Source organism: Bacteroidales bacterium (assembly GCA_023228145.1).
In the GTDB taxonomy this organism is placed as follows: domain Bacteria; phylum Bacteroidota; class Bacteroidia; order Bacteroidales; family CAIWKO01; genus CAIWKO01.
Genome location: JALOBU010000006.1, coordinates 1 through 57,671 on the forward strand (window position 1 = coordinate 1; position 57,671 = coordinate 57,671).

A 57,671-nucleotide genomic window follows, 5' to 3' on the forward strand; every position below is an offset into this window, starting at 1 on the left:
ATGGATTTACAGTAATTACTTTTGTTGATAAATCTCCATCACCGCAGGAATTATGTCCTTTTACAGTAATATTCCCCGAAACTGCCGATGTGCTGTAATTCACAGTAATACTGTTTGTTGTGCTTGTTCCGTTTGCACCGGTTGGCAATGTCCAAACGTATGAGGTTGCATTTGTGATTGTTGGTACAGTGTAAGTTACAGAACTTTGTCCTTGGCAAACAGTCGCTGCCCCTGAAATAGTACCAGCAGCTGCCGGAAATACCATGCATCCGGTACAGACAATAGGATTAACAACAATGGATGTAAAAATATCAGGATTGCTAAGACCCGGGAATGAATACCATGTATCATTATATTTCAGAAATCCTGAATTTATTGAGCTTGCTCTAGATTTTACTTGTATTAAGTTAAAAGTATCAGTAGGAGTGTTATAATAAATTTGATAGCCGACATATACATCTGATCCTGTAAAAGTAACAGGATTGTCAAATTCGATATAATTAATATCATAGGGAGTTAATAAACTAATAGCAATATCTTTTGATCCTAACACGGTTCCCGGTGTAGCCCCGCCCCCCTGATAAACATTAAATGTAACCTTGTGATTGCCTCCTGTTCCACCGCTATATGCATCACCAACATATACTTCAAGACCCGTAATGTTCGGGTTTGTCAATCCTGTATAATACTCGGCAAATTCCGTCATCGAATAAGAATTATGCCCGGTCCATGTACCCCACTGTCCTGAACCGAATCCATAAAGAGTAAGGGTATCTGTGGATAGTATGTTGGTAAGGGTGTCGCAACCGGCAACAGGGGTGCCTGTGGTAGTTGCATTACCTGTTAATCCGGGGGTTTTAAAACAAATGTTAGTTGTATTGTATTCGAAAATAGCGAAATGATAGGCTGTTGCTGTTGATAAGCCGGTTACATTCACAGAAGTCCCCGTGCCTTTATAAACAACATAATTACCGTTGCCTATCTGGGTGCCGCTTCCAAAAGCCGCGTTTGCGGTATAAGTTGTACCGTTTTCAGGAGTTGCATTTACAGCGCTTCCGGCTCTTGCAACGACCAGTACGCCGCCGGTTCCGTTGCCGCGCGTCCAGCCAACAGTCATCGAATTATCTGTTATTGCAGAAGAGGTAAATGAGCTCGCTTGGGTTGACGGCGGTGTACATGTGCATCCGGTTCTGTAATTAGCGATAACAGATTTCAGTTCTCTTATGGTCCTTGCATTATCTCCGTCTAGTGCATCACCGGCAGGATATCCATTATCCTGAAGGCTTGGATTGGAAAATAAGGTCACTTCGGCGGCATCAATACCATCGTCAAAATAGGAACCGTCGTTATAAGTCATAATTGAGCAGTACTTCTCTGTTGAACTTCCCCAGCGCCAACCGGCAGAATAGGTAAATATTCCCGGACCTTCCTGGAAATTTTGTTCTTTGTGGTGACCACATCCCATATTGTGCCCTATTTCATGGATTGTTGTAGTTGACCAGCTTGCCTGCTGCACTCTGGTTAATGAAAAGGCATAATCAGGTTGGCCTGTGGATTGACTTAAAACCCAGCCCAAACCGCCTGTAAAATCAATATTTTCTAATAATACAACCACATCGGCACAATAGGTGTCCCTTAAGGTATGTGCATCGTCCATAATACCATCACTGGGATCTGTAAGATAATACAAATCGTCATTAGAATTAAGCTCCGTATAATCTATCTGTTCAGAATGAACAAGCTGTACGGTTAACTCTATATTGCTATTATCAAGGGCTGTCTGAGCATATTGCATTATACCACTAATCGTATTATTAATACTGCCTTCATATGTGCTGGCCCATGAAGCTGCTGAGGGAGTATAAAGAATCATTAAGGTTATGATATCCTGCGCTTTTGTGCTTTTTAACGGATCAGAATTATGTAAAACAGGATTACCGTTTTTGATTCCAATATCATAGGGCTTAATATTTAAGGAATTTTGTTGAGTCTTTTTTTTTAGATTATCCATTGGTTGATTATCAACCGGAGGAATGAGAGATGGGCTCCCCGGTAATGCTTTTTGTTTTGATTTATCAATTTGCAATAAATAATATTTATTAGTCTGATGGTCATATCTCGACAAAAACAGTTCGTTATTTTCAGGCACATCAATTTTTATAAAACTTTTACTGTCAAAAGTTGAAATGATACAATATCCATAATTATAATCTATTAACCGGGCCCGGATTGCAAGTGTGCCGTTCACATCAACTTCAATTTTGTCAATATATGCTTTGTATTGCTTATTGCTAAACAGATATAACAAGATCGTGTCATCCACACCGATGAATTCTTTACTCTGAAAGACCGGGTTTATTTCAAGTTCCCTGATTCTTGTTGCATTATCAAAGCTGACATTATTTTTTGTTTCAAAATTTGAAATTTTATTAAAAACATCATCCCCTTTATTTAAATTGAAGGTTTTGTTTTGGGCGATACTAATATTAACTACAAAAGTCAATACTATCAAGGAAAGCATGAGATTTTTCATACAAATTAAATTTTTTACTTATTTATTTTAGTTAATTTTTGCTATTCTTGCATTGCAAAAATAAAAAATATTTATCTGGATTCAAAAAATTCATTGTTGATCACTTTATACATTTAGAAGTTTTGGTTGGAGTTTCCCACCTATAATCAATGATCATCTCAATTATTTCTTCAAAAATGTATTCCTTCCACTCGCTCATTTTTTATTGTTTTGGTTTTTGCGGTTTATGAGGCTCTCGAAGCCACCGTATCCAAATACCTATATGCAATAGCTAACTCCGGCAAAAGCTGGTATTCCCTATTTATCAATGCATCCTTCTTTTCTCTTCGCCATCCCTGCACTTGTTTTTTTCTGTAAAAAGCCTAATCAATTCCTGGATATTCTTCGTAATAAACGAGCTTAACGGGCAACCTCCTTTTTGTTTGATTGGAGCCTTCGCCAGTCAGATGTTCCGCAAGACGTAACTCATGATTGTTGGTGTTGCCTGTATAATAGCTGTCAACGACACATTCCAGTATGTACATGTATCCTTTCATTTAAAAAAAACAATATTCTAATCTTGTTGTGAATTTTCTCTGTGGCTTCTTACTTGTTTTCTTTTTAGTTATTGCCATATCGTATTTTCAGAATCGAAACATAAAAATACAATTAAAGCAATATAGTTTACTGCTTTTCTAATAAATACAATTTGAAATCAGTGTTTTGTTCCTATGATTGAAAAACCGAACCTTGTTTCGGTGGTTATTTTCACATCAGCGTATCCTTTTTTTAACAGCCAGGAAGCGGCTTCGTCGTGGGTGTGTTCAAAGCGGTATGCGGGCGAAAGGGAGTCCATCAGGTCAATCATCTCTTCACGCCAGTTGAGCTTACGTCCTTTGAGTTTTTTAATGGAATAAGTGAAAGGAAAAATGTGAAACAAATAAAATAAAAACTGCATCCTGACGGGCATTTTGGAGGTTATTTTTCTTAAGTGAACAAAAAAGTTATGAAAAAAATCTTTAACGGGATGGTAAAGCCATAAGCATATTTTTCCTTGCGGTTTGAGAACAGTTTCAATATTACAAAAGGAAAGTTCGGTATTGGTAGTGTGATGGATAACGCCTCCACTCAAAAGAAGGTCGAAGGTATTGTTTTCAAAAGGCAGGTACTGCAGGTCGGCCTGCAACAGCCATACATTTTCGCGGAAATTGAATTTGTAAGCGTTTTCTATGCTTTTGCCCAGATCAATACCTACAACGGTATCAGGATATTTGGCTATGGCGTTGGCATTCAGCCCGTGACCGCAGCCCACGTCAATGATAAGTTTATTTTTCAGGGTATCGGCATTTTCAAGTGATTCACTGAAAAAAAGATTTTCAAGGCTGGCAGCGTCATCATGCCATACTTTATCCTGCTTTTCATAATTGAGCAGGCTCCATTCAAAGGCAAAACTTTTCTTTGTTTTTCGGTTTTTCATGATGCAGTGATTTACTAGTCCTGCATGTTTTTTCATTATTTCAGCCTTAACGGCCCAAAAATCTTCCATGTGTTCTTTAAACCATGTTTCGTAATCATCAAATGCTTCTATCAGCATGCGGGGAATTCCGTCAATAACGGGAAAAACCAAGCCGGTTTCTGAATATAGTATGCCGTCTTTAATTTCTTTAACTGCCTTATTCTGATATGTTTTTTCAAACCCGGAAATCAGCTGAAACTTCATACGGGTTTTTGATAATGGGCATCGTAGTATTTCAAGCAAGGAGTAGTTCATCTGATGATTTTAATAAGAAGTTTGCAAATATTAACCAAAAGAAATAGGCTTACTGAGTAAAACTTCCACTAAAGGTTTCTATAAACTTTTGATACGTCAATTTTTCATGGGCATCTTCTCCAAAAAAATGCAATATGGGTTCAAGGTCTTTTGCAGATTTATAACCCATGATGGTGTTTAAAATTTCGAGTTTTTCGTCTAATATCACAAAAGAAGGATACGACATACGTCCTTGTAAAAGAGCCGCAGCCAGCTGATGACTCGAACGGGAAGCATTGGGATTTGGATTTACATAAGTGTTGCCATTGAAAACAACAGTGTCTTTGCGTTCAGCATTTAATTTTACAGGGTAAAAATGTTCTTTCATATAATTTTTTATAATCTCATCAGAAAAAGTGCTGGCATCCATCTTTTTACACCAGCCGCACCAGTCGGTATAAATATCAATAAATAATTTCTTAGGATGTTTTTTATTAAGTTTTATGGCTTCTTCAAAGGTGTACCATTTAAATACCTGTGTTTTATTTTTTTGTGCAAAACCAAAGCTTATAACAAATAAAATAGCTAAGGATGTCAGGAGTATCTTTTTCATATTTTTTATTTAAGTGATAAAAGACGCATCAAATTTTAAACCAAGATTAGATTTTATTTATAATTAGGAAATAGTCGTTGGTCATTTGGAATTTGGTACTTGGGTTTTGAGATTTGACATATTCTATTCCGTGCAAAGATAACGTGAAATTTTTTCAAAATTGTTTTCGTTGATAAGGGCAGAGCTTTTTATGTCATCCAATTTCTTGTACTTACCATGCTGTGTTCGGTAATTTACAAGCGAAAGGGCAATATTGTAGCCTATGTAGGGATGGTCTTTTAAATCATTGAAACTTGCTGTATTTACATTTACTTTTCGTATGGGTTTTTTCCCTAATTCAAGATATGGCTCAATAGTATTGAATTTTGTGCTGTCCATTTTGGGTATTTCAAGCAGTTGTAACAAAGAGTAATATCCTCCCAGCTTATCTCTGTATTTGATAATTTTTTCTGCAAAATAATTTCCAATGCCTTTAATTTTAATCAGGTCTTCAGCTTTGGTCGTATTGATATCCACTGTAGACTCAGGTTTACACTCAGGAACATAGTATTTTTTGTTTTCAGACTCGCTTTTTATTTCAATAAAAGGCTCAAGAACAATGTATTCTTTTTCAGAAATGGTGTACATCTTTTTGAGGTCTTCTTTTTTTCGGAATTTTCCTCCTTTTTCTCTGAATTTTATTATGGATTTTGCTTGTCCGGGATTCAGCCCCATTTTAATCCACCCCTCATAGTTGAGGGTATTTGGGTCAAAAATGAAAGGGGAGAGTTTTTGCTCGACAGCCGAGCGGTCGGAGTCATAAATATTGAAGCTTTCCTTTTGACGATATGTTTTGGGTTTATTTGATATTAGTTCCTGTGTTTCAAGGTATTTGTTTATTTCTTTTTCAAACTGTGAATAGTCGTAATTTTTTTGTTTGATAAAATGAGGAAGCAGGATATTGGCAACAATTATTATCACAATAAGCACACTCAGCACCAGTATTCCCCTGCGCTCGCTTTTGTTAAAAGTCAGAAAGTCTTTTATTTGTTTTTTGATTTTCAAGAGATTAAAATATGGCGTGAATTTAATTCAATAATTTGTATTCAAAAAAAAATATCAAATTTTATTTTTAAATTTAAAAAATATGTATTTTAGTGTTGATTATTCATAAAATGTTCTTTGAGTTTTAAGATAAAGCGTTAGCTTTTATTCTTGATTCTGAAACTTAGGAAATTTCAAATCATACCAGGAATAATAAGTGACCGCGCCGATAGGCGTGGACTAACTTATTTGGTATGAAGGTTTCCTAAGACCTCAGAATCGGATAGGTATAGTTTCCACGCTTTTTTTATGTCCATTTTTACTGACTATTGAACTGCCACAATAAAAGCACTTTTTTGATTCATAACCTTTGAATTGATTTAAATACTACAATAATAAGACTTATAGAAGTTTTTATCCTGAAAAATGTCCATTAAGCCAAAAAAAATAATACCTTCCATTTAATAAACAGCAAAAATAGTTGATATTAAACAACTTACATGTTTTTACCGTATTTTTTTAAGGAAACTCCAGTAATTTATCAGTCGGGTAAAAATGTTTTAAGGTCTGTGGGTCTGGTGTCTTATTTCATAGTTAAATATCCTGGCTGCATTTACAGAATGATTTCTCGACCCGAGATACAAGGGGATGGTGCAGCCTATCATCACCACGCCGCCTGCAGCATAATACCACTGGAATTCGCCATCGGCAAGCCATTTTATGCCCGAATATCCTATCAATACCGTGCCGACAAGAGTGAGGATCAGGGCGGGGTTGTTATTTTTCTGGGCCTGTTTTATTTCATCAAAGGCATCGGCATAGGGCTTGCAAAGTTCTTCGAGTTTCATCAGCGAGAGATTTTTTCCCTGATAGTTGAAATCTGCACTCAGCATCCGCCTGTCGATGGTTATAGTATCAATAGTAAAGTTTTGCGCTGCCAGCAAATTTGCAGCAAGGAAAAACAGTAAGAAAAGAATATTTTTTTTCATACAGAAGAAATATGTCATAAAGGTAATTTTTAATTATGAAATGAAAGTTTGTTTTTTTGCAAAAAAAAGTTTCATCATGCACCTACGAAACGAAAAAATAAAGTTAATTATTTTTGTTGAAATAATTTTATGATGAACGGAGATATTTCAGTTTATGAAACGCTTCAAAGGTTAAATATTTCTTGTCCCAATATTTCAAGCAATGAAAGGATTGAAAGCAGGGGATACCATTTTATTTAACAATAATAATATTCTCATAGAGGATGTCTTTTAGCTGCAATTTGCTTGCAAATAAGATCATTCCAAATACTTATTATAAGAAACCCATTTGGATTGCTTTGTTTTATTGAGCAAATAATAATAAGTGTTTAAAAAAATGTAATTTTGCAACTCTATTTGGAGAGATGGCAGAGCGGTCGAATGCGGCGGTCTCGAAAACCGTTGTTCGCCTTCCGGCGAACCGGGGGTTCGAATCCCCCTCTCTCCGCCAATAATATCCGTAAAATACTGTTTGTAAGTAATTTACGGATATTTGTTTTTAATATTTATCCACAGTTAGTCCATCTTGAGCAAGTATGTTCGATTTAGAATCGCCTGCCTGTTTTTATAACTCCTATTATGTTAATATTGCAACGATACTTAATTTACCAAAATAGCAAACCTGCAGCCAGGCAAAATACGTGGGTGCAAAGAGCATTTTGTCCCGGCTGCCTTAAAAAAATAAATACATTATTTAATCTGAAATGACACGGAATGCAATTTCACGCCAGCGGGGACAAACAAACTTATTCATAAAAAATGATATTGTAAATCATGCCTGAAAAAAGAAATTTATGAAAGTATACAACCCCAAATACAGGGCAGGAAATTATTTCCAGTATTCGATTTTTGTTTTGACAGGATTAATGCACATTACAGGGATCTCATAGGCGTTGAACATCATTTTTTCATCGTAAGTCCCGAATTTGAAATTCAGGGCATCAGTAGTAATCATGATCGTGATAAGGTCTGCTTTAACTTCGTGCGCATAATCCTGTACTTGTTTTGCATAACTAATCTTTTTGTCAGCCAGAACGTGGACGTATTTTATATCTTCTTTGTCAAATTCCTTTGTGATCTGTTTGATATAGTTCTGCATTATCTTTTTGTCTTCTTCGCCACTCTGGTTTAGTTGAAAAAGATGTATTTTGGATTTAAAGGTTTTTGCTATCAGTATTGTCCATCTGACTTTCTGGCGAACTTCTGCAGTGGTGCTTACGGGGAAAACGATATCTTTAAAACCCTTGTCAAGGTTGGTTTTATTATGAACAACAATTGCAGGAACAGGAACTGTGGCGATTACTTTTTTTGCAAAACTCACGCCGAATTTTTGTCTCAGCCCTACCTTGCCGTGCGTGCCGAGTATCATCAGACTGGCTTTGATTCTGACTACCGTTTTGCCTATATCGGTAAAAATATCTCCTTCTTCGGATATGGCACTAACTTCAATGCCATATTTTTTTGCCATCGTTTTTGCGATTTTGTCAAGTTTTTCCGAGACTTCTATAATGCCCTGTTTTTCTTTTTTCAGTTCTGCTTTTGTTTTCTTATCAATGATGTGCAACAGGGCAAGGTTAAATCCTAAAAGTTTGGCAAGCTTGGCGCCATATGTAATTGCATTATCGCATACTTCAGAGAAATCTGTAGGAACAAGAATCAATTGTTTGTTTTCCATATTAATGATTTTTCGGTTAATGATTTGAAAGCAAATTTAGATTTTTTTTAATAATTCTTCCGTTTTTTTGATATTTAATGATTTTCCGGCATTTCGGAGCTTTTGTGCAGCCTGTGAATAATACTTGTGGGTGGTAAGGTAATTAAGCTGGAAGCCCAGCCAGTCTTCTTCGGAGTATATAATTTGTCTGATTACTTCCCACTCACGCCTGAGTCGTCCAGAGATTTCCAGGTAATCGTTCCGACCAAGGTAATCAAGGTCTGCATCGCATATCATTTTTTCGAGCTCGTTTTGCGGGTGGGTAGGCATTTTAGTTGCCATTATAAGCAGGCTGATAATTTCTATTTCCTGGCTGTTGTACCCAAAACCGGGTAATGCTTCATGGACTATCCGCACCGATTCTTCTTCGTGAAAATTGTAAGAGTTGATAATTCCTATGTCATGAAAAATTGCTGCTGTTTTCAGCAGGACGAGTTCTGTGCCATTAATTTTTTCGGAGTGCCCATATTCAGAGACGGATTTAAAAACATCCAGGGCATGGTATATATTATGATAATAGTATCTCGTTCTTTCTATAGGCTCAAGTTGCTTAATGGCATATGATGTCGCTGCGTCAAGATTCATCAGTTATCGAATTTTATGCAATATTAGAGATTTTTAATATATATTAAATAATTCCTGATAAACTTTTAAAAAAAGTTATAACGTTTCATAGCAAGCAATCAGTATCAATTATCGAAACAATTTTATTGTAATTTTCATCAAGATAGAGCAAATGTTTGGATTTTAATTCATTCATCATTGTTTTGAGCCCTGAAATAGTAATATTTTTATATCTGTTTTTCAATTTATGCCACATATCTTCAAAAGTACACAAACGATCGTTGGCATGCAGGAGAAATCGTAATTGTATTTTCCGGTAAAGAATAAATATCTATATTAGCACAAAAAATTGCCAGTGTCGGAGAAGGTTATTAAATGCCTGATATTATTTTTATTCCTGCCTGTGTTTTGCCTGAATGCACAGCAGAATGAAGAGGATTCCCTTGAACACCTGCTTAAACAATCCAAATCGTCCATAGATGAATTTCGTATTACAAGGGAACTTATCAATGTTTGTGCGGATCACGACGTGAAGAAAACCATAGCGCTATGCGAGCACCTGCACTTATTAGGCCTGACAAGCGGTGAAAAACCCGGAGGTGAGTTTTACGAATGGGCAGGGCTGTATTGCCTGAAGAGTTCCAAATATGAAAAATCCAAAATTTTCTTTGGAAGGGCGATTTTTCAATATATATATGAAAGAAATCCCACAAAAATCATGGAGTGCCTGGCACACATGGGATATATCATGTACATCATTGGTGATTATGGGCAGGGGATGAAGCTTAGTTATTTGAATTTAAAGATGATAGAAATAAGCGGATACAGGAAACTCCTTCCCAAGACATATAATAATCTCGGATTACTTGAGCGTTCCGTAGATAATTATGAAAGATCCATAGAATTTTTCATGCATTCAGTTGAAATTGCACCAGAATTCGGTGATACCCTATCATTAGCATCGGCGCTGAATGAGATCGGTAATAATTACATGCTGCTTAATGAGTATGATATCGCCCTGAGCTTTATGAAAAAATCCCTCTTCCTGAAACTGGAAAACCCGATCAAAAATGGGCCTGGCATTGTGTTCTCATATAATGACCTTGCGGGCTTTTTTTACAGACTTGAAGAGTATGATTCCACGATATACTACCTGAATAAGGCGTTGATCGCTGACAGCGCGAATATAGAGCCGCGTTCGCAGGCAATTATTTATTCAAATATTGGTGAATGCTATACACTCCAAGGAAAGACCAAAGAAGCCATGGAATCGTTCATGCAGGCGCTGAAGTTTTCAAAACAGGCGAACCTTAGGTCAAGTTACCAGAGCATTTATGGAGGCCTAAGCAGCGCAAATGCATCCATGGGAAATCATAAACAGGCCTACGACTATCTGAAGCTTTCATTGATATACAAAGACTCCATCTTTAACCTTGAAAATCAGAAGCAGATTAACGAGCTACGGACGATCTACGAAACTGAAAAGAAAGACAAGGAGATCCTGCTTCTGAACATGGAAACGGAAAAACAGGCAGAAAAGCAAAGGAAACAGATCATCATCATCATTTCCGTTATAGCCGGCTTACTATTGGTTAGTGCATTTGCCGTTTTTGCCTTCCGGCAAAAGGTGAGGATCAAAAAGGAAAAGAAACGCTCAGATGAACTTCTGCTGAACATTCTGCCTTCCGAGACGTCAGAAGAGCTTAAGGCAAAAGGATTTGCCGAACCCCGGCATTTTGATATGGTGACGGTGATGTTCACCGACTTCAAGGGTTTTACGGGCATTGCGGAAAAGATGAGCGCAGGGGAACTGGTAGCGGAACTGCATTACTGTTTCAAGAACTACGACGAGATCATCACAAAATATCAGATAGAAAAGATCAAGACCATCGGCGACAGTTATATGTGTGCGGGCGGCCTCCCGGTGCCGAATGTTACGAATGCAGAAGATGTCATTCGTGCTGCCCTTGACATTCAGCATTTCATGAATGAATACCGGAAACGAAGGCAGAATGAAGGTAAGCCGTTTTTTGATATAAGGATCGGGATCCATACAGGCCCCATTGTCGCGGGCATTGTCGGGATCAAGAAATTTTCATATGACATCTGGGGCGATACTGTGAACATTGCCAGCCGTATGGAAAGTAGCGGCGAAGCGGGGAAGATCAATATCAGCGTTGCGACTTATGAGTTGGTGAAAGAGAAATTCATCTGTGAATACAGGGGCGAGATTGACGCAAAAGGCAAGGGGAAGATCAAAATGTATTTCATTCTTGGCTTAATGGTTACATAATTAAGGCCGGTTTGCCGAAAAAATCCTATTTTTAGACCGGTTGCCAGTAGTTTAAAAATTAGAAAAGCGTTTATAACTTAATATTACGCTATTGTTCTGTCGTAAACATGAGATTTTTCTCTTACTTTTTTGCTTGTCCAAAAAAGTAAGCAAAAAAGGGCCTCCTTGAGAATGCTTCCTCCCGCTCTCAGAAAACATTGAAAATCTAAGCAAAGTAGTCCTGACGCAGCATAGCTGGTCAGGAAACCCCGCCTGTGGCGGGTCCTTTGCAGATTTTCAAATGTTTTCTGATTCACTCCACCGCCGGCTCGCCCGCCTGACCGTCGGGCAGGCACGTCAGGATCTGCCTGCGCACCAAATATCGGCTAACCTATCCCGAAGAAAATTGAATTGTTTTGTAGAAACAAAGTGCGCTGGCAAGAAAATATTTCGGTGTCAGGGAGTGGCCAGTGCGAAGCCTGCCGGCAAGGCAGGGCTCGATATATACTTTCTTGAATTTTTTGGTACTTTTTGTTTCAAGACAAAAAGAACAATAAAAAAACAAATTGTTAATTATTTGATTATACGGGTTTTAAATCGAGTTATATAGATCATTCTAATGCAGACAATATGCCCGGTGAACGATCGCGTCATGTACTCATCATCCCGACCATTGCGCTGGCCATTTTCATGACCAACCTGGATACCAGCATCGTCAATATTGCGCTTCCCACTCTTGCAAAGACGTTCAATGCCGATACTGATTCCCTGTCGCACGTGATCCTCTTCTCTCCGCCAATCAAAAAGCGGTTTGTTTTGCAAACCGCTTTTTGATTGAAACTACCCCTCTGCGGATAATGAGTTCGCCAGTGGGCGAACGAAAAATCACTATTACTATCACTTTTAGTTACATCACGGATGTAATTTTTGGGATATTTAAGTGAAAAATATTTCTAAATTTGCTTATTTAAAATATTTTAAATAAAAGTTGTTAAAAACAAGAAAATAATTGATTTTCAGATATTTAAAAATATAAAATTATATAGCTTTAAGGACTTTGAAATATTTTAAATAGTCCTTATTCTGAATTTTTACTAAATAAAAACCATTTGGGAAGTTCGAAATATTGATTAATATATTATCATCGGATAATTTATATTCTTTTGAGTGCATAATACTTCCTTCAATAGTAATCAAATCAATTTTAATATTTTTAAAAGCACTATTGGGTATATTGATGTATAAGAACTCAGATGCAGGATTGGGATGAACAAAAAAATCTTCAGTAGAATGATTGCAATTTATCCGGGTTGAAAAATCGTATTTTACATCAAGGAATGCCTGTACAGAAGAATCATTGGAATTATAAAATTCAAAGTAGTTATCATTATCGGCATAAGCATATTTAATTTTAAATTGGGTGAATCCGTCATTATTAATAAAAGGTAATAATGATACGGGAATATCGATCCTCATCCAGCAACCATTTTCAGCAACAGTACCGTATGTGCATGAAGCCGATGATATATCTCCGCTGCTTGAAAAATCATCGTTTTCTACCTGTAGGCTTGCTCCAAAGAATCCGGATTTAATTTCAAGTGTGAGTTCCTGATTGATAAGATTTGTTCCTGAAAGATTTTGACGTTTCAGGAAAATGCTGGCATTTTTTATATTAAATGACTGATTTAGTTCAGATGTGTTAAAAGTAATTATTCCATGCACATCATCGTTTCCAGTTTTGCCTGTTTTAATCATATCAGAACCATAATTAAAAGCAGAAACAAAACCGTTAAGGGCAGTATCATTGGCTAATATTGTTGTGTCAGGCGAGCGCAGGGACTTCCAAAAATATCTTTCAATGTGCCTGCGAATAAAGTATTCAAAGGATTCATCACTCAAGTGGAAAGAATCCGTTCCGCTGAGTGCCATGGCCGCCCTGGGGCTTGGATAATTCATGTCTCCTCCGGGAAGAGGAACACTATGTTCAGGGTATGTGATGTAGGGAGGTATGAGCAGGGGTGAAGTCTGCCCATAAGTCCATTGCATCAATCCGTTATTGTTCACAAAAAATACATTATTCCACACAGCAGAAGAGTCGGAGAAACGCTGTGACAACATAGACAACATGGTGTTTATTTCCAGAGCATTTGGTTGCCCCATATCTGTCCATTGGTCGTAATAGGGGTGAAGTGATGAAAAAGCAGCGGTTTCGACAAAGTTGGGATAATCGTATCCTGAAAGAACAAATGTTAATCCGGGCTTAATAGCGCTTATGGTATCAATATCTCTTTTTAGACTATTCATCAATACATCGAGTAAAGAGTCAACCTGAGTTGTTGACATATTTTTGTTCCATTCTCCCAGTAAATCATTACCGCCAAGACTGATATGACAATATTCAATACCCGGGTTGGCACTGAGAAAAGCAATGATGCCTTGTTTTCTTGATGGCTCAGAAAAATAGCTTTCTGCTCTTGCGCCTGCTATGCTGATATCAAATGCACTGTTTGCCCTTACGTCCGTCATTCCATAGCGGTCTAATCCTTCATTGTAAGAGTTAAAAGTCCAACTGAATAAAGCCCAACTGTCGCCTACAACCATTATTTTTGTTTCGGGGGTATTGCATTGTGCAAAACAATTGCTGATAAATAGAAAAATAGGAATTATAAAAGAAAAGTATTTCATGAAATTGGGAATGATTTTGCCACAAAATTATAAAAAAACCGATTCATTAATGAACCGGTTTTCGAGCGGAAAACGGGATTCGAACCCGCGACCCTCAGCTTGGGAAGCTGATGCTCTACCAACTGAGCTACTTCCGCATAGCTTTGCAAAAATAAATAAAATACTGGATAATTTTCTTGGTAAATGTAAAAAAACTATCCGACTTTGATACTTTTGCGGAAGATATCATGAAAATACCTTCACATAAAGAAATATGGATGCTCACGTATCCTATAATTCTTAGCTTGTTCGCAGAGAATGTAATAAACATTACAGATACTATATTCCTTGCCCGGGTGGGCGAAGCAGAACTGGGAGCATCAGCTATAGGAGGTACATTTTATGTGATATTGTTTATAATCGGCCTTGCATTCAGCATTGGCACACAGATTATAATTTCGAGAAGGCTGGGCGAGAACAAACCTGAGCAGGCAGGAAGTGTTTTTGAACTTAGCCTGTTTTTTCTTGTGTTTGCCGCGGCTTTGATATTTGCCTTAATATATATATTCTCTCCTGTTATATTTCGATGGATTATTTCTTCTGAAGATATTTATGAAAAAACACTTTTATATATCAATTATCGAATTTTCGGTATCTTTTTCACTTATATAGCTTGTGTGTTCAGGGCATTTTATACCGGGATATTCAAAACAAAATACCTTGCCGTGAACTCTGTTGTTTTGGCAGGTGTCAATGTAGTTTTTGCTTACCTGCTGATATTCGGGAAATTTGGTTTCCCCGAAATGGGTATTGCTGGTGCTGGCCTTGCAACGGTAATTGCTGAATTTGTGGCAGTGTCGTATTTTGTTTTTATTACTTTCAGAGTAGTTGACCGTAAAAAGTACAGGCTCTTTAAGCGTAAAACCTACGATCTGAGAGTTATTAAAAATATTCTTGATGTTTCAGGATTTATCATATTGCAACACCTGATATCTTTGATGGCATGGTTCAGTTTTTTTGTGGTGATAGAACACAGGGGGCAACATGAGCTTGCCATAACAAATATTGTACGAAGTGTTTATGTCTTCCTTATGATTCCGGGTTGGGCTTTTGGCTCGGCATGCAATACCCTGGTGAGCAATATTATTGGACAGGGAAATCCCGGAGGGGTTTTGCAACTGATAAGGAAAATAACTTTCCTCTGTTTTGTTGCAATCATAGCACTTGTGATACCCGCTCAAATTTTTCATGATACCATATTATCATGGTTTACAGCCGATAAGGCTCTTATAAATGAAAGTCTTAATTCATACTATATGGTTATGCTTGCGCTTGTAATTTTTTCACTGACAATGAACTACTACAATGGCCTGATAGGCACTGGCAGGACACGTGCCGCTATGTACATCGAATTGTTGGGAGTTGTATTTTATTTAGTAACATTATATTTAATAGTCAACCGGTTTTCATTACCTCTTGAGTTTGCCTGGAGCTGCGAAATTGTTTATTTTACGGCAATGTTTCTATTTTCTTATATTTATCTTAAAAAAGGAAGCTGGAAACTTCGGCCAATATGACATTATTCGCTCATAGATTTTTTAGTGTATATTTGTAAAAAAAACGAAATGGGAAAGAGGAATTTTTTTACCGGATTTTCTATTTATGCAATGTGTATATTGTTATTTTTCTGTTTAGATTCTAATGGTGTTTTTGCACAAAGAACAAATGTTGATGCCGCTTATCTCATCAGTGACGGAAGGGTAGGCAATGTGGAGATAAATATGGATGCCGGAATGCTTAAAAAATATTTTACCGAAAACCAGGTGGAGGAAAAAAAAGTAAATGGAAAAAATTACAGCATTATCAAAGTGAATGACGATAATAAAAAAACCTTAATGGAAATGGAAACCCTTTGTGCAGATATTTGCATGATTTCCAGAATATTGGTTTATTCTTCATTATATAAAACTGCCGAAGGTGTCTGTGTCGGGAAAAGTTTTTCTGATATTAAAAAGAGTTATTCTATGAAAGGTATTTATGGCGATGATAACAATACGTACCTGGTTTATGTAAAAGAGTTTAAAGATGCCGCTTTTGTGCTGAAAGGCACGGATGCTTCTGTGAAGACAGGCAAGCCATATGAATCTTTTGAAATTAAAGATACCGAACCTATAAGCAGTATTATTATTTTCTGAAAATCATTACATTTTTTATGCGTTCTCCGGTAAAAATATTTATCGTTTTAATAATATTCGCTTGTAGTATATTAGCATTTACTAAAATTACTGCCGACCAGACACATGATTACACATGCGGAGAGGACGATTCAACAATGACATTGCTGTTTATAGGTGACATTATGCAGCACCAGTCTCAGATTGATGCCGCATGGAACGATACGTTGCAGGCATACATATACGATTCCTGTTTTAAATATGTGACGCCGCTTATCAGAAGCTACGATTATGCCATAGCAAATTTTGAATTCACTTTGGGAGGCAAGCCCTATACAGGTTATCCTCAATTCAGTGCGCCCGATGCGATTGTGAATGCATTGTTATTTGCAGGAATTGACATCGTAGGCACTGCTAACAACCACTCCTGCGACCGCGGTAAAAAAGGGATTGAACGTACTATTAAAATTCTTGACAGTTTAGGGTTAAGGCATACAGGAACATTTTTGGATTCTGCAAGCCGTGTACAAAATTATCCCATGATAATTTCAAAAAACGGTATCAAAATAGCTCTTTTAAATTATACATACGGCACCAACAGCCTTGCAGTGCCAAAACCAAATATTGTGAACCTGATAGAAGAGAACCAGATAAAACAGGACCTTCAAGCTGCGCGCGATTCAATGCCCGATAAAATCATTGTGTTTATTCACTGGGGCGATGAGTATAAATCTTATCCAAACGAATACCAGGAATATTATGCTAAATTATTATTTGACCATGGCACCGATATTATAATCGGCATGCATCCTCATGTGATACAGCGTATAGAACGTAAATTTTATCCCGACAGCAACGGCAGGGAAGTTTTTATCGTATATTCTCTTGGCAATTACATCTCAAATCAGCGAGATCGCTACCGGGATGGCGGAATGATGGTGAGCCTGAATCTGGCCAGAAAGAATAAAAAAGTTTGCATTGATAATGCGGGTTATTATCTTACATGGGTTTATACGCCTGTTGAAAACAATAAAAAAAGATTTTATGTGTTGCCTGCAGCGAATTACGAAAACATCAGGGGGATTATGGATACTCTTTCCTGTCAGAAAATGAAATTGTTTCTGAGTGATTCCAGAGAACTGATGAAAAGGGAAAGCATTGGCGCAAATGAAAAGTAAAAAAAAGCCGCTTCATAAGGAGCGGCTTTTTATGAAGTTTTAATCCTAATGCTTTACAACAAATTTCCCTGAAGATTTATTATTTTTTCCTAGTGCGTTATAAAAGTACAGGCCGTCGGGCAGCATGCTAATATTTATGCTGATTTTGCTGTCGCTGTTTAGTTTCCGCTTTATCACTTCATTACCCAGAAGGTCGTAAATAATGATTTCCGTAAATTCCGCATCGCCCTGAATAGTTATAAAATCTCTTGCAGGGTTGGGGAAGAGTCTGGTGTTGCTTGTTTCAAACTCTGCTATGTTGTCAGAAATGTCGAAAGCCCACTCCACATTGGCAACAATAGTGGGTGAATAACGAAACATATTCATCCTGACAACTGGTACGCCAAAACTTTTCATCCACCACAAATACTGCAAGTTTGTGTCTTTTACGGTTATCAGATAATACCATCCGGAATTCTCGTCGTAAGGAGGCGGGAAGCTCGAACAATCGGCATAACCCCAAACCGAATCAATGGATGTGACAGAATCCTTTTGACGAAGCACGGGGAAATTGTTGTTGGGGACTATCATAGTACCCCATGCATCAATTACGCTTGTTTTATACTGGTGATGTTTAATATGAACAGTGTCAATAGGTATCTGTAAGGTAAATCCCCCAATAATAGTATCGTAAAATAAATTTGATGCAGCAGACTTTGTATTGCCAAAGCTGTACCCCGACCAAGTGTCGCCGTAATTGGCTGGCAGGGGCAATACGGTATCCGGAATACTAAGTATCAGCTTTAACGAGTCGTTAGAATTCATGTAATCTTTGATAATTCCTTGCATTGTAAGGCCTGAGGGAGTGCTGTTAAAAAAATACACATTGATGGCGCTGTCCCAAATAGTGGCGACATTTGCTGCAGGAAAGTCGTTGTGCATAGGAATGGTAGCAGCATTCACAAGGTCAATGGTGAATGTGTCAATCGTAGCATCCAGCGCTGCAAAATCCCAGGTGATATTTGCTCCGGCATTACCTGGTGTTATGGTTACATCAACTCCTGTGTCGTTTCTGAACTCATAGGTTTTTAACGGTTCTCCCAAATCACTGAAATTTAATGAAATGGGGGTTTGTGCATAAGCCATACCGAAGCTTATTAAACATACAAACAATAGAAATTTTTTCATAATGTTACAGTTTAAAGATTTATACAAATGTATAAATAAATTTTAAAATCAAATTTTTTATATGCTGTTTTTTATGTTTTGGTTTTTGCTTTCGTACATAGAGTAAATTGTATCTTTGCAAACTTCGTATGATGAAAGACCTCACAACCGGAAAAGAAAGCAGGGTGATTGTTAATTTTGCCCTCCCGATGCTGCTGGGCAATGTTTTTCAGCAATCGTATAACATTGTTGACAGTATAATTGTAGGGAATTATCTTGGAGAGAAAGCCTTGGCTGCTGTCGGAGCATCTTTTCCGGTAATCTTTGTGCTTATCTCCCTGGTCATTGGAGTATCGGTTGGTTCTACAATTATTATTGCCCAGTTTTTCGGAGCGAAAGATTTTGAAAATATAAAAAAATCTGTTGACAGCCTTTTAATATTTTTGTTTTTTGCCGCTATTTTCATCACCATTTTCGGCCTAATTTTCAGCGAGCATATTTTTCGTTCTATGAACCTTCCCGAAGAAATAATACCCGATGCTGTCAGCTATTTTAATATTTTGTTATATGGCCTTATACTGATGTTTGGGTTTAATGCAATCAGTTCTGTACTTCGCGGGTTGGGTGATTCAAAAACACCCCTGTACTTTCTTATTATCTCTACAGTGCTGAATATCGTCCTGGTAATATTGTTTGTGAAGGTTTTTGGCTGGGGTATAGAAGGCTCGGCTATTGCAACAGTGATAGCTCAGGGAGTTTCTTTTGTACTTAGTGTCCTGTATCTGAATCGCTTTCATGACATCATCAGATTTTCATTCTTTGACATAAAATTTCATCGGGAAATATTTTTAACAAGCCTTAAAATAGGCATTCCTTCAGGTTTGCAGCAGACTTTCGTAGCTTTGGGTATGATGGCATTGCTGAGGTTTGTGAACGCATTTGGCACGGATACCATAGCTGCATATACGGTTGCAGGGCGTATTGATGCTTTTGCAATGCAGCCCGCCATGAACTTTTCAATGGCACTGTCAACCTTTGTGGGGCAAAACATGGGCGCTAATAAGATTGACAGGGTAAAAAAAGGGTATAGAACCACCTTGTTGATAACGGCAACATTTTCAATTATTATAACTTTTGTAGCCATATTATTCGGCTCGCAAATCATGTCATTATTTACACCTAAAGCCGAAGTAATATCTATCGGACATTCCTACTTAGTTATTGTGTGTTCATTCTATGTATTGTTTTCGACCATGATAACCACACAGGGGCTGATACGTGGTGCCGGCGATACGCTGATTCCGATGTTTATCACGTTGTTTTCGCTCTGGATACTTAGAATACCACTGTCATATATATTTTCTCGTTTTATGGGCCCCGACGGAATCTGGTGGAGCATACCTATTGCCTGGGCTTTCGGAATGATAGCTTCAGGAATATATTATTTCAGCGGCAGGTGGAAAAATAAAGTGGTAACAGGAACTATCAAGCGCTAAAGGGGATAATTGGTAACGGATTACTATTTGTTTTCGCTGGGCTCAATATGAATATATACTTCAATATAATCCAGCACATCCTCTATTTCGTTCTCAATCCGGTCGCAAAGTTCATGGGACTCATTTACAGTAATTGTTCCGGGAACTTCAAGGTGCAGATCCACATATCTCATGTTTCCCGCCTTGCGGGTACGTAGTTTATGAAAACTCATGCCTTCGGAAAGGTTATTATTGATAGCATTTTTGATGATGTTTATTTCCTTTTCAGGTAAAGGGGCATCCAAAAGGGGTGAAAATGCTTTTTTTAACAGAATATAAGATTTCTGTAAAATCATTAAGGCGACCAGAATAGCGATGATAGGGTCAAGCACTTTAATACCGGTTATCCATATTAATATCAAACCTAATGCAACTCCCAGTGAGGTATATACATCTGTTTTCAGGTGCAATCCGTCGGCTTCTAGTGCTACGGAGTCTGTTTCTTTGCCAACCTTGTATAACCTTTTTGAAACGATATAGTTAACCACAGCGGATATTCCCATGACCAGTGTGCCTATACCTAACTGTTCGGGTAGTGTAGGGTGAGTTATTTTCTGAAGGGCTTCATAAATTATCCACCCTGCTGCACCAAATATCAGCAACGCTTCAATTACACCTGATACATTTTCATATTTGCCATGACCATAAGGATGGTTTTTATCCGGTGGCAATCCTGATATTTTTACTGAAAAAAAAGCTATTACAGCTGCCAGCAGGTCCATGCCCGAATGTATGGCTTCTGAAATGATGCTGACCGAGCCGCTGATGATGCCGGCAGTGACTTTAAGTATTATAAGTGTGATGTTTGAGAAAATGGAAAGTGATGCCGTTTTTACTTTTTTCCGTTGTAAGACTGCATTTGACATGATGACTTTTTTAAAAGGTTATTTCAACAGGGTTGTATAAGTACAAATATAAATAAAATTGTATAGTGTCTGAAATGATATTATTTAACTGCCGTGATGGTATAGCCCCGTAATTCGAGCAGCTTCAAAACACCATTTTCGCCGGGCAGGTGGGCTGCCCCCACGGCAATAAAACAGCTCTTCGATTTAATTTTCTCTTCTATGTGCGAAATCCAGTTTTGGTTGCGTTTGAAAATAAAGTTCTCATTGAATTCGCTGTTTGAATCGGCGCTTTTTACCACAAAATCGTACAATTTCGACAAATCCTGCTGTTTGTATGCAGCTATCATATCATTAAAAAGTTGTTCTGTTTCTTTATAATTTTTTATTTCGTTTACCAATGTTTTTGCCTGTTCTTCTATGGGGGTTGTGTCAACAAGCGAGAGCTGAAAGTCAATGGTTTCAAGTCCATCGGAAGCTATGCCGTTTTTTTTGGCTATTTTGTACAATTCCTGCTCATAAGCTTTCACTTTGCCTGCAAGTTGTTTGGCAAGGATGCTGCTGATATAAAAAGGTTTCAATCTTATGTATTTTTCAAGCCTTGATTTTTTTATGTGAAGCGAATCTATAATGTATTTACTGAAATCTGAATATTCTTCTTCGGTAACATAATCGCGAAGAGTTTTGCCTTCGGGCAGATACATTTGTTTTGCCAGCTCAAGCTGTTGCATTATCGGGATGTTTATATCTATTTCTGTAACAAAACTCTGGCATTCCTTTAGTTTCCTCTCCATGATATCTGTAATAAAAAAGTCCTGCTTTTTTATCATATGAATGGTGCCGAAAATATAAGAGTTTTGAGATAACCCATTTCCTGATATTTCCCATAACAATGAATTTTGCTGTTGTGCGATACAACTTAGAACAAATACAACTGCAACAACTGATAAAATAATTTTTCTGAACATAAAGTTTTTTTTACAAAAGTAGTATTTTACCTGTTTTCCTGTAATATTTCATTTATCTGTCAATTGCTATTTGAGAAAAACAGGTGATAGTGAAAAAATTATTAATTTTATGCTATAGAAAATAAAACTAAAAAAATAATTATGAATAAATCCATTTCATCAGGACAGAATTTTGGTAAAGAAAACTTGAAAACTTACGAAATAACGGCGAGGTTTTCAAACCCAGATAAGAAAATAACGGTTGGGGATATAGATATGATAAAATACCGCTTCGAATCAATTTTTAAGCCGCTGCACATATCAAACTACCTTACTCGATACATTACTATGAATGAATTGGGAGGTTCTGTAATTTTTCATGTCCTCTATGAAAATAGTGTATATCTTATTGTTGAGGATGATTGGAGAATTATTAATGACGATTCGGAATCCCTGATATCGCAACTGGAAACCTTGTTTACCCCCTTACTGGATTAGATGAGTGTTTTTGGTATGTTTTTGAATTATTTTGTGTTCATCCTCTTTTCCTAAATATTAAAATCATTTAATTACCCTTTCCTTTGTTAACAAAGAGTTGTTAATTAAATAAAGGCCTTTTATTTATAATACATTCATAATGAATATAAATTTGTTCTGGCGATGCTTATCATACCCTTAAAAAAGGTGATACTTCCGGTTCTGATGTATTTTTGCTCAATCTGACCGTCAGGAAGTTATGGTCTTAACAGCACACAGGTTATTTTAATTTTTTTGGCATCTTAAAAATATAACATATTAAAAATTCAAAGGATTAAAGTTGAAAACGTTTTTCAGAGCAATTATCTTTTTAATACTTATTAATTGTTTTTGTTTTTGCGGCAACGACAGGAATAAAAAAGATTCACGTACTGTTTTTCGTTACAACGAATCTTCCGGGATTTCAACCCTTGACCCCGCTTTTGCCAAAGACCAGGCACATATCTGGGTATGCAATCAATTATATAACGGATTGGTGCAGCCTGATGATTCTATGCACATCAAACCATGCATTGCAAAATCCTGGGAGGTTTCTGATGATGGGCTGACATATACTTTTATTTTACGTAAAGATGTTTTTTTTCACGACGATGTCGTTTTTTCATCCGGTAAGGGGCGCAGGGTGATGGCTGAAGATTTTGTGTATAGCTTTAGCCGTATTGCTGATGACAATGTGGCTTCGCCTGGAAGCTGGATTTTTAATGATGTCTCAAGAGATTCATCAGGAAAGTGTATGTTTCTGGCATACAACGACACTACATTTGTTGTTAAGCTCCAGGAGCCTTTCCCCCCCTTTTTAAGCCTGCTCCAAATGCAGTATTGCTCTGTAATACCTCGCGAAGTTGTTGATTACTATGGGAAAGATTTTCGCAGCCATGCTGTAGGCACAGGGCCTTTCAGACTGAAAATGTGGAAGGAAAATCAGCGGCTGATACTTATAAAAAACGGCAACTATTTTGAAATAGAGTCTGGCCAGCGTCTTCCATACCTTGATGCAGTGTCCATTTCGTTTATTGCCGACAAACAATCGGCTTTTCTGGAGTTTGTCCGCGGAAATTTAGATTTTATGTCAGGAGTAGCACCAAGTTATATTGACGAATTGATAAGCAAAAACGGTAATTTAAGCGGAAAGTATAAAGATAAAATCAACCTGACATTGCAGCCTTATTTAAATACGGAATACCTTGGTTTTATGGTGGATGAAAACCTTTCTGAGAACAAGAATAACCCGCTATTAAAAAAAGAAGTTCGGCAAGCTATTAATTATGGTTTTGACAGAAAGAAAATGATAAAATACCTTCGCAACAGCATAGGCACACCCGGAATATATGGAATAGTTCCTGTAGGTATACCTTACTATGATACAAGCCTGTATAAGAGATATACATACAATCCTGACAAGGCCAGAGAATTGCTTGCCATTGCAGGTTATCCCCATGGTAAAGGCCTTCCCGAAATCACTCTTTCAGCAACAGCTTCGTATCGTGACCTTTGCGAATATATTCAGCATCAGCTGGATGAAATAGGAATAAAAATCAAGGTTGACGAAAATCAACCCGCGATGCTTCGAGAAATGATAGCAAAATCCAAGGTGAGTTTTTTCAGGGCTTCATGGATTGCCGATTATCCTGATATGGAAAATTACCTCTCGTTGTTTTATTCGCCGAATTTTTGTCCGAAAGGGCCAAATTATACCCATTTCTCTAACAAAAAATTTGATTCTCTTTTTGAGAAAGCAAGAACAATAAACAACGACAGCATACGTACCCGCTTGTATGCCGAAATGGATAATATCATAATAGAGGAGGCCCCCGTAGTGGTTTTATATTATGATATGGTTCTCAGATTTACGCAAAAAAATATTTCAGGGCTGGGGAGCAACCCTATGAATTTGCTGATACTAAAGAGGGTTAAGAAAACAAAAACAATGTAACAATCTTTTATATTGTTCCTGATTTTTAATGTTAACATAATTATAAGAGATATTCATTTTCTTTTTCAGGAATAAAAATATTGCTGAAACGGTTTTCTTCAAGAATTCTTTTATAATCCATTATCACTTGTTCTTCGCCATGAACTAAAAACATTTTTTTGATATTTTTCTTATCCTGGCAGCTCAGGTAAACTATCATTTCAGCATAATCGCCGTGAGCACTGAATTCTTCAAGAGATGTAATATCTGCCTTTACATCGTAAATATTGCCATGAATAGAAACCTGTTTGTCGCCGCGTTTTATCCTGGCACCTAAGGTTCTTGGTTCGCAGTAGCCGACAATTAATATGGTATTCTTTGGATCGGAAATGTTGTTGGCCAGGTGGTGTTTTATGCGCCCGGCTTCCATCATGCCCGATGATGAAATGATAATACAGGGCTCTTTCAACTCGTTAAGTCTTTTGGAGTCTTCAACGGCCTGGATATATGTGAGGTTATTGAACCCGAAAGGGTCGGGGTCTTTTTCCATATTTTGCAATATCTCTTTGTTGAAGCATTCAGAGTGCATGCGGTAAATGTTGGTGGCGTTTACCGACAAAGGACTGTCAACAAAGGTTTTTATTTTTGGCAGGCGCCCTTCCCGCTCCAGTTGGTTGAGCGCATACACAACTTCCTGTGTTCTGCCAACGCTGAAGGAAGGAATGATGAGCTTGCCCTTTTTATCCATGCAGGTGTATAGCACTGTTTTAAGAAGCTTGTTGTTAGCTTCTTTGCGTATTTCGTGCATCCTGTTGCCATATGTGGATTCGGTGATGATGATATCTGCCTGGGGAAAAGGTTGTGGTGTACGCAATATACTGTTGGTTTGCCTGCCGATATCACTGGTATAACAAAAATTTATCACCCTTTCATTTTCTTTGATAATAAGGTTTGTGGCAGCACTGCCTAATATATGTCCGGTATCAGTAAAGGTAAGTTTAACATTGTCTGTAATGCGGAATTTTTGTCCATAAGCAATGCTGACAAAATACTGCATGCTTTTCATGGCATCTTTGGCTGTGTATATGGGTTCTACAGGGGGTAAGCCTTTTTTTGCTAGTTTCTTGTTATAGGTTTTTGTATCATTTTCCTGTATTCTTCCCGAATCCTGTAACATTATAGCACACAAGTCCCGAGTGGCATGGGTGCATATTATCATGCCTTCAAAACCCTGTTTTACAATGTAAGGAATAAGCCCTGAATGGTCAATGTGAGCATGGGAGAGTATCAGATAATCAATATCTTTTGGGTTAAAACCCAGGTTACGGTTCATTCGGTCTGTTTCTTCGCCTTTGCCCTGAAACATGCCGCAATCAAGCAGTATTTTTTTTCCATCATCTGTAGTTATCAAATGTTTACTGCCTGTTACTTCTTTTGCCGCGCCCAGAAAAGTAATTTTCATAGCTTATATATTTATTGAAATTATAAAATAAAAAAACCCGATACCTGGTACCGGGTTTTAGTAATTATATAATTGTATTATTCAACAATAATTTTTTTAGTGATTCTTTCGTTGGCTGCTTCAACAGTGAAGAAATAGATGCCGGAATTCAGGCTCTTAATATTCATGCTGAGTGTATGGTTCCCGTTGATAAGTTTGCCGTAGGTTTTACTAATAACTTCCTGGCCGACAAGGTTGGTAACAGTAACTTTTACATCCGAACTTTTTTCAAGGTTCAGGTTGATATTAGTATAATCTGAACTTGGATTCGGGTAAATGTTCATATTGATGTTGTTGCTGATATTTTCTTTCACACCGATGGCGGTGCCCACATCAGTTTTCATCAGGTTGGTATAATAAATATAATTGTCGCCATAGGCGGTTTCGTCGCCTCTTACAGCTAAGCCTACGATTACATCGGCCTGGTAAACGATGTGTAATTTATCGTCCATTGTAAATGACATGGACCCGAAAACACATTCATCAAAATCGTGGAGGAATCCGGCATTTATATCTGTTGCATCCGACCAAGCGCCGTCATATTTAACCACATAAAGATGCCTGTATATCTGTCCGCCGTCGGGAGTAAGTCTGTCTTCGCGGCAGGAAGAGTAACTGATATACATAGTTCCATCATCATCTATATTTAGATGCGGAAAACTTGAGAGTGAAACATAATAAGTTCCGATAGCCCAGTCGCCGGAGGGTGTTGGAAATTCAATTTCTCCGCTGCCATCGTAATCAATCATATATCCTGCTAACATCCCGTTGTTGAATAAACCGTCAGGGTCACCTAATGCTGTAGAATCTAACACGGCCATATCTTCATTCCAGTAAACCAATCCATCAGTATAAGGGTAGAAAGATGACTGATCATCGCTAGCGTTATCATCTGATACTCTCATTATACCAAAGACAGCGTGGGCTTTGCCTGTTGAATCCAGTGCTAGTGCGTAACATCCGTCAGTTGTTGGAATGATAGGTGTGGGAATGGTAATGCCTGAGGGGAAATTATAGACGGGGATTTTTGTCCAGGTGTCTCCGCCGTCCGGTGATTTCATAATAAAAGTATTTGTCCAACTTTCACCAACAATAAATGCAATTTTTCCGTTTTTGGGATCTGCCCAGGAATAACTGTCACCACCAAAACCCTTACTGAATTCCGTAACTACTGAGGCTGAATCCATTCCCGGAAGTATCCTGGGAGCATCCCATGTAGTTCCGCCATCCACTGACCTGATATATACCAATGCAAGAGATAATCCTTCATAGTACCAGTAGGTTCCGGTCGTGGTTGGTTGATCGGTGCAAGCAATGATGTGAATAGTGTCTCCTACAGTTATCATGCGGGGCCATAATAATGCGGTTTTGTCCGATCCACCAGTGGTTGCAGGGCCAACAAGGGTTGATTCTGTCCATGCACCTGTCCCTTTTGGTGTGCGTTTTGAGATTGTAAGGCCGGTGCTACCATTATGGCTAACAACTATTTCCCCATTGGTTCCCAAGGGGGCATATGAGGGCCATCCGCTCCTTACAGTTTCTACCCTTTCAGTTGGCTGAGCTCCCCAGTTTGTAAGGTCATAATAATTGTATCCTGTACCCCTGTCAGCAAACGATTCTTCTGTCATTCCGTAGTTATATGTAGCGCCAATAGTGCCATCATCATGCAGATAAATTCTGTTTTGTACAGAAGAATTTGACTGCAGGTCATACTTTGTTATACCGATAATAACTTCATTGATGGCTTTTGATGGCCTGGGTGTAACAGTTGGGTTTACTTCTGTACTGAAGTTTGTAAACTCATGAATGGCGCCATTTACCTTGGTTACTTTAAGGTATTTTAAAGCTGGGTCAATTTTTGCAGGAATATGCTGTGCCATGACTGTGAAGCTAAAAATCAAAGCTACTGCTAATAATAAAACTTTTTTCATACTTCTTTGGTTTTGATTAATAATTATATTTTATTGTTTATAAATTTTTTGCTTACAAATTTAAAAAAAATATCCAAATACAAAAATCAAAAAGGTTATTTTATGAAAGTTTCTTAATTGATATCCGGTAAAAATGAATAATTCTTCGAATAATACAGCATCTGTTCGGTAAAATCGTCCGGGTATTCAACTTTAACATCAATGATTTCATTATTTTTCATAACCGGTTTCAGTATAGGATTAATAAATCCTGCATAGGGGGCAAGTTTAAGCTTTTCATAGCGTTCTTTTACTTCTTTATGAAGAACAGGATCAATCTTGATGGCATATTTTTCAACCAATTCTTTACCTGCATTGAAATCTCCTTCCGATTTTATTCGTTGTATTTCTTTCAGCAGTTCTCCAAAAAGTGAGCGGAGCTTGTCATAATCGTTGATAGTATAAAAGGTTTTCCCTTCTTTGGTTTTCTTTTCGATAACTTTGTCTTTCTCTCCCTTTTCAAAAACCCATTTAGAAATAAGCTGACGGTTGCGCATGTGGGCCTGTTCTATGTCTTTGCCTAATTCTATTCTGACCAGTTGTGTCATCAATCCATTGCGGATATATGTGTCGTATTCTGCTTTAGCAACATCAAGATTGGGCATAAGTTTCAGGTCAACCATTTTCTGGTCCATGATAAAATAAAGTGCAAAAAGGTCGGCGCGTGATTCTTCAAGTGCTGAATGATAATTTTTCATTGCTTCGGAACTAACCCCCGGAAGCAATTGTCCGGAGCCATGACCGACACATTCATGCATATCAGTATTCAGGTTGCCGGCAAGATAGCCGTATTTTTTTGCACGGTCAATTTCTTCCTGCGAATAACAGAATTCTTCAAGGGAACCACCTCCTAATGATGACTGATCGTAGGAGTACATGATGTTGTCCATGGTTACCGATTTTGACCCGTGTTGTTTTCTTATCCAGTTGGCATTGGGCAGGTTGATGCCGATAGGAGTGCTTGGATGACATTCGCCGCCAAGTTGGACGACAGTTATTACTTTTGCTGAAACACCCTTAACTTCTTTCTTTTTAAAACGTGGATCAACAGGTGAATTGTCTTCAAACCATTGTGCATTCTGGCTTATTGTTTCGGCTCGTTTTGTTGCTTCCACATCTTTGAAATTGACGACTGATTCCCATGTTGCTTTCATACCCAATGGATCGCCGTAAACTTCTATGAATCCATTCACATAATCGACTGACGATGCCAGGTCTTTTACCCATAGCACATTATAATCGTCCCATGTTTTCAGATCACCGGTTTTGTAATATTCAATAAGTTTTTCAAAACCTGCTTCCTGGTCTTTATTTTCAGCGACTGTTTTTGCCTGTTCAAGCCAGTAAACGATTTTTTCAATGGCAGGTGAGTACATCCCTCCGATTTTATAAACTTTTTCTGTTATTTTATTGTTTTCTTTGACCAGTTTTGAGTTGAGTCCATAAGATACAGGAGTTTCAGCTTTTTCATCTTTAATACGTTCATAAAATTTTTCAACTTCATGCTGTGAAATATTTTCATAAAAATTGCAGGCCGAGTTTGTTATCAGGTCTTTGGAAGGGTCAAGGTTGATGCGCTTGGGGTATAATGCCGGATCGAAAATAATGGGGACGATGGTTTCAAGAAATTGGTCAAGGTTTTCATTTTCCTTTAAAGGAAATTTTCCATCGGGAGAATTTTTAACGAGCTCTTTAAAATAACTTTCACTGAATTCAGGAAGAAACTTATCACTGGAATAATGATGATGTATGCCATTGCAGAACCAAACTCTTTTGGTATAAAGCATAAACTTTTCGAAATCTTCTGATTTACGGTCGCCGGTGTATTTATCAATGATGGCTTCCAGAGTCCGGCGGATGACAAGGTTGTATTTGAAATTTTGGTCATAAATGATATCGCGCCCGCACAAGGCAGCCTGGCTAAGGTAATATAATAGTTTTTTCTGGTTTAGCGATAAGCTGTTAAAGCCCGGAATTTGATATCGAAGTATTTTGACGTCGGCAAATTGCTCTGTTTTGTATTTGAAAGTATCGGTTTGTTCATCACCGGAGGTTTTGTTTTTCTGGTTGCAACTTACATATACCGTTGCCATTGCTAAAATGCTCATAATAATCAGATTTCTGGTTTTCATAATTTGTGTTTTTTAAAATACAAACCTATCTTTTTTTTCTGAGACAGGCAAGTTTTTTATGAAGGATATTTTATTTACGGTTTGGAAAAATTATTCAGGGTTAGGCCTTCCAACAGGCTTTCCTGTTTTCCATAATTTTTCATTGGCTTTGAGCTCTTTCTTATGTTTTTTTGATATTTCTTTATTTTCCAGACGGCTCAAATCGGGCTGGCCTGCGTTAACCCAGGCTGTGTACCATAAACTGGCAACAGCAAATACAGCACGCTGCATCCTTCGTTCTACCATGTTGTGTGTGAGCTTTACAAACTCCAGGGTATATTCACGTGAAAATTGCCGGGACATTGTATTTCCTTTTTCTTCAAAAACGTATTTTTTATCTTCGGGGAAATGACTACGTAAGTGATTGTCCATAGAAAAAATAGTGTCAACGGCATAATGGCTTTCTTTAACCAGTAGCCAGGCAAATTCCGTTGGTTTTTCAACATATGTTGCCTTTCCAACAAGATAGTTGTAAGTATCAGCAAAAAGTTCCGGGATACGTGTTTCCCAAAAAGCATGTATCCCTTTTTGCTCAAAGCTTTTTCCATCATACCATTGCGAAGTATGCAAGGGTGTGCAGGCGTCTGCTATATAATGACCGAAATTGGAAGCAAGGTAAAGTATCCTGTCAAGGTCTTCATCTTTAAAAGCTTGGGTCAGAGAAAAAAGCATATTATTAATCCACCAGGGATTAATGCCGTATTCTTTTAGGGTGTCTTCTGTATATTTTTTAACTGCATCTTTCCAGTAGTGAGGAACGCTGTCGAAAGGGTTTTCGCCATAATGGTCGATGTCAATATAATGTTTTATGTCTTCTCCCGGAACTGCCCTGGAGCGCTTATCAGGGTCAATAGCGTGCTCGCTTAAGTATTCAATATGTTTTTTGAAGAAATTTATCATATCAGGCGGCAGGCAGAAAACAGCCATGCGGTTTATTTTTTTATGGGCATAAAACCCAAAAGAATATGCTTCTTTTTTTATGAAAAAAGACACAAAAAGCAAGGAAATGATTAATAGGGCATATCTTTTTTTATTCATCATCTGAGCAAATGATTTTCTCGCCTGCAAGAAATGGCAATTTTTTTGTTTTATCAAAAGTAAAACAATAATCCAATACGTCATCCAATTTCAGATTTTGCAGCCGCTGACGGTGTGAAAATTTTTCACTGTATGCCATGAGATTGCTTTTTGCATTGTCCCATAAATCAATAGCTGCATGGGTAGCATCGCAGTTTGTAATGAAAGCACCTGATGCCATGAGTTTTGCTGCTACAGCACCGGCAAAAAGCGTATCTTCAAGGTTAAAATGGTTTTTCCATCCCGAGCAAAACAACATGATGTCACGTTTATCTTTTAAGAGACGATTACATAATTGTGTAAAATTCAGAAATGCGCCAAACAAAAGACGATGACAGCCATTAGTTTGCCGGACAGCTTTTGTGCCATTGGTTGTGCTGTATGCTATTGTTTGGCCTCTGATGCCATCATTCATGAAATTAAAAGGTGAATTTCCGAAATCAGCAAAATCAAGTATTTTTCCATCACGTTCGCCTGCAACAATGAATCCCTTTTGTTTATATGCTTTTGCTTCTTCTTCCGAACTTACAGGTATCATTTCCTTTACACCCCATTCAAAAGCCGTGCAGATACTCGAAGTAGCCCTCAGAATATCAGAAAGTACAATGTTTTTATTGGTGAGATCAAAATGCTCAATAAGAGCGGGGGAGAGGCAAACCTCAATATTAGGTTGTGACATTTTTATATGATGAAAGACAAAGGTAGATATTTTTTTGAAGCAGGGCAGGTGGCTATTAGTAAGATAGTGATAGGTTATTAAGAAGTAAGAGCTTTTACAGGCTATTTTCTTCTGACAGCGTATATTAATTCATCAAGCAGTTCGCCGTTTTTTAGCACCGTTTTTTCGAACCTTGCTTCGAGCTTAAACCCTGCTTTTTCGAGGGTTTTATGCGATGCATGATTCGTTCCGAAGGGTTTTGCGTAAATTCTGTTAATATCGGGGAGCTTTTCAAAGGCCTGTTGCACGATTTCTTTTATGGCCATCGTCATAATACCACGGCCCCAGTAGTTTTCACTCAACCAATAGCCAAGTTCGGCATTTTTTTTCATGATATCTTTTTGCGGGCTGATACCGATGCCTCCCACTGCCTGCCCGTCAATTTCTATGGCTAAGAAAAGTATTGTTCTGTCAGTAGTGGCAAATTCCAGGAATGACTTCCATTTTTCAATGCTGCATGGAAACCCGTCTGACATGAATTTACTGATATTGGCGTTGTTGGCGTAATGTGCCACACACTCCAAATCACTTGTTTCCCATGGCCTTAATATGAAATCCATTATTTTAAACAATTTAGGGTTGTGTTGATAGAGGTCAAGAGAGTTTCAAAATTGTGTCAATGATTTTGATTTATATCATATAAAAAATGACAGATCGTTATTTAAAATATTTGCTATACATTAATATTATTGGGTTGCAGAACGCCTAATATATGACGTGTCTTGATATATGCAAATTTCAAAGGGTTTTTATTTTCTATCGAAGAACGGGTTTTTTGATGTAGCTGTCAGAGGGATGCATAAAACTACTTCAGCTTCTTCTCCCAGTAATTTCATTTCTTTCACAGCCATGCCTGCGGTGTACATTACGCGGTTGTCAATATGATGTGCCGCTGCTATGCTCACGGCTGAGCCGATGGCGATGCCGAGGTCATTGACGTTAAATGCGCAGGGATGAGCCGGATGTTTTCTTTTCTCTTCACAATTGGCAAATCCGCAGAGGCCGCAATATGGAAGATTGGTTGTGTTTATCTTTGCCGCCAGCATAAGCATGTATGGAGCCATAAGGATGTTTTCAGCATCTCGCAGAAAAAAAGCAGCATCAATTCGTTTGCCTATTTCTTTCATTTTTCCGGAAATCTTTTCAATGTCTTCTTTTTCAGCAATAGCAAAAATAAGATTGTTGTTACCTCTAGCTTTGGGAGCGGTACGTGCAGCTGCAAGCATTTTTTCGGCAACATCCCTTATAATGTTGTTTATTATTTCTTCTTCTCTGAGCATAATATTTAATTTGAAAATGTGTTTAATAAATTGATTTGAAAATGGCTTGGTGTTGGTTTTTAATAGTGCATTATTTCTTAAACTTTTTATTACTTCACCTAACCACCCTTAGCACCTATCACCCTAACAGCCTAACAGCCTAACAGCCTAACTCCCTCCAACAATTTTCCCTGCCTTATATTCCACCATTTTCTCCATCTCACCGTTTTCACTATAAAATATTTCTTTTCCGTCTTTTTCATTATTGATGTAGCTCACTTCACGTTTCAGTTTTCCGTTCCAGTAAAATCCCTTTAAAACTCCGGTACCTTTAACGAAGTCCCCTTCACCAACTTTTAGCCCTTTTTCATCATAATACTCCCATGTGCCCTGAAACAAACCTTTAAAATAACCTCCTTTTATTTTGAGTTGCCCATCTGGGTAGTTTTCAATATACAAGCCATCCAGAGTATCATTCAGGTAGTTTTCTTCTTTGAAAAGAGCCCCATTTTCATAGAAGATAAGACTTTTGCCTTCGCGTTTATTGTGAATATAATTTTCCTCCCTGTTGATGTTGCCATTAAAATGCCAGCTTTTCATTTTCCCTTCAATCTGTCCGTTTGAGTAATTGCATTCCATTTTTTTGTTTCCATTGCTGAAATACCAACAGGCATTTCCGTTGAGTTTTCCGTTACGGTAAGTGAGTTCCGATTTTAGTTCTCCGTTAGGGTAATATTCCTTGCGAACTTTGTTACAGGCGCATGTAATGGCAACAATTGAAACTATCAGGAAGGTTTTCAGAAGTGGCAGAGTGAAAATTTTCATGAGTAAGGCTTTATGCCACCATAAGAATGGAACGATCTATTTTGTTGATTTTTTCTTCAGCGAATTTCCTGCTGATATGCAGGTCGCTGGTGTCATTATTCGATGGCATTTCAAACATGGCATCTGTCATGATAATTTCAAAAATAGACCTGAGCCCGCGGGCGCCAAGTTTAAATTCAATGGCTTTTTCAACAATCAGATCCAGGGCAGCCTCGTCATAAGTCAGTTTGATGTTGTCCATCTCGAACAGTTTGACATATTGTTTTGTAAGGGCGTTTTTAGGTTCTGTGAGTATGCGTTTCAGGGCGTTTTGGTCGAGAGGGTTTAGGTGGCAGATAATGGGCAGGCGGCCTACCAGTTCGGGAATGAGCCCGTAACTTTTTAAGTCTTGCGGAGCCACATACTGTATCAGGTTGTCTTTATTGATATTTTCACGCTTGGAACCTGCAGCATAGCCTATCATGCTTGTCATCAGCCGGGAGCCTATTTTATTTTCTATTCCGTCGAAAGCGCCGCCGCAGATAAACAAAATATTTTCAGTGTTTATTTGTATCATGCGTTGTTCGGGGTGTTTTCTCCCTCCCTGCGGCGCTACATTTACTATTGAACCTTCAAGCAGTTTGAGCATGGCCTGTTGCACGCCTTCACCCGAAACGTCTCGGGTGATGGATGGATTGTCGCTCTTACGGGCAATCTTGTCAATTTCATCAATAAACACTATGCCTTTTTCCGCTTCTTCCACATTATAGTCAGACACTTGCAATAGTCTTGTAAGAACGCTTTCCACATCTTCTCCCACATAACCGGCTTCAGTTAGTACTGTGGCATCGGCTATGCAGAAAGGTACATGCAGCATTTTGGCAATAGTACGGGCAAGTAAGGTTTTGCCTGTTCCGGTTTCTCCTACAAGGATGATATTGGACTTTTCAATTTCTACATCGTCTTTGTCGTTAGCTTTTTTCCCTAGATTAGATGTGATCCTTTTGTAATGATTATACACAGCAACCGACAATACTTTTTTCGCATTGTCCTGGCCAATAACATATTGGTCAAGGTGTTTTTTTATTTCCGATGGCTTTGGTAATTCAAACTTTTTTGGAGAGAAACTTTTTTTTCTGGCACTGTATTCCTCATGCAATATGGATTGTGCCTGTTCCACACAGCCGTCACATATATGCCCTTCCAAACCTGCGATAAGCAGGTTTACTTCTGCCCTTTTCTTCCCGCAAAAAGAACAATGTTCCAAATCCTTAGCCATTTTTTATTTTTTAGCTTTGATAAGTACTTCGTCAATCATGCCGTATTTGTGAGCTTCTTCGGCAGTCATCCAATAGTCACGGTCTGCGTCTTTCCATATTTTATTGTAAGGTTGCCCCGAGTGTTGTGCAATGATTTCGTACAGTTCTTTTTTTAACTTTTGAATCTCGCGTGCTGTAATTTCAATATCCGATGCCTGCCCTTCGGCTCCTCCCATAGGCTGATGAATCAGGATGCGTGAGTGTTTCAATGCCGTACGTTTTCCGGTGGTGCCGGAGCAAAGAATGATGGCCCCCATGGATGCTGCCATACCTGTACAGATAGTCGCCACGTCGGAAGAGATATACTGCATAGTGTCGTAAATGCCCAGTCCAGCATATACCGAGCCGCCGGGAGTGTTCAGATATATCTGTATGTCTTTTTTTGAATCTACCGACTCCAGGAAAAGCATTTGTGCCTGGATGATGTTTGCAACATAATCGTCAATGGCTGTGCCTAGAAAGATAATCCTGTCCATCATCAGGCGTGAAAAAACATCTACTTCACGGAAGTTTACCTGTCGTTCTTCAATAATGGTACGTGTCATATCTTTTGTAACAGCACTGTATTTGTCAAGACGTGAACTGCTGATTCCGAGATGCCTGGTGGCATATTTGCGAAATTCTTTGGATGAATCCATATTTATTGATTTGAAGTGGTTAATAATTTTACAAAGTCTTCGTAAGTAACGTCAACATTGGTGATTTTAATTTTACTGGTAAGAAAATTAAACAATTTGTCTTCAAAGAGCTTGTCGTTGATACGTTTCATCTCTTCCTGGTTTTTCATAACATTTTCAGCTATTTTGTCAAGCTCTGCATCATCAAGCTTATGTTCGTGTTCGTGCTCATTCTCATGAGCATGCTCATGATGATGCTCATGTTCATGAGCTTTACGAAAATAATCTTTTATAAACTCCTTGGTTTCTTCTGTTGTAACATACAATTGATGTTCTTTAACAATTTTATTTTCAATAAGCTGCCATTTTACAACTTTTTTGTGCTGGTCGTAATCGGCTTCTATTTTATCTTTTGTGAGTTTTTCATCTGATTTAGTTTCGAGTAGGTATCTTTTCAAAAATGCATCGGGGAGGTCGAAACTTGTTTTTTCGATGATTGCTTCTGTGATGTCGTTATGGAGTTTTCTCTGTGTTTCTTTTTTGTATGATTCTTCTGCGTCGCGGCGTATTCTTTGGCGCATTTCTTCGTAAGAGGCAATGGTTTCGTTGGGATATATTTTTTTATAAAATTCTTCATTCAGCTCAGCGGGTTTGTTTCGGCTGATTTCTGTAATAGTAAATCTGAAGGAAGAATTTATTTCTCCAAGTTCTTCTTTCTTTTTGCCAATAAAATATGCGGCTTCGTAATCGGAACGGGCCAGCTTTTTGGGGTCAACTACTAACGCGTCATCTTTTTTAAGCCCAAGAAACTGTGCTTTTATTTTTTCATCAGGAATATGTTCCATATAAATGAAAGCAGTGTTTTTAATTCCGTTTTCTTTGGGTTCATTTTTATCATCAAGTTCTGCAAATTCTCCCGAAATCATGTCGTTTTCTTCGATTATTTCAGCTTTTTCAAACTCCCCATATCTTTTACGCATTTCGTTCAGGTACTTATCTACAGTTTCTTCAGTAACGCCGATGGTGTATTGATTCACGGAGATGCTTTCGGAAATGTCCACTGTAAATTCTGGTGCCAGGGCAATGTCAAAGTAAAACGCAAAATTAGTTTCTGTGTCCAGGTCTACGGGTTTGTTTTTTTCTTCATTGGGAAGTGGAGCGGCGAGGATTTCAATTTTGTTTTCATCGAGAAATTTATACAGACCATCGCTGTATTCCTTGTTAACGACGTCATAGATAACAGCTTTACCGTACATTTTTTTAATCATTCCGAAAGGTACTTTTCCCGGACGAAATCCGGGCATATTGGCTTTTCGCTGGTAATCTTTCAGTTGTTTGTCAACTTTTTCCTGGTAATCTGCCGGCTGGAGTTCAATCTGTATTGTTGCGGTCAGGTCTCCGGTCTTCTCCTGTGTGATGTTCATTTGTAAGGTTTTATTTTAAGTTCTATATTCTGTGCGGATGAAGGGACTCGAACCCCCACTCCTTTCGGAACCAGATCCTAAGTCTGGCGCGGCTACCAATTACGCCACATCCGCAATTTTTTTGCAAAGATACATTTTTATTTTGTGATAAACAGTGTTTACTTTCTCCTGATTTCAGCACCGATATTTCTGAGTCTTTCGTCAATATTTTGATACCCTCGGTCAATTTGTTCAATATTATGGATTGTGCTCTTGCCTTCTGCCGACAGTGCGGCTATCAGCAATGCTACTCCGGCCCTAATGTCGGGCGATGTCATAGAGATGCCCCGTAGTGGGTACTGGCGGGCGAGACCAATTACTGTTGCACGGTGAGGGTCGCACAATATGATTTTTGCCCCCATATCTATAAGTTTATCAACAAAGAACAAACGGCTTTCAAACATTTTTTGATGAATGAGCACGCTACCCTTAGCCTGCGTGGCCACTACCAGTGCCACACTGATAAGGTCAGGGGTGAAGCCCGGCCAGGGGGCATCGGAAATTGTAAGTATGGAGCCGTCGATATAATTTTCTATTTCGTATATGTCCTGTGCCGGAACAAAAATATCGTCACCCAGGAGTTCAAAATGTATTCCCATCCGTTTGAATACATCGGGTATTATACCCAGATGTTCATACCTGACATTCTTTATCCTTAACTCCGATTTTGTCATGGCGGCAAGGCCTATAAAACTTCCCACTTCTATCATGTCGGGCAACAGTTTGTGTTCACAACCGTGCAGTTCTTTCACACCTTCAATGGTAAGCAGGTTAGAACGTATGCCGCTAATTTTTGCGCCCATATTATTCAGCATGGTGCAAAGCTGTACGATATAGGGCTCACATGCGGCATTAAAAATGCTTGTCGTTCCTTCGGCCAGTACTGCCCCCATGATGATGTTGGCAGTACCGGTTACCGAGGCTTCATCGAGCAGCATACTACAGCCTGTCAATTTTGCTGCGCTGATTTTATAAATATTATGCTTGTAGTTATAATCGAATTTTGCTCCCAGTTTTTCAAAACCTATGATGTGTGTATCGAGGCGGCGGCGGCCTATCTTATCGCCACCGGGTTTAGGCATATATGCTTTGCCAAAACGAGCCAGCAAAGGGCCTATCAGCATTACCGAGCCGCGCAGGCTGGTGGCTTTTGCAAGAAATTGTTCCGATGTGATGTAATCCAGATTAATATTATCTGCTCTGAAAGAATAAATACCTTCGGCTGTTTTATTCACTTCAACCCCCAGACCGGCGAGCAAATCAATCAGTTTATTAACGTCATTGATATTTGGCACATTACTAATAGTAACTTTTCCGGAGGTTAGCACAGTGGCACACAATACCTGCAGGGCTTCGTTTTTGGCTCCCTGCGGGATGATATCGCCTTTTAGGCTTATTCCTCCGTTTATTTCAAATGATTTCATGGCTCTCAAAATTATGTGGCTGCTAAATTAAAACCAAAATATATAAAATAAACAACACAGGTGTATTTTTTATTCACAAAACACGCCCGTTTTCTTAAAAATTACTTAATCCACAGCGCTACGATATAACAAATGAATTAAATACCCAATGGTATGGCTCCGGCTTGCTTTATCAGGCCATCATAGCAGCAAGCGCTATGGAATACATTTTTGTTTTTTCGCTGTCGCCGCGTGAAGTTAAGATAGCCGGAACTTTTGCACCTACCACGACAGCTCCCAGTTCAGCGCCGGCAAGCTTTGTGTTGGCTTTGAAAAAAACATTCCCAGATTCAATATTAGGAAATAATATACCGTCAGCATCTCCTGCCACAGGGCTTTTCAGTTTTTTTATCTGTACACTTTCCATGTCAATGCAAACATCCATGGCGAGGGGGCCGTCAACTGTGCCGCCTTTAATTTGGCCGCGGTCAGCCATTTTCGACAGTATGGCGGCATCTATGCAGGCTGGCATGCTTAGGGAAACCTGTTCGGTGGCTGCCAGAACGGCAATTTTTGGATTATCAATCCCCAGAGCATGGGCAGTTTGAATGATGAAGTTTAAAATTGCAATCTTTTGTTTCAGGTCAGGAAGAGGTATGATGGCAACATCACTTACAATAAGAAGCTTGGGATACCTTGGGGTCTCAATCACGGTAACATGGCTGAGAGTAGCATTGGAGTTTACCATCAGTCCTTTTTCCTTGTTGAGAATAGCTCTCATGTACTTATCTGAGCTGACTAACCCTTTCATCAGTATTTTTCCTTCTCCGGAATTGATAAGTTCCACAGCTTTCTCAGCTGCTTTCATTTCATCGGCTTCCTGAACGATTTTAAATTTATTAATTTTAATATTCATCTCCTTGCATACGTCTTCAATGGTTTTTTTATCCCCCACAAGAGTGGCTTCCACAAGTCCAAGGTCAATAGCTTTGCTGATAGCTCCTATCGTATGTGAGTCGTTGGCATATGCTGCCACTAGGCGTTTGCTTTCCCTGCTTTTCAAAATTTCAAGCATTTGTTCCAGTCTGGTAATCTGCATTAAATACTCCTTTCTTTTAGTTTTTTTTGTATTATTATTTTGTGTAAAAATCAATCATCTTTTCAATGGCAAGGGTACAAACCCTGCAAAAATTGTCCACGGAAATGGACTTCATGGTACAGTCGTAAGATGGGCGGTAAACGCCTTTGGTAACATAACCTCCGCCTTCAAAAACCCCGACTTTGTTTTTGTATTTCGGGTCGTTGGGTGTAGGTATCGGCGTATCCTTGTCAACAAGGATTTTCCATTTGGAATCAAAGTCAACCAGCGTTGTGAGGTTAGGATCAGGAGGTTCTACGTCCAAAGGATAAAAGTCGTTGTATGAAGTTTCTGAATCATAATATTCGTCACCCAGCCCTGCAAAGGAATGCCCGAATTCATGTGTGAAAATATACTCAGCATAGGGGTTATTGTTTACACTGAAAGCGTAATGATTATAAATAGCCCCGCCACCATACTTGGAAGTGTTTGCAATAATGTAAATCTGGTCGTAGGGTGCATTGGAAGCTACGTTCCTCAAAGCTTTATTTTCGGAGGTCATCAGGTACCTGTCAAGGTCAAATGTATAAAACCTTGAGCCTACCAGAGTATTTTTCCAGATTCCCTGCCCCGGGACATCACTTCCCGATTCTTTGGAAGGCGCCTTGATGGCCCAGATATTAAATTTGTTTTTATTTTGTTTGTATGGACTGGCGTTAAAAAGGTAGGTGGCAAAGGTGTTGGCATCTTGTATAAACTTATCCATTTCGGAAGAAGTATAACCTTCAGGAATTACAACGATATCAACTTTAGCAGCTGGATCACCGGATTGAAGTATCGTTGTTTTTGGATATTCCTGCCTGCGTTCTTTTACAATAAAGTAATTTTTAGGGTCAACAATATATTCAAATTTCTTTTCATAAATACCCTTTCTGTTGCGGGAATGAAATTCACATTTTACCTTTTTTTTAGGGAAAGGTATGGTAACAGTTTCAGAAAAAGTCCTGTAAGTTGTTTTTGCTTCGTTGGTGGTTTGCCATTCCTGGAACAATGTATTGTAAGAATAGGAGTAAATCAGGGTGTTTTTTTCAGTATCATAAACCAACAACTTGTATTTTCCATAATTGAAAATATCCAGCAGGTTCACTTTTGAGCCGCCCCAATATGGTTCCTCTATCAGTTCATCAATTGAATATATTTCCATGGTGTTGTTTCCTGTGTGATAATAATCGATGCGGAGGGTTTTGTTTTCAAAATAATCATCAAAACCTGCCTGTAAATTCAGGCCAATGACACAGAGCACAGAAAAAAATAATGTTTTCATAAAATTGGCTTTTAATCAAAATGCGAAATAAATAATTTTATTGTGCAAAATACATTTTTTTTGAAAAATCAACTCATATGTGATAAGTCTTAATAAAATTTTTGTTTAAATATTATTGACTTTTGTATGATTTTGTATTATTTTTGTTTTTTTTTAGTATAAATTAAATACAATTTTATGAATACAATGACGATCATTGCCTATTTATTAGCTTTAGTAGGCGTAATTATTGGCTTTATGGGCTTGATAATAATTATAAAGGGGTTTGCAGATAAAAGCAATAAGAAAATACATCTTGGAACGATACTGGTATGTATCACACTTGCCATAGCTGTTACAGGTGGATTTTGCGCAGCAAGACATGCAATTAAATTTGTACGTTATCATGCTTCTGAGTGTCAAAAAGGCCAAATGGATTTCAACAAATGCTGCGGGTTTAAGTTTAATCACAAAGGAATGTGCGCTTCAGGAGACACAACAATTACAAGTGATTCAACATGTGTAAAAGTAATTGTTGAAAAAACTTGCGTCAAGGAAGGCGAAAAATCTCCTTGTCCGCATCATAATAAATAATTCGGTTTCATCCGGGTTAAAAATAGCATTGCATTGTTGCTAATGCATCACCATTATTTTTCTTGTTTCTTTAAAGTTGCCCGAACGTATGGATAAAAAGTATGTACCGGCTTGTAATTCGGTTACATCCAGCCGCAGCATACGCTCATTAAGGTTTTTTTCATCTACCGCCATCACTTCTTTGCCTAAAATATCATACAAACGTATCTGCGCAGAAGAATTTTTGGCTTGGCACATTTGTATGTAAATGTAATCCACAGCGGGATTGGGAAAAACGATGGCTTTGGTAATTTCTTTTTCTTCCACCACGGTGGTTGTTCCGAACAAATAAAACTTATGCGGGTCGGGTTCTCCTATCAGCGGGTGTGTTTCGTTGCGCGGCGACTGGTCGGAGGCGTGGATATAATAGGCTATGGTGTCGCCGTTTTGCTGCTGAGGAATTTCGGCTGTCCAACTGTTGCCCGAAGTGTTGGTCATGTTTATTTTTATCCAGGAGCTCCAGAAACCGTGAAAAACTCTGTACTTTACATATACTGAATCGGGGATAATGTTGCTACCGCTTAAAGCGAATATTTCGGTATTTATGACATGTGCCTGTAGAGGCTTTTGGCCCAGCAATGGATAATGCTTTATGTACAACATGCCTTTATCTGCTATCTCGTGGGTGCGACAGTGCAGGGCATCGGTGGATTGCCAAGATGCAGTTGAAGCTAAGAAGCCTAAGACTTCATAGCCTGGCATGGCATTTTGGTAAACTTCTAATGCAGAATTATCGTATGTTGTGTTAGAACCACCTTTTATAGGCACTAATACTTTCTTGTTTAAAATCAAAGAGTTTGTATAAGGTTGACCACTCGGCTCATAAACCCTGTAAACCTTATATTTGTTTCCAAAAGAAGAAGTTTCGTTTGCCCAGTAAGCCGCCATGGCTTCGTAATCGCTATAATGAGAATTGCTTGTAGGTACAGATGCAATCAATATTTTATCCACATCCAGAAACTTACCCCAGCAGTCTATATGTTTTATATAATCAGCCAAAGGGTCTGCAGTGATATAGTTCCTTTTAATACCCATATATTGACTAAACATTGTGTCAATCTGGGCATGATTAAGAGTTTGATTTTCTTCTTCAACTAAATCAGTCATAGCTGCTACTTCAATTCCGTCACACATATAATTACCACCGGTGTGAAAGATGTTCATGCCGTACAAAGGCATTCCTATATATGTTGCTATAGCTCTTGGAATGGTGTCATCTGTTGGGCGATCTCTGTTGTAAGGGAAATCTATTATGGCAACAGTATTATCATTTGTCATTATAAACCATGGACCGTAATCTCTTGTCCAATACGAGTTAAGAGGTCTAATCAAAAACTGACAGTTAGCTAGGTTTACTCCGTTTGAATTATAATTATTTGTTACGGTGGTTTGTTGAAATGAAGAAGTAACAACGGTAATAACTTTGCAATCTTGAGACATTTCTTCGATTAGCGAATATGGGATGCCGAAATTGCCTGGGTAACTCACCAACACTGCCTGTGCGGGTTCCCATTCGGCTATGGGGCGTACCGTGCCGGTGGGCGGAGGTGTTTGGGTAAAGGCCTTGTTGTCTTTCAGCGGTGCATACAGCTCAGCCGAGTCGAGCATGTGGTATTTTGCCTGAAATTCATAAGGTACATTGCCAACATGTTGTGCGTAAGTATAAAGTGTAAAACAAAAATAACAGGATAAAATGGTAATAATACGTTGCATACTTATGTTTTTTACAAATATAAAAAAATATTTTTTTACTGTTTTACGCTGTGATGTTTTTAACTTTATATTAAGAAACTGCTTTTTGATATTAAAACAAATAGGATTAGTTTTGTAGATTTTACTATACATATAACGTAATCTTAAATGAAAAATCTTGTTGCACTGGGTTACAAAAAAAGGAAGTTAATACTGGCGCTTATCGCTCTAGCGATAATCCTGCGTTTCATCTTTCTGAACCTATACAACTGGCAACATGGCAATACCGGCTACAGCGGGGTGCAATACCTTGTGGATTCATTTCGTTACATAGAAGGCGCCGAAGCATTGTTGGACGGCGGAAGCCTTGATTATAAACAGCAGCAGTTTGCAGGTTACATTGCCCTGATAGTTTTTGCAAAAATAACAGGTGCAGGGGTTTATATCGTGGTATGGTTGCAAATTCTTATGGCTCTTTTGTCCGCATATTTTCTTTATAAACTTGTGTTATCGTTTAGCGGAAGCCGTTTTGCCGGATTTACAGCTTCGGGTTTTTACCTTGCAAATCCTTTCATCACGCAGTGGCATCTGTACATTATGACAGAATCGTTATACACGTCCATGTTGATAATTACGGTTTTTCTGCTTTACAAAGCTCTGGAGAAAAAGACCATTCGGACATATATTTCCGCCATAATTTCCCTGCTCATCATCCTTTCCATCAGGCCAAATGCATGGGTGTTGCTACCGCTGACCCTGACTTTTGGCATCCATGCATATTTAAAAAGGGCGTGGATTAAATCGCTCGTATCCATGTTTGTGACAACCTTGTTTGTTGTTATTGTTACACACCTCCCTTTTACAAATAAAGCCATAGAAAACATAGGCACGGAACATATCCGCATGAACCAGGTGTTTCTGAACGGCGAAGTGATACCCAACTGTCCTGAGCTAAGAGTAAATATGCCGGTAGATAATGCTTTGGCAGGAGATAACTGGAAAAAAAGTTATCTTTATATTTTACAAAACCCTTTGCCCTGCATCAAACTTGCAATTAAAAGGGTTGTTACCGAACTTCTTCAGATAAACCGTTCATGGCTTAGCGTAAAGTATAAACTGAGGTTGTACCTATGGCTTTTCCCGGCTTACATTTTTGCATTAATTGGAGGATGGTACTTCAGAAAAAACAAAGCCGTAAAAATAATTTTTTGGGTAGTAATTATGCACCTTATGATAATTGCTCTTACCTTTGCCGACTATGAAGGGCGTTTTCTGAATTATTTTTTGCCATTAATATATGCCTGCACTGGTTGTGGTGTAGCCATAGTCATAAATAAAATCCTGAAGAAACAACAAAGTACCGGATAAAATACAGAGGCTGAAAAGCTGCGAACTATGAAAATATTATTGATAAGCCCGGGCACTCCCGACGAAATTGACAACAAAATTATCAGGCAGATACCTTACCTTTTTGCCAAAGCCAACAATGCACCTCATGCGGTAGCCACCATAGCCGCCCTCACACCACCTGAGCATGAAGTTAGCATACGGGATGAATACATGCATGGCCCTGTTGAAGAGTTTCTGCCAGGTAAAAGTTACGACATCATAGGTATATCTGTTACTTCCAACCAACTAAAACGCAGCCTGCAGATTGCAGCTGCATGTAAAAAATACTGCCCTTCAGCCATCGTGGTGGCAGGAGGTATCGGTGTGGAAACGCTGATTTATAAAAACAAAGAACATATTGATGTGGTGTTTCACGGAGAAGCGGAAGACACCTGGCCACGCTTTCTGAATGATGTCAAAAATCGTAATTATCAGAATGTTTACAGGAGCATCATAAAACCCGACCTTACAAAATCACCGCCGCCGCGATGGGAACTATTGGGCAAAGACATAATATCATACAACAATGTATTACTGCAAACTACAAGAGGATGCCCCTTCGACTGCAGTTTCTGCGATGTGATATACACATATGGCCGCAAACCCCGCAGCAAAACAATCCCTCAGGTGCTCGAAGAAATAAAAAGGTTGCAGAAACTGGGAGTGGACATCATTTTTATTGCCGACGACAATTTTGCCGGTGACCGTATATATGTGAAAAAACTGCTGAGGCAGATGATAGCGCTGAATAAAACATTTAAAATCCCTGTGGGATTCTTTACTCAGATTGATATCACCATCGCCGGCGATGAAGAACTGCTGAAGCTGTTGGCCGACGCCAACTTCATGGTGCTGATGATAGGCATAGAATCGGTGAATATTGAGTCGCTGAAAGATATGAACAAAAAACAAAACCTTGTTCTCCAGCTCGATGACGCGGTGTGCAAGATACAGTCCTATGGGATGGTGATACTTGCACACATGATTATTGGCGCCGATTCTGATAACAAAGATATTTTCCGGCTGACGGCTGAGTTTATTCAGCGTAACAATATTGTTTTTCATATTTGTCATCCACTGGCGGCACCCCCGGGCACAAAAATGTGGTATGAATACAAAAGACAGGGGAGGCTGGTAACTACCGAACATCAGGATGCCAGCGACAAACTTGATATTATCACAAACATTATCCCGAAACAAATGTCGCGCATAGAGCTTCTGGAAGGCCTGGCAGCGTATTGGGATGATATTTACAAACCGGAGAAGTTTCGGGAAAGAGCTATTGGCTTCCTGAAGGGCATCACCTACAAACCCGCAGTAAGAACCTCAGGACTCAGGCTGATGTGGCATATGCGCAAAATGGTTGCTGGAGTTTTTGTTTACTTTTTCTTCAGGGCAGAAAAGATGCACCGCAAAACTTTCATAAAAATTGTCTCTCATTTTAAGACAAGGTTGCCCCGGATGATGGAAAAAATTATATTTACATACACCATTTATCTGATTGATTCCAAGCGCTCGGCTTATGATGCAGCAGTAGCAAGGGAAATGGCTGCCTGGGAAAGGGAAAATCCAAGTATGGTAACAAAAGATACCTGCAGCATTCCCGTTCCGGATAATATCAGGAAGCACGCAGCTTCGCTGATTGATGAAATTTACAAGTCTCTGCGGCAACATACTGCAGATAAAGAAACCATATACCATGCTGCTGTGGATGTGCTGATGGATTTTAGCGACCGTTTCGGCAATAATTTTGTGGAGCTGGATGAGTTTTACAGGGAACAGCTGAAAATTGGCTGCGAAAGCATGGCCGAAAAGATAAAACTCTCTGACAGAGTTTCAGGGGTTTCCCTGCCGGAAAAGCAACCCACGGGTTTTTCCCGCGAAATTATGGATGCCCTTGATAATGCGGTAAGGTATCGGAATATTTACGGATAATATTTACATGCAACAGGCTTACACGCCTAAAGATGTAGCGGAATCAATTGTTTTTAGGGGTTTTTGTTTCCCCGGGAGGCGTTTTCTGAGTTTTCCTTTTAATAGTACTTGTCTTTTTGCTAACGGTTTGTGACTTTTTCTTAGCTGCTAATTCTACTTCTTCCTGGGTCAGCCCTTTGATAAATTTTTTTGTTTCAACAACAGAGCCGTCTCCGGCATAGGTAATCCAGTCGCCGTCTCTGAGTCCGTCTTTATATTCTCCCTGTAATTTCAACTTGCCTTTAGAATTGTAATATTTCCAAAACCCCTCTCTCTTTCCCTTATTATAAAAGCCTTCACTTTTGGTTTCGTTGTTTACAGGGTAATAGGTAATCCATTTGCCGTTTTTTTTACCGTTCTCATAGAAACCTTCGCTTATCAGCAGGCCGCTATAGGAATATCGCCTGTATTCCCCGTCACGCTTTCCGTTGAAGTAATTAGATTCTTCAATGACAGTTCCCGTGGATGTTGAGCGTCGGGTACAGGACCCGTGTTTTACGTTGTTTTGAAAAGTAACTTCCATAAATAATATTCCGTCACGAGTGAAATATTTCCACAAGCCCTGTTTATGTCCCAGACTGTCAATTTTATTTCTGTGTTTCTCAGAAATTCTGGAATACTGTGGACGTATTAATATCTCTTCCTGCGCCATAAGGAGAAGCGGAGAAAATAAAAAAATCAGGATAAGAAATTTAGAAATAAAATGTTTCAATTCCCTTATTTATTTCATTTCAAAAATAATAAAAAAAATTATTAGCCTTATAAATAAGTTTAATACGAAATTATTAACATAAAGGTTTGTTTTTTTAAGAATAAAATATGTCAGGTCAATATGTAGAGCTTGGAGGGGTTGAAATGAATAGAGTAAGTTGTTTATAATTGAATTAAGGTTCGGTTCCTATGGAGTAACAGCTTGCTTGTTTTACTCATCTTATAAATATCCGACACTTCCGGCACCGAATTGCCGTGTATTTTTTTGTTGTATTGACTTCGTAAAAGTCAGATATTTATAAAAGCAAAACAAATAATACTTTACCCGACTATAGCGTTGTCGCATATATTCACTGAGTCAGTGTCCGAAATTATGCCGGTATTTTTGGTAATTGAAAAGATTGAACGCTATTTTTTTAAAGGGTATTTTTTGTCAAGATATATCCAGAACAAAGGCTTGTATCCTTTTAACTCTCCATCTTCAGAATATTGTGCAACAGCAGGGGCTATTCCCACTACTTTCTTTTCCATCAAAAAGTTCTTTTCATCAAAATACCATTCTTCAAGAAATGTAAGCCTGTGAATGTCTTTTCGCTCCAGTTTTACGTTTATGATGGTGTCTTTTTCATCGTAGGGAGGCACAGAAGAAGGCATCAGGAGAGTATCTGACCTGCTGAAAATATGGCCAATATGTTTTTTACTTAATTCTGAGTTATCAATGTAATCGTAAGCTTTAACCTTCCCTTCGGCAACGGCATCAAGCAGGAGATTGACGAATTTTTCTCTTTTCGGGCCTTCGAGGTTTTCTTTCCACCAGTCGGTTTCTTCTTCATAAGGGCATTTTATAAATACGGGGTATTGTATTCGTTCAGTTAGTATTGTTTTATTGTCATGGGAATTGTTATTGTTACATGAAACAATAAAAAACAATATTCCCAAAAGGGGTAATAAAAAATAAATACGTTTCATGTCGAGAGTAATTATTGGTTATTTTCAAACATTTTGTCAATGATGTTTTGATACTTCTTAACAATATATTCACGTTTTATTTTCAGAGTGGGTGTCAGTTCTCCTGAAAAAACCGACCATTCAGAATCCATTATTTCCCAACGTTTGATTTGCTCGGTGTCTCCGAAAAAGGAGTTGTAAAAACTCACTTCTTTTGCAAATTTCTTTTTTACATCGGGATGGTTTATCATTTCTGTGTTGGTGGTATAAACAATGTTTTTGTTTTCACACCAGGATTTCAGGTCATTAAAGTCAGGAACCAAAAGTGCCGCGGCAAATTTTTGGTTTTCACCCAGTACAATCAAAGTATCAATCATAGGGGATTCTTTGAATTTATCTTCAATCTGTCCCGGGTTGATATATTTCCCAAAAGATGTTTTAAATATTTCTTTTTTCCTGCCGGTAATGCGCAGCTGTCCTTTTTCTTCAATTTGTCCCAGGTCACCGGTATGAAACCATCCATCAGTATCAATAACTTCTTTTGTATATACTTCATCTTTATAGTAGCCTTTCATTAATCCCGGGCCTTTGCATAATATTTCTCCGTCTTCAGCAATTTCTACCTGCACGCCTCTCAGGGGTTTTCCTACCGTGCCGAATTTTACGCCATCTTTATCCACAAAGCTGTTCACAGCGATGACCGGAGAGGTTTCTGTTAACCCGTAACCTTCGAGAACGGGAATCCGCGCAGCCCAGAAAATTCTGGCAAGCCTTGCCTGTAAAGCTGCCGCCCCGGAAACAACCAACTTAATATTTCCGCCGAATACAGCCCTCCATTTGCTGAAGATAAGGACATTGGCAACTTTCAGTTTTAATTTATACCAGAAGCTATGGCAGGTTTCGAGTTCATATTTTGAGCCAACTTCCAGAGCCCAGAAGAATAATCTCTTTTTAACAGGGGAAAGCTTTCGCCCCGCTTTTACAATCCTGTCATAAATTTTTTCAAGCAGGCGGGGAACGCATGAAATAATGGCCGGTTTCACTTCTTTCATATTGTCTGCTATCGTCCCCAGGTTTTCGGCATAATAAATTGAAACTCCAAGATATTGGTAGAGGTAATTCAGCATACGTTCATAAACATGGCATAACGGCAGGAAACTGAGGGCATTGTCGGTAGGCCCAATAGGAGGAATATATGAAACAGCAATAAAATTACTGATAATGTTTGCGTGCGACAGCATCACACCCTTGGGGACACCGGTGGTGCCGGAAGTGTAAATTATTGTAGCGATATCATCCGTTTTAATAGAATCTTTTATTTCTGTTACCGTTTCTTTTGCTGGATTTTGCCAACCCAAACGAATCAACTCATTCAGATGTTTGCATCCGTGCAGGTTTTTAAAAGTATAAATTTCTTTTAGAGACGGTACTTCTGAAGCGATGCTTTCAATTTTTTTGAAGAGGTCTTCTCCGGCAACAAATACATATTTTACTTCAGCATGGTTTAGTATGTATTTATAATCAGACTCAGTGATGTTCGGGTATATCGGGACATGTATAGCTCCACAAAGCATGATGCCCATGTCAAGAAAATTCCATTCGGGCCTGTTGAAAGTGATGGTGGCAATCTTGTCACCTTTTTTAACTCCAAGATTAATAAATCCGTAAGCTATGTAATTGGATATTTCTATGTACGACTTAGTACTGTATTTTATCCATTCACCATCTTCTTTTCCAGCCAGAGCATCATCTTTGGGAAATTTTTGGGCATATGTTTCAAGCAAATCAAAAATACGTGTTATTTCCATAAACTTAAGATTTTATTTAGTTTTCATTTTAGTTATGTGTCTGATTTTAAATCAGTTTGATAAAAAAAGAAAACAAAGTTAATTAAATTTATATTTCCTTAATAATTTTTTTAGGTTTGTTAACAAAACAATATTTTCTGCATATTTATTTTTTTAACAAATGTGTAGTGTTTGCCTGAGATGTTGGCATAATGAGCAGGTCGTTCACATTGACGTGTGCTGGCAGGGATGCTACAAAATACACAGCACCTGCAATATCGTCTCCTGTCAATGGTGTAAATCCCTCATATGCTTTTTTTGCTTTCACTTTATCTCCTTTAAATCTGACTTCGGAGAACTCTGTTTGTGCTGCACCCGGGGCAATCTGACTCACTTTGATATTATGTTCCAGTAAGTCTATCCTCATGGACTTAGTGAGAGAATCAACAGCTGCCTTGGTAGCACAGTAAACATTTCCATTAAGATAACTTTCTTTACCGGCAATGGAACCAATGTTGATGATGTGGCCTTTTTTTCGATGTATCATTCCCGGAATGATGCAACGGCTGACGTAGAGTAACCCTTTTATATTAGTATCTATCATTTGTGTCCAGTCGTCAATTTTGCCTTCGTTTATAGGCTCAAGGCCTGCGGCGAGCCCAGCATTGTTGATGAGAATGTCAATACTTTTCCATTGTGCAGGTATTTTTTTAATGGCCAGAGCCACCTCATCATAGTTTCTGACATCAAAATTTAATACCAAAACTTCAGCATCGTATTTTTTCTTTAATGAAGCGGCCAGCGATTTTAACAACTCCAGCCTTCTGCCTGTAACTATGACTTTAAAATTATTTTGTGCGAAAATAGTGGCGCATGCTTTGCCGATGCCTGAACTGGCGCCTGTAACTATTACAGTTTTTTTCTTAGTTGCCATGATTTTTTGTTTTAAAATTAAATAAATATCGGATACCTCCCGTCACCCAAGCACCAGGCATCTGAATATTGCCGAAATCATAATACCTGGTGTTGAAAATGTTGTTGCATGCCACAAAAATATCAAAATTCAGCGGACGCCAGAAAACTTTGGCATCCCCGACTAGAAATACCGCATAACTTTTTTCGCCTCCTGTCGCAAAATCGGTGTAACTGCCGTTTCTGTCCTGCAAAAGCAGCGTCAGGTTGAAGCCAAGGGATTTATAGATTTTTACATCTGTGCTCAGTGTGAGCTTGTGTTTCAAATAATCCATAACATAATATGAAATCAAATCCCCGCTTTTTTTATACGAATCTATATATGAATATGATAAACGCAATGTCTGCAGAAAACATTTCTTGATATTGAAATCTTCAAAATTTATATTTATGATTGCTTCAGCACCCCATGTGTGCAGCTCTGTGATATTTGAGCTTTCCCAAATGCTTGAATCCGGCTCCTTTACCCAGTCAATGATATTTTTGCCATAACGGTAAAATCCGGTAATATTTATTTGAAGCCCTTTATTTTTATAATTCAGCCCGCCTTCTGCCTGATAGGCTTTTTCGGACATTAATTCGGGATTGGCACGGTTTACAGGGCTCTGGTAATATAGCTCGGTAAAACTTGGTGCACGTAATGATTTGTTGGCAGAAAAGAAAACTTTTAACTTCGGGCTGATGTTAGCCATAAAATCAAAGCCGGGACAAAAATCGAAACCGAATTTGTTATTATAATTCAGCAAAATACCGAAAGTGAAGCTTGTCCTTTTTTTACTTAAAGTTTGGTTTATAGATACATTAAATGTATTTCGTGAAGATTTATTTGTAAAAAAGCCGTTTTTGTCCCAGATATCTTTTATGGTATCAGAAGTTGTTTCCCCTAAAACATTGCTGTTGATTATTTCATTATAAAACTCGCCGCGTATGTTGGTTTTACCAAGTATTGGATAAAAACTCATTTCAACACTGCCTCCTTTAACTTCTGTAAGATGGTAATTGTGATTTATATACCATACCGGAGCATCTTCCCTGAAAAGCTGAAAGCGGTCATGATGCAGTTGCAAATACCCATTGATAATCAGGTTTGTTTTTTTGCTGTATGAATAGGTGATTGCCATGAGTCCTGATTTTGTTTTTTCATACTGCTCGGGATATTTAAAGGAGTAAAAGCTGTTGGCGCCAAAGGCCTTATCCTGATATCCTGCCTGCAGAGCGAAGCTGCTGTTTTTGAATTTGAAACTCCCTCTGTAAAATCCTTTCCAGACATTGAAATCAGTGTTTGTTGTGTACCCTAAACATTGTTTGTAATTAAAAGAAAAAAAATTATTGCTGTTTTTTGAATTGATATTTGAAGAAATATTTCCGTCGATTAACCCATACATACCGCCGGAAGCCGATACGCTGACAAAACTTTCATCATAATCGGAAGTAATGATGTTTATCACCCCACTGAAAGCGCCCGGGCCAAAAAGCCGTGCTCCCGAACCTTTCATGATTTCGATGCGTTTTACTTTGCTGATTTCTATAGGAATATCCAGGTTGTGGTGGCCTGTCTGGGGGTTATTGACACGTATTCCGTTGAGCAGGATAAGTGTCTGCTCAAATGAACCTCCGTCAATGCTGACATCAGCCTGAACTTCATTTGCTCCGCGGGAGCGGATATCGGTAGCAGTCAAATAATTTAACAATTCGGGAAGGGTAGCAACGGGTAGTTTACTGATATCTTCAGCCTGTATCACCTGAACATTTCTGATGCCTCCGGGGTCAATAAATGCAATCTTATCAGCATGAATCAATACTTCTTTAATAAATAAAGTATCTGTCTGGCAGAATGTATTTATTGAAAATATCAAAGTGAAAAATGTGAAAAAAAACACTTTTCTCATGAGGCGAATTTCCTTAAAAAAGGTAAATGCATAAATACTTTTTCTTTGTCAAGCAAATGAAATAAAAATATCAGCAAAAAAGGCAAAGCAGGGGCTTTATATCTGACCATAGCCCCGATAACAGGTGTGGTAATGCCTGTCAGAATGAATGTCCCCGTCACAATTATAAAGCAAAATATCAAAATAGATTTATTTGCCTCTTTAAACCGGGCAAAAACTAAACAAAAAATTATTAAAAATAAAATAACCATATTTTCGATGGCTGCAAATATCATTATCAACGAATGAGCTTCAAAGATGTATGGTCTGATGAGTGTATTATAAAACGAAACGGGTGCCTGCAGAATCATATCGCTTAACTCCGGTTTTAAAAGCTTATCGCTGGTTAAGCTGCCTGAATTCATTTCTTTAGCCAGCCCCACAAAATCATTTTGTTTTTGAGCAATTATCTGAACGGCATTATATCCCGGAAAGATATGATGAATATTAATTCCAGCCAATATTATGATTCCGATAAATAAGGCATACTTTAAATAGCAGCGGTAAGAATTATCTTTTCTGCACCATAAATAACCAAACAACAAGGGTGAGACGATAATGAAAATATAAAATTTAGTATGTATCAACAAAAACATAGCTGCATGAAAAATGATAAGATTGATAATAAGTTTTTTTCGTATTCCGATGCATTTTAAAGTATAGAGTAAAATCCCGAGTCCAAAAAGAAGTATGCCTTCTTTTAATACGCCGGAACCCCAAAATAACACAGAGGGAATCAGGAAAACCGCAATAAAAAGCAAATGTCTCTTATTTATAAAGTGCGGTAAAAAAAATTTATAAATTCCTACCAGGCCCGTGAGCGACAAAAAGCACATAAAAACCGTATGAACGTTATAGTATCCGAAAGAAAAAATTCTCAAAACTGCATTCAGGCGTATGATGGTGTGACTGTCGTTGTAGATATTGCTTTCAAACACCCGGAACCAATTGTTCATCTGGTGGTAGTAATTATTAAAGTACGGGGTGTCGTTTTGGATGCTGAAAAGCATTTTGAAAAAGTCAATGGGTTTGTTCCACAGAGCGTCATACATTATTTTACTATCATCAAAATACTTGAAAATATCCGCGGTAGCCCGGTCAGTGTAATAGTAGGTGTACAAAAAATACATGCCCACACCGGCTGCCAGCTTGATTAAAAAAACTACAATCAGCCAATATGCTTTTATTCCTTCCAATTTGAAAAAAGGAATTTTCCAAATAAGAAAAATTATGAAAAGTGTGTATAATAGCGTAAGTAGTATCTCCAATTTCTTCAGAAATTAATCAACAAAGATAATTTTTTTGAAACTATTCAGTATTTTGAGTTTATGGTAAATATTAATTACTTGAGTTTTGCATAATTTCTTTAGGTCACACAGAGCCGGACACAGCGCTGCGTTGAGGGTTGAGTCCGTGTCGAAGTTTGACATACAACGGTCGTCTTCGACAATCTTCTCCTTCCCTGCCTTGCCGGCAGGCAGGCACTTTCGTTTCAGGAGAAGCTGCTCTGACTGACCGTGGTTTTGTTCTTTTTGACTATATGTAAAAAAGTTATTTTTCATTTAGTTAGTGTCTTTACAATTCATTATTGACAGGTATTTGACAGTTTAATTTTTTATGCAAAACTTCAGTTAATTATTTTTTTTTAGGGTAATAATAAGAGTTTTATATCAAAGTGCTTCATTTAAATTTAATTCGATGAGGTTTGTTTAGAATTTATTTAAACATATCCATAAAAAAAATCAGCGTATCTTTTTCAGTAATGATATTTTTTTACTTTTGCAGAGATACAATCTATTATCGGCGATGAAAAAAGACAAATCAGAAAAGAAGGTAACTCTGGAGACGGCTCAGATGCTCGGCCTTAATGAGGAAGAGTTTAAGAAGATAAAAGAAATATTGGGCCGTATGCCGAATTTTAATGAGCTCAGCGTGTTTTCGGTGATGTGGTCGGAACATTGTTCCTATAAGAATTCCATTTTCTGGCTGAAAAAACTTCCCAAGGAAGGGCCGCAGATGCTTGCCAAAGCCGGCGAAGAAAATGCCGGCATGGTGGATATCGGAAACGGTATGGCCTGCGTGTTTAAAATTGAATCACATAACCATCCTTCGGCTGTGGAACCTTACCAGGGGGCTGCCACGGGTGTCGGAGGTATCAACCGCGACATTTTTACCATGGGAGCCAGGCCTATAGCCCAGCTTAATTCCTTGCGATTTGGTAACCTGGCTCTTGACCGTACCAAACGCCTTGTGAAAGGGGTGGTAAAAGGAATTGGCGACTATGGCAATGCTTTTGGTGTGCCTGTTGTAGCAGGAGAAACCAATTTTGACGAATGTTATAATCAGAATATTCTTGTGAATGCTATGTCGGTGGGGGTGGTGAAAGCGAGTAACACCGTTTCCGCCACATCAAAAGGTGTAGGCAATCCCATCTTTATTGTGGGCTCATCCACTGGCAAAGACGGCATACACGGCGCCACTTTTGCTTCGGAAGATATCACCGAGAACTCTGCCGAAGACCTGCCTTCAGTGCAGGTTGGCGACCCTTTTCAGGAAAAACTTTTACTGGAAGCATCGCTGGAACTGATAAAATCAGGATGTGTGGTCGGAATGCAGGATATGGGGGCTGCCGGAATCGTCTGTTCAACTTCCGAAATGTCGGAGAAAGGAGAACATGGTATGGATATTTTTCTTGACAAAGTACCCCTCAGGCAGAAAAATATGAAACCTTTTGAAATTCTCCTGTCCGAGTCGCAGGAACGTATGCTGGTAGTCATAGAAAAAGGCAGGGAAGATGTCGCCAAGAAAATTTTTGAAAAATGGGATCTCAATTGTGCAGAGATAGGCAAAGTGACCAAAGGAGGCATGCTTAACTATTATATGAACGGCGAAATTGTGGCAAAAATCCCTGCCGAATCGCTGGTGCTGGGAGGAGGCGCACCCGTGTATCAGCGTGATTATAAAGAACCGGAGTATTACAAAAAGTCAAAAAAATTTAATATCAACTCTGTTCCTGAACCTGCCGACCTGAGGCCTGTGGCCAGAATGCTGCTCGCCATCCCCAACATCTGTTCAAAAAAATGGGTGTGGGAACAGTACGACAGTATGGTGGGAACTAAAAATATGACTACTAACATGCCTGCCGATGCTGCCGCGGTAAACCTCAAAGGGACAGATAAAGCATTGGTTATGACGGTTGATTGTAATGCCCGTTATGTTTATGCAGATCCACGTATTGGAACGGAAATTGCCGTAGCGGAAGCCGCACGTAACATCGTCTGTTCGGGAGGTAAACCATTGGCAGTTACCAATTGCCTCAACTTTGGAAACCCTTATAATCCGGAAGTGTACTGGCAGTTTGTGCATGCCATCAAAGGCATGTCAAATGCCTGTAAAAAATTCGGCACTCCTGTTACAGGCGGTAATGTAAGCTTTTACAACCAGTCAAATATGGACGGAAAAGTGGTGCCGATATTTCCTACTCCGGTAATTGGCATGATAGGACTGCTGGAACATAAGAGCATGCTTATGACTATGGATTTCAAGCAGAAAGGCGATATGATATATATGCTGGGGGAAAACCGCAACGACATAAATTCCTCACAATACCTTGTGAATTATCATAAAGTGCCTTTATCGCCTCCGCCATATTTCAATATTGACAAGGAATTTATTACACATTATGTTTTGGGGGAATTGATAAGCAGCAGCCTTATCAACTCAGCGCATGATGTGTCGGAAGGCGGGCTTTTTATTGCATTGTTCGAGTGCGGAATGTTCAGAAACCTTGGTTTTGATATCACAACCGACTGTGAAATACGTGAAGATGCATTTCTTTTTGGAGAAAGCCAGGGCAGGATATTGGTGAGCGTGAGTCAGGAAAAAGAAGCGGAATTTCTTGATTTTATTGTGGATACAAGGGCCAATTGCACATTGCTGGGACACGTAACCAAAGGCGAAATGCGTGTTGACGATATTTCTTATGGCCAGGTGAAGGATGCCAAAAAAATATATGATAATGCTCTGGAAGAGTATTTAAAGTAATACCCTAATGTTGTTTTTTTACTGGAGTTTCCTCAAAATTTAATCCGGGAATAAAGATAGTTGAAAAGTGTCGGAGTTAGGTCCAATTCGTGATTTAAACTGGTTGGGCCCTGCCCTGGAATGTTTTAGTAGTTCAAATATACCGTCAGCCATTGCGTAATTAAAGAAAGTTGGCACACCAAATATCCTTTTTGAAAGGAAAAATATTTTTTGTACCATTACTTTCAATTTCAGCGGTACCCCAATGTATATACTTGTAAAATATGCAATAGCATGAACCAAAACGGTAATGTTTCGTATTGACTTGTAACTAAGAATCCTAAAATCTTCAAAATTATATGCCTGTTTGATATACCGATAGCATTTCTTTAACTAAGCGTTTTTGAGTTTTACACAAATTTTTTGAGATTGTTCCTGAAAATTTGTTACTTTGCATTTTGAAACGATGAATTGTCGTTGAGTTTGTGTCCATAGGTGTGTTGAAGTTTTTGTCAAT

General features: G+C 38.4%; 46 protein-coding genes and 3 tRNA genes. 13 read left to right on the forward strand and 36 right to left on the reverse strand.

All coding sequences use genetic code 11. The features are described 5' to 3' along the window. The 6 genes from M0R16_04250 to M0R16_04275 form a co-directional block, all read right to left on the reverse strand. Positions 1 to 2,533 (reverse strand): zinc-dependent metalloprotease (locus M0R16_04250; protein ID MCK9612096.1); only part of this gene is annotated, 2,533 nt, incomplete at its 3' end. Between the two features lie 362 nt (positions 2,534 to 2,895). Then, entirely contained in the window at positions 2,896 to 3,057 is a 162-nt protein-coding gene (locus M0R16_04255; GenBank protein MCK9612097.1) for a GIY-YIG nuclease family protein, read from the reverse strand. Between the two features lie 170 nt (positions 3,058 to 3,227). Then, a complete protein-coding gene (locus M0R16_04260) occupies positions 3,228 to 4,283 on the reverse strand; it encodes a methyltransferase domain-containing protein (GenBank protein MCK9612098.1) in 1,056 nt (351 codons plus the stop codon). 49 nt (positions 4,284 to 4,332) lie between these two features. Further along, complete coding sequence (locus M0R16_04265; protein MCK9612099.1) at positions 4,333 to 4,875, reverse strand: DUF255 domain-containing protein; 543 nt, start codon at positions 4,873 to 4,875, stop codon at positions 4,333 to 4,335. Between the two features lie 123 nt (positions 4,876 to 4,998). Next, on the reverse strand, positions 4,999 to 5,919 hold the full coding sequence (locus tag M0R16_04270) for a helix-hairpin-helix domain-containing protein (protein ID MCK9612100.1): 921 nt from the start codon (positions 5,917 to 5,919) through the stop codon (positions 4,999 to 5,001). A 539-nt stretch (positions 5,920 to 6,458) separates the two neighbouring features. After that, positions 6,459 to 6,887, reverse strand: coding sequence for a hypothetical protein (locus tag M0R16_04275; GenBank protein MCK9612101.1), 429 nt, complete (start codon positions 6,885 to 6,887; stop codon positions 6,459 to 6,461). Between the two features lie 398 nt (positions 6,888 to 7,285). Here M0R16_04275 and M0R16_04280 point away from each other — a divergent pair. After that, positions 7,286 to 7,377 (forward strand) — tRNA-Ser (locus M0R16_04280). A 378-nt stretch (positions 7,378 to 7,755) separates the two neighbouring features. On the opposite strand, the gene M0R16_04285 is transcribed toward M0R16_04280, so the two are convergent. After that, on the reverse strand, positions 7,756 to 8,601 hold the full coding sequence (locus tag M0R16_04285) for a universal stress protein (GenBank protein MCK9612102.1): 846 nt from the start codon (positions 8,599 to 8,601) through the stop codon (positions 7,756 to 7,758). Between the two features lie 36 nt (positions 8,602 to 8,637). Next, positions 8,638 to 9,225 (reverse strand): HD domain-containing protein, encoded by a 588-nt coding sequence (locus tag M0R16_04290; protein ID MCK9612103.1) that lies wholly within the window; start codon positions 9,223 to 9,225, stop codon positions 8,638 to 8,640. Between the two features lie 334 nt (positions 9,226 to 9,559). On the opposite strand from M0R16_04290, the gene M0R16_04295 reads away from it, so the two are divergent. Continuing rightward, the gene (locus M0R16_04295) at positions 9,560 to 11,497 is read left to right on the forward strand and encodes a tetratricopeptide repeat protein (protein MCK9612104.1); all 1,938 of its coding nucleotides are present in this window, start codon (positions 9,560 to 9,562) and stop codon (positions 11,495 to 11,497) included. A 609-nt stretch (positions 11,498 to 12,106) separates the two neighbouring features. After that, positions 12,107 to 12,310, forward strand: coding sequence for a hypothetical protein (locus M0R16_04300; protein MCK9612105.1), 204 nt, complete (start codon positions 12,107 to 12,109; stop codon positions 12,308 to 12,310). 204 nt (positions 12,311 to 12,514) lie between these two features. On the opposite strand, the gene M0R16_04305 is transcribed toward M0R16_04300, so the two are convergent. Beyond that, a complete protein-coding gene (locus M0R16_04305; GenBank protein ID MCK9612106.1) occupies positions 12,515 to 14,161 on the reverse strand; it encodes a T9SS type A sorting domain-containing protein in 1,647 nt (548 codons plus the stop codon). Between the two features lie 64 nt (positions 14,162 to 14,225). Continuing rightward, a tRNA-Gly gene (locus M0R16_04310) sits at positions 14,226 to 14,298 on the reverse strand. Between the two features lie 39 nt (positions 14,299 to 14,337). Between M0R16_04310 and M0R16_04315 the strand changes: the two genes are divergently transcribed. From M0R16_04315 to M0R16_04325, 3 genes are read left to right on the forward strand one after another with little or no spacing between them, the layout of a single operon-like run. Then, positions 14,338 to 15,717 (forward strand): MATE family efflux transporter, encoded by a 1,380-nt coding sequence (locus M0R16_04315; GenBank protein MCK9612107.1) that lies wholly within the window; start codon positions 14,338 to 14,340, stop codon positions 15,715 to 15,717. Between the two features lie 48 nt (positions 15,718 to 15,765). Continuing rightward, positions 15,766 to 16,335: a hypothetical protein gene (locus tag M0R16_04320; GenBank protein ID MCK9612108.1), complete on the forward strand. Its 570-nt coding sequence runs from the start codon at positions 15,766 to 15,768 to the stop codon at positions 16,333 to 16,335. Positions 16,336 to 16,352: 17 nt separating this feature from the next. Next, positions 16,353 to 17,492, forward strand: coding sequence for a CapA family protein (locus M0R16_04325; GenBank protein MCK9612109.1), 1,140 nt, complete (start codon positions 16,353 to 16,355; stop codon positions 17,490 to 17,492). 45 nt (positions 17,493 to 17,537) lie between these two features. On the opposite strand, the gene M0R16_04330 is transcribed toward M0R16_04325, so the two are convergent. After that, positions 17,538 to 18,659 (reverse strand): T9SS type A sorting domain-containing protein, encoded by a 1,122-nt coding sequence (locus M0R16_04330; protein MCK9612110.1) that lies wholly within the window; start codon positions 18,657 to 18,659, stop codon positions 17,538 to 17,540. Between the two features lie 128 nt (positions 18,660 to 18,787). Between M0R16_04330 and M0R16_04335 the strand changes: the two genes are divergently transcribed. After that, positions 18,788 to 20,134, forward strand: coding sequence for an MATE family efflux transporter (locus M0R16_04335; GenBank protein ID MCK9612111.1), 1,347 nt, complete (start codon positions 18,788 to 18,790; stop codon positions 20,132 to 20,134). Positions 20,135 to 20,157: 23 nt separating this feature from the next. Here M0R16_04335 and M0R16_04340 read toward each other — a convergent pair whose 3' ends face one another. Then, positions 20,158 to 21,039: a cation diffusion facilitator family transporter gene (locus tag M0R16_04340; GenBank protein MCK9612112.1), complete on the reverse strand. Its 882-nt coding sequence runs from the start codon at positions 21,037 to 21,039 to the stop codon at positions 20,158 to 20,160. 80 nt (positions 21,040 to 21,119) lie between these two features. Next, positions 21,120 to 21,986, reverse strand: a complete 867-nt coding sequence (locus M0R16_04345; GenBank protein MCK9612113.1) for a TraB/GumN family protein — start codon at positions 21,984 to 21,986, stop codon at positions 21,120 to 21,122. A gap of 141 nt (positions 21,987 to 22,127) precedes the next feature. On the opposite strand from M0R16_04345, the gene M0R16_04350 reads away from it, so the two are divergent. Further along, positions 22,128 to 22,463, forward strand: coding sequence for a hypothetical protein (locus M0R16_04350; GenBank protein ID MCK9612114.1), 336 nt, complete (start codon positions 22,128 to 22,130; stop codon positions 22,461 to 22,463). A 319-nt stretch (positions 22,464 to 22,782) separates the two neighbouring features. Next, positions 22,783 to 24,435: an ABC transporter substrate-binding protein gene (locus M0R16_04355; GenBank protein MCK9612115.1), complete on the forward strand. Its 1,653-nt coding sequence runs from the start codon at positions 22,783 to 22,785 to the stop codon at positions 24,433 to 24,435. Positions 24,436 to 24,475: 40 nt separating this feature from the next. Here the strand turns inward: M0R16_04355 and M0R16_04360 are convergent, their stop codons facing one another. The 15 genes from M0R16_04360 to M0R16_04430 form a co-directional block, all read right to left on the reverse strand. After that, complete coding sequence (locus M0R16_04360) at positions 24,476 to 25,876, reverse strand: MBL fold metallo-hydrolase (GenBank protein ID MCK9612116.1); 1,401 nt, start codon at positions 25,874 to 25,876, stop codon at positions 24,476 to 24,478. Positions 25,877 to 25,953: 77 nt separating this feature from the next. Then, complete coding sequence (locus M0R16_04365) at positions 25,954 to 27,846, reverse strand: T9SS type A sorting domain-containing protein (GenBank protein MCK9612117.1); 1,893 nt, start codon at positions 27,844 to 27,846, stop codon at positions 25,954 to 25,956. A gap of 113 nt (positions 27,847 to 27,959) precedes the next feature. Continuing rightward, positions 27,960 to 30,017, reverse strand: coding sequence for a dipeptidyl peptidase 3 (locus M0R16_04370; GenBank protein MCK9612118.1), 2,058 nt, complete (start codon positions 30,015 to 30,017; stop codon positions 27,960 to 27,962). Between the two features lie 90 nt (positions 30,018 to 30,107). Beyond that, positions 30,108 to 31,097 carry a zinc dependent phospholipase C family protein gene (locus tag M0R16_04375; GenBank protein MCK9612119.1) on the reverse strand — a complete coding sequence of 330 codons (990 nt, stop codon included), beginning with the start codon at positions 31,095 to 31,097 and terminating at the stop codon, positions 30,108 to 30,110. Next, complete coding sequence (locus M0R16_04380) at positions 31,087 to 31,812, reverse strand: 2-phosphosulfolactate phosphatase (GenBank protein ID MCK9612120.1); 726 nt, start codon at positions 31,810 to 31,812, stop codon at positions 31,087 to 31,089. The genes M0R16_04375 and M0R16_04380 overlap by 11 nt, the downstream gene beginning before the upstream one ends. A gap of 101 nt (positions 31,813 to 31,913) precedes the next feature. Next, on the reverse strand, positions 31,914 to 32,411 hold the full coding sequence (locus tag M0R16_04385) for a GNAT family N-acetyltransferase (GenBank protein ID MCK9612121.1): 498 nt from the start codon (positions 32,409 to 32,411) through the stop codon (positions 31,914 to 31,916). 189 nt (positions 32,412 to 32,600) lie between these two features. Beyond that, positions 32,601 to 33,131, reverse strand: a complete 531-nt coding sequence (locus M0R16_04390) for a DUF2148 domain-containing protein (GenBank protein ID MCK9612122.1) — start codon at positions 33,129 to 33,131, stop codon at positions 32,601 to 32,603. A 147-nt stretch (positions 33,132 to 33,278) separates the two neighbouring features. After that, on the reverse strand, positions 33,279 to 33,935 hold the full coding sequence (locus M0R16_04395) for a toxin-antitoxin system YwqK family antitoxin (GenBank protein ID MCK9612123.1): 657 nt from the start codon (positions 33,933 to 33,935) through the stop codon (positions 33,279 to 33,281). 10 nt (positions 33,936 to 33,945) lie between these two features. Further along, a complete protein-coding gene (clpX, locus tag M0R16_04400) occupies positions 33,946 to 35,193 on the reverse strand; it encodes an ATP-dependent Clp protease ATP-binding subunit ClpX (protein ID MCK9612124.1) in 1,248 nt (415 codons plus the stop codon). A gap of 3 nt (positions 35,194 to 35,196) precedes the next feature. Then, positions 35,197 to 35,871, reverse strand: a complete 675-nt coding sequence (clpP, locus tag M0R16_04405; GenBank protein ID MCK9612125.1) for an ATP-dependent Clp endopeptidase proteolytic subunit ClpP — start codon at positions 35,869 to 35,871, stop codon at positions 35,197 to 35,199. Positions 35,872 to 35,873: 2 nt separating this feature from the next. Then, positions 35,874 to 37,274, reverse strand: coding sequence for a trigger factor (tig, locus tag M0R16_04410; GenBank protein ID MCK9612126.1), 1,401 nt, complete (start codon positions 37,272 to 37,274; stop codon positions 35,874 to 35,876). A 32-nt stretch (positions 37,275 to 37,306) separates the two neighbouring features. Next, positions 37,307 to 37,388 (reverse strand) — tRNA-Leu (locus tag M0R16_04415). A gap of 44 nt (positions 37,389 to 37,432) precedes the next feature. Next, positions 37,433 to 38,737, reverse strand: a complete 1,305-nt coding sequence (murA, locus tag M0R16_04420; GenBank protein ID MCK9612127.1) for a UDP-N-acetylglucosamine 1-carboxyvinyltransferase — start codon at positions 38,735 to 38,737, stop codon at positions 37,433 to 37,435. A gap of 172 nt (positions 38,738 to 38,909) precedes the next feature. Continuing rightward, complete coding sequence (locus M0R16_04425; GenBank protein MCK9612128.1) at positions 38,910 to 39,815, reverse strand: bifunctional enoyl-CoA hydratase/phosphate acetyltransferase; 906 nt, start codon at positions 39,813 to 39,815, stop codon at positions 38,910 to 38,912. A gap of 34 nt (positions 39,816 to 39,849) precedes the next feature. Then, the gene (locus M0R16_04430) at positions 39,850 to 41,118 is read right to left on the reverse strand and encodes an IgA Peptidase M64 (GenBank protein MCK9612129.1); all 1,269 of its coding nucleotides are present in this window, start codon (positions 41,116 to 41,118) and stop codon (positions 39,850 to 39,852) included. 177 nt (positions 41,119 to 41,295) lie between these two features. Here M0R16_04430 and M0R16_04435 point away from each other — a divergent pair, with 177 nt between their 5' ends. Next, positions 41,296 to 41,691: a hypothetical protein gene (locus M0R16_04435; GenBank protein MCK9612130.1), complete on the forward strand. Its 396-nt coding sequence runs from the start codon at positions 41,296 to 41,298 to the stop codon at positions 41,689 to 41,691. Positions 41,692 to 41,730: 39 nt separating this feature from the next. On the opposite strand, the gene M0R16_04440 is transcribed toward M0R16_04435, so the two are convergent. After that, on the reverse strand, positions 41,731 to 43,443 hold the full coding sequence (locus M0R16_04440) for an agmatine deiminase family protein (GenBank protein MCK9612131.1): 1,713 nt from the start codon (positions 43,441 to 43,443) through the stop codon (positions 41,731 to 41,733). A 147-nt stretch (positions 43,444 to 43,590) separates the two neighbouring features. Between M0R16_04440 and M0R16_04445 the strand changes: the two genes are divergently transcribed. Further along, positions 43,591 to 44,790 carry a glycosyltransferase family 39 protein gene (locus tag M0R16_04445; protein ID MCK9612132.1) on the forward strand — a complete coding sequence of 400 codons (1,200 nt, stop codon included), beginning with the start codon at positions 43,591 to 43,593 and terminating at the stop codon, positions 44,788 to 44,790. Positions 44,791 to 44,817: 27 nt separating this feature from the next. After that, entirely contained in the window at positions 44,818 to 46,746 is a 1,929-nt protein-coding gene (locus M0R16_04450) for a B12-binding domain-containing radical SAM protein (protein ID MCK9612133.1), read from the forward strand. A 43-nt stretch (positions 46,747 to 46,789) separates the two neighbouring features. Here M0R16_04450 and M0R16_04455 read toward each other — a convergent pair whose 3' ends face one another. The 7 genes from M0R16_04455 to M0R16_04485 form a co-directional block, all read right to left on the reverse strand. Further along, complete coding sequence (locus M0R16_04455; GenBank protein ID MCK9612134.1) at positions 46,790 to 47,497, reverse strand: hypothetical protein; 708 nt, start codon at positions 47,495 to 47,497, stop codon at positions 46,790 to 46,792. Positions 47,498 to 47,904: 407 nt separating this feature from the next. After that, positions 47,905 to 48,465, reverse strand: coding sequence for a hypothetical protein (locus tag M0R16_04460; GenBank protein MCK9612135.1), 561 nt, complete (start codon positions 48,463 to 48,465; stop codon positions 47,905 to 47,907). Between the two features lie 11 nt (positions 48,466 to 48,476). Next, positions 48,477 to 50,252: a long-chain fatty acid--CoA ligase gene (locus tag M0R16_04465; protein ID MCK9612136.1), complete on the reverse strand. Its 1,776-nt coding sequence runs from the start codon at positions 50,250 to 50,252 to the stop codon at positions 48,477 to 48,479. 145 nt (positions 50,253 to 50,397) lie between these two features. Further along, complete coding sequence (locus M0R16_04470; protein ID MCK9612137.1) at positions 50,398 to 51,165, reverse strand: SDR family NAD(P)-dependent oxidoreductase; 768 nt, start codon at positions 51,163 to 51,165, stop codon at positions 50,398 to 50,400. Next, positions 51,155 to 53,092, reverse strand: a complete 1,938-nt coding sequence (locus tag M0R16_04475) for a TonB-dependent receptor (GenBank protein ID MCK9612138.1) — start codon at positions 53,090 to 53,092, stop codon at positions 51,155 to 51,157. Before M0R16_04475 ends, M0R16_04470 begins: the two co-directional genes overlap by 11 nt. Continuing rightward, entirely contained in the window at positions 53,089 to 54,327 is a 1,239-nt protein-coding gene (locus M0R16_04480; protein ID MCK9612139.1) for a hypothetical protein, read from the reverse strand. The genes M0R16_04475 and M0R16_04480 overlap by 4 nt, the downstream gene beginning before the upstream one ends. A gap of 84 nt (positions 54,328 to 54,411) precedes the next feature. Further along, on the reverse strand, positions 54,412 to 54,693 hold the full coding sequence (locus tag M0R16_04485; GenBank protein ID MCK9612140.1) for a hypothetical protein: 282 nt from the start codon (positions 54,691 to 54,693) through the stop codon (positions 54,412 to 54,414). A 244-nt stretch (positions 54,694 to 54,937) separates the two neighbouring features. Between M0R16_04485 and purL the strand changes: the two genes are divergently transcribed. Then, on the forward strand, positions 54,938 to 57,175 hold the full coding sequence (purL, locus tag M0R16_04490; protein MCK9612141.1) for a phosphoribosylformylglycinamidine synthase subunit PurL: 2,238 nt from the start codon (positions 54,938 to 54,940) through the stop codon (positions 57,173 to 57,175). The last annotated feature ends 496 nt before the right edge of the window (positions 57,176 to 57,671 follow it).

What these genes read in the sequence shown, in the direction of transcription:
- M0R16_04255 (MCK9612097.1), bottom strand. Translation starts at nt 3,057, where the DNA reads ATGTACATACTGGAATGTGTCGTTGACAGCTATTATACAGGCAACACC.
- M0R16_04260 (MCK9612098.1), bottom strand. Translation starts at nt 4,283, where the DNA reads ATGAACTACTCCTTGCTTGAAATACTACGATGCCCATTATCAAAAACC.
- M0R16_04265 (MCK9612099.1), bottom strand. Translation starts at nt 4,875, where the DNA reads ATGAAAAAGATACTCCTGACATCCTTAGCTATTTTATTTGTTATAAGC.
- M0R16_04275 (MCK9612101.1), bottom strand. Translation starts at nt 6,887, where the DNA reads ATGAAAAAAAATATTCTTTTCTTACTGTTTTTCCTTGCTGCAAATTTG.
- M0R16_04285 (MCK9612102.1), bottom strand. Translation starts at nt 8,601, where the DNA reads ATGGAAAACAAACAATTGATTCTTGTTCCTACAGATTTCTCTGAAGTA.
- M0R16_04290 (MCK9612103.1), bottom strand. Translation starts at nt 9,225, where the DNA reads ATGAATCTTGACGCAGCGACATCATATGCCATTAAGCAACTTGAGCCT.
- M0R16_04300 (MCK9612105.1), top strand. Translation starts at nt 12,107, where the DNA reads ATGCCCGGTGAACGATCGCGTCATGTACTCATCATCCCGACCATTGCG.
- M0R16_04305 (MCK9612106.1), bottom strand. Translation starts at nt 14,161, where the DNA reads ATGAAATACTTTTCTTTTATAATTCCTATTTTTCTATTTATCAGCAAT.
- M0R16_04320 (MCK9612108.1), top strand. Translation starts at nt 15,766, where the DNA reads ATGGGAAAGAGGAATTTTTTTACCGGATTTTCTATTTATGCAATGTGT.
- M0R16_04325 (MCK9612109.1), top strand. Translation starts at nt 16,353, where the DNA reads ATGCGTTCTCCGGTAAAAATATTTATCGTTTTAATAATATTCGCTTGT.
- M0R16_04330 (MCK9612110.1), bottom strand. Translation starts at nt 18,659, where the DNA reads ATGAAAAAATTTCTATTGTTTGTATGTTTAATAAGCTTCGGTATGGCT.
- M0R16_04335 (MCK9612111.1), top strand. Translation starts at nt 18,788, where the DNA reads ATGATGAAAGACCTCACAACCGGAAAAGAAAGCAGGGTGATTGTTAAT.
- M0R16_04340 (MCK9612112.1), bottom strand. Translation starts at nt 21,039, where the DNA reads ATGTCAAATGCAGTCTTACAACGGAAAAAAGTAAAAACGGCATCACTT.
- M0R16_04345 (MCK9612113.1), bottom strand. Translation starts at nt 21,986, where the DNA reads ATGTTCAGAAAAATTATTTTATCAGTTGTTGCAGTTGTATTTGTTCTA.
- M0R16_04350 (MCK9612114.1), top strand. Translation starts at nt 22,128, where the DNA reads ATGAATAAATCCATTTCATCAGGACAGAATTTTGGTAAAGAAAACTTG.
- M0R16_04360 (MCK9612116.1), bottom strand. Translation starts at nt 25,876, where the DNA reads ATGAAAATTACTTTTCTGGGCGCGGCAAAAGAAGTAACAGGCAGTAAA.
- M0R16_04365 (MCK9612117.1), bottom strand. Translation starts at nt 27,846, where the DNA reads ATGAAAAAAGTTTTATTATTAGCAGTAGCTTTGATTTTTAGCTTCACA.
- M0R16_04370 (MCK9612118.1), bottom strand. Translation starts at nt 30,017, where the DNA reads ATGAAAACCAGAAATCTGATTATTATGAGCATTTTAGCAATGGCAACG.
- M0R16_04375 (MCK9612119.1), bottom strand. Translation starts at nt 31,097, where the DNA reads ATGATGAATAAAAAAAGATATGCCCTATTAATCATTTCCTTGCTTTTT.
- M0R16_04380 (MCK9612120.1), bottom strand. Translation starts at nt 31,812, where the DNA reads ATGTCACAACCTAATATTGAGGTTTGCCTCTCCCCCGCTCTTATTGAG.
- M0R16_04385 (MCK9612121.1), bottom strand. Translation starts at nt 32,411, where the DNA reads ATGGATTTCATATTAAGGCCATGGGAAACAAGTGATTTGGAGTGTGTG.
- M0R16_04390 (MCK9612122.1), bottom strand. Translation starts at nt 33,131, where the DNA reads ATGCTCAGAGAAGAAGAAATAATAAACAACATTATAAGGGATGTTGCC.
- M0R16_04395 (MCK9612123.1), bottom strand. Translation starts at nt 33,935, where the DNA reads ATGAAAATTTTCACTCTGCCACTTCTGAAAACCTTCCTGATAGTTTCA.
- clpX (MCK9612124.1), bottom strand. Translation starts at nt 35,193, where the DNA reads ATGGCTAAGGATTTGGAACATTGTTCTTTTTGCGGGAAGAAAAGGGCA.
- clpP (MCK9612125.1), bottom strand. Translation starts at nt 35,871, where the DNA reads ATGGATTCATCCAAAGAATTTCGCAAATATGCCACCAGGCATCTCGGA.
- tig (MCK9612126.1), bottom strand. Translation starts at nt 37,274, where the DNA reads ATGAACATCACACAGGAGAAGACCGGAGACCTGACCGCAACAATACAG.
- murA (MCK9612127.1), bottom strand. Translation starts at nt 38,737, where the DNA reads ATGAAATCATTTGAAATAAACGGAGGAATAAGCCTAAAAGGCGATATC.
- M0R16_04425 (MCK9612128.1), bottom strand. Translation starts at nt 39,815, where the DNA reads ATGCAGATTACCAGACTGGAACAAATGCTTGAAATTTTGAAAAGCAGG.
- M0R16_04430 (MCK9612129.1), bottom strand. Translation starts at nt 41,118, where the DNA reads ATGAAAACATTATTTTTTTCTGTGCTCTGTGTCATTGGCCTGAATTTA.
- M0R16_04435 (MCK9612130.1), top strand. Translation starts at nt 41,296, where the DNA reads ATGAATACAATGACGATCATTGCCTATTTATTAGCTTTAGTAGGCGTA.
- M0R16_04440 (MCK9612131.1), bottom strand. Translation starts at nt 43,443, where the DNA reads ATGCAACGTATTATTACCATTTTATCCTGTTATTTTTGTTTTACACTT.
- M0R16_04445 (MCK9612132.1), top strand. Translation starts at nt 43,591, where the DNA reads ATGAAAAATCTTGTTGCACTGGGTTACAAAAAAAGGAAGTTAATACTG.
- M0R16_04450 (MCK9612133.1), top strand. Translation starts at nt 44,818, where the DNA reads ATGAAAATATTATTGATAAGCCCGGGCACTCCCGACGAAATTGACAAC.
- M0R16_04460 (MCK9612135.1), bottom strand. Translation starts at nt 48,465, where the DNA reads ATGAAACGTATTTATTTTTTATTACCCCTTTTGGGAATATTGTTTTTT.
- M0R16_04465 (MCK9612136.1), bottom strand. Translation starts at nt 50,252, where the DNA reads ATGGAAATAACACGTATTTTTGATTTGCTTGAAACATATGCCCAAAAA.
- M0R16_04470 (MCK9612137.1), bottom strand. Translation starts at nt 51,165, where the DNA reads ATGGCAACTAAGAAAAAAACTGTAATAGTTACAGGCGCCAGTTCAGGC.
- M0R16_04475 (MCK9612138.1), bottom strand. Translation starts at nt 53,092, where the DNA reads ATGAGAAAAGTGTTTTTTTTCACATTTTTCACTTTGATATTTTCAATA.
- M0R16_04485 (MCK9612140.1), bottom strand. Translation starts at nt 54,693, where the DNA reads ATGAAAAATAACTTTTTTACATATAGTCAAAAAGAACAAAACCACGGT.
- purL (MCK9612141.1), top strand. Translation starts at nt 54,938, where the DNA reads ATGAAAAAAGACAAATCAGAAAAGAAGGTAACTCTGGAGACGGCTCAG.